A 57671-nucleotide genomic window follows, 5' to 3' on the forward strand; every position below is an offset into this window, starting at 1 on the left:
CCGGTCTGTCTCAAGCCCGAAAGAGGGTCCAGGACGGACGCTGACCCGGCTCTGAGCCACCGGAACGTCCGGGGCGTGGTTCATCACAGACAAATCAGCGATATTGGACACGTCACAAATACGAATCGCTCAGCTTAGGTAGGAATAACAACCTGCAGACGGCGCGGCTGAGAACAGAGCAGGACCGCTTGCAGCGCAATGTGGACTTCAAGTCCCAACTGTACCGAGAACTTCAGTCACAGGTCACTCAGGAAGAAATCAGTTTGCAGAGATCGGTGCCGGTCGTGACGCTGCTCGAGAATCCTGTCGCCCCTCTGGCGCCGAGTGGTCCGAACCGCAGGTTTATTGTCATGCTGAGCCTCGCGCTGGGCGGCATGCTTGGTGTGGTCGTCGCATTTATCCGCTCGGCGATGAACAGGGACATAGAGGACGAAGAGGAGCGCGCGAAAGTGGAAGAAATCAAGTCCAGACTGAATCCGCGACGCTGGGTTGCGGGGATGTTCCGCTCGTAGACGGTTGGGTCAGGCTCGGCGTACCCAGTCGGCAGGAATGTTGATTTTGACCGCCTGGCCTATGGAGTCCACGCGGACGATGATGTACTCCTGGTTGCGATGCACAATGACTTCGCCTTTCATGCCGGCCATGAGGCCATAGGTGACTTCGACGGGCGTGCCGATGGGCGGTAGCGGGAATTGCACGACGTCCAGGCGTTCGGGGTCGGTCTGGGAGTGGCGGAGCGCATCGATTTCCTCGGGGCGGAGCTGGGCGAAGCCCTCGGCGTCCCGGAGGGTGGTGAGGATGGCATCGTCCCTCAGGACATCCATCCTTCCCAGCTCGTTCACCTTCGCAAAGATGTAGCTGCGGAACAGGGGCTCAATGACTTTCTTCTTGCGGTCGGACCACGTGCGCAGGACGGAGCGCTTGGGCAGGAAAACCTCTATGCCGCGCTGCTGAAGGCGTTTCTCGGCGGCCATTTCGGCGCGGGGCTTCGTGTAGAAGACGCGCCATAGATGCTGGTGGACCACGCGGATCCGGGGAGTCGTTCCGGAGGCGACGGTGATCGTACGCCGCCTGTCAATATCAAGGGTGCCCATACCAGTAATCTAACAAGCGGAATCGGTTCATGCACATGGGGGCGGGCCTTGATTTTGTCGTTTTGTCATGGCAGGGTATTTGGCGCGCGTGGCGTGACGAGCGGGATGCACCATTGTCCGGCATGATGATACCGCTTTCTTCTGGCGCTCGTGTAAGCGGAATGACTACGCGGGGCTGGGAGCGTTCGGCGGTGGCACGGCGGGCGGCGGTGGCTCGGCGGGCGGCGATTCGGCGGGCGTTGGGGCGGTTGCGTTTCCGGACATTGCGTGTCTATAGGTCTGTAACACGAACGGCCGAACCCATGGACTACAGCGCTATCCTGGCAATACTCGCTATTCTCAGCATGTTCTGGGCCATGATGAGGGTCTTGCTCACCGCGTTCACTACCCTGAATGAGAGGCGAGACACCATCGCAACCGGGCACTTGGATGGCCACCCGATTACGCTGGAACACCGGAAAACGATCTTTTTTCACGACTGGCTGCCGTTGAGCGGTGCAGCGATATTCTTCATGCTGTTGGTGGGATTCATGATCGCCAAACTCCCGTCACTCATCCTTTCGGACTCCGAATCCATTCTCAACAACAGATTGTCGACACTGACCGGCCTGGCCGCTATTATGCCGTTCATGCTCGCTGTAGGATATTTTTGCATGACCGTCGTCGGCACGATTTTCATAGGCAGGGTGCTCTCGGGCAAATCGCCGGGTTCCTTGCTGGCCACGCGTCCGGGCGAAACCGGACACACGTATCCTTTGTAGAGTAAGAACACCAGTTACCAGATAGACGAGGAGGCACCATGAGCACCGAATCCGCCCCCGACAAACTTCCGTGGCACAAGCGCTACGAAATCCTGGGACTCATTTACTTCTTCACTATGATGGCAGGAATGGCGGCCATCCTCTGGTACATACTCAGGTGATCGCGCCCCGGACAGCCGTTTTGGCCGTTTTGGTGCTCGCGGGGTGCGGGGGGCCGGAGCGGGGTGCCGAGGCGCCGACCGATGAACGAAGCGCGCCCACTTCCGAGGCGCGCCCTCCTGCCCTCCGTCCAGCGCTCAACATTGACGTCGCGTCCTCTGGCGAGCTTTCCATCTATTTCCCGGAGTACGCCGTGGATTTGCTGACGGAATTCCAGCGGCGCTTCGTCGCCGTGCAGACCGACATGGACCTCGCCCGCATGTACGATGCCGCGCTCGGCCTCGACCAGCGCACCCTCGGCGAGATCGACCTCATGCCCTTCGTCGAGTCCGAGTTGCCCCTCGCCGGCCTCGCGCCCGCCTGCGTCGCCGAATGCACCGAGCCCGCCTGGCTCCTGGACACGCCCGATTGGATCGCCGCCGCCCGCCACATCGACTCCCCCAATGCCATCGCTTTTTTCGATGCACTCTCCACCCTCTTCCCCTACCCCACCCTCTACGACGGCCGCATAGCCGCCTACCCCTCCCACTTCGAACGCACCTGGGACTACGGCGGATACTCCCTCCTCGGCTCCGGCCGCCACACGGGTCTCTTAAGCGCCTTCGCCCGCGTCTCCCCCGACTCGGCCGCCACCAACCCTGGTGACACTGAACCCGGCCCCTTCGCCCGATATGCCCGTGAGTTCTCCCGCTCCATCCTCATCGATGCGCTCGTCCAATCCTGCATAGGCCCCTCCGCCGCCGATGCCCGCACCGAACTCCTCTCCCTCGCCGGCACAGCCACCGAAGAAGACCGGACCCGCCTCCTCGAGCGCGTTGAAGCCCTCCGCAACCCCACCGCCCACGACATCCAAACCAGCTGCGCCCCCGGCCGCTCCTCCTCCACCCCCTGCACCTGCATGGGCGGCTGACCCTGCTCCTTTCGCGCCGACGCAGGCTGAGACTGCATGTGCATAGGAGGTTATGAAGCTGTACCCCGCGTGTCTGGTACGGTATACACAGGGCGACGTGCAGCGTCTTGGTCGTCAATAGAACCCATGGTAGGAGATTTGCGTATGCTTGAAGAACAGCTGATAGCCACTTCAATGGAACGTCACGACGTTTATCTGATTGACCCAGCCATTCTCGGTGGCACGCCGGTCTTCGCCGGGACTAGAGTTCCGGTCCAAACGCTACTGGACCACCTGGAAGCGGGTGACAGCCTGGAAGACTTTCTTACAGGGTTTCCATCCGTTCAGCGGGAGCAAGCAATAGCGTTTCTTGAATTGGCCAAAAACGCCCTGCTGGCTGCTTCCTGATGAAGAGCGTACTCTCGGTATTGAGAACCGTCCAGAATGGACGTGTCTATACCGTTTCTCTGTGAACCCGCGAAATCGTGCGCCAGACGAATTCCTACGCACAGCCGGACCTGACGCCGCCGTCACAGTTGCTTGCTCACCCATTCCACCAGGCGATCCAGCCCGATGATCGGATCGCGGTACCAATCCGCCGGCGGCCGGCCGGTATCGTGCCGCCACACCAGCTGCGCGCCCACGCGCATCCAATCCGGCCAGATCCACCGCCGATGCGCCAACTCGGGCGGCATCCCCAACGCCTCCATCCACGGACCCCGATTCGTCGACCAGTACGCCGGCTGCGTATCGCTCCCGCAAACCGCACCCCCGCGCCGCATCCCATCCAGCGCCTCCCGCGTCGACACCTTTGAATACAGCATGTAGTGCGCGATTTCCTCCACCGTCGCATGCGTCGAATCACTCCCCAGCAGATACGCCATGATATCGGCCCGCGCACACACCCCGAACGCGCCCCGCAGGCGGATCATGAGCGCCGGCCACGATGAAAGATCCGGCTCGGTCGGCGCCCAATTATCGGGCTCGCACCACCCGCCGCCCAAATCCACCATCCGGGGATACGCCGGCGTCCGCCTCTTCCCTTTCCGCATTTTGAGCGATGCGAACTGCGCCGCCCGCTCTTCGCCGCGCGGCCCATAAAGCTCCGCCATCCGCTTCATCCGGCCCCAGTTCGTAAACGATGCGCCCGCGCTCGCCCACCACTCGAGTCTGCCGATGAGCTCCGGCGCATGTTGCGCCGCGTCCCCCTTGCCTTCCCCAAACTCATCGTCCGCGAAGGCCAGAGTGGTCAGCACCAGCGCCTCCGGATCGATGATGGAGCGTCTGGCGGTCTCGCGAAACGACTTCAGCTCGCGCGACGGAGCGTAATCCCCCTCCGTCAACACCTTCCACTGCGCACGCACCATATTCAGCGCCGCCCACCGAACTATATCTTCTGGAGCCGCACCGTCTCGCTCCGGGTCCTGCTCCTTCGGCTCTGGCTGCGGCACCGGGCTCCACTCCCAGTCCTGTTCCTGCTCCCAGTCCTGTTCCTGCTCGGTTTCGAACTCGGCCATCGCTCCCCTCCACCCGAAAAATGCGTAAACGGATCTTTCGTGGTTGACCCCGGGGGCCGCTTTCCATAACCAGGGTGCTGGCAGAGCCTCTGCCTTTTAATCGGAGGGTGTCCCCCCGTTCGGCGCCCACTCTCCCCACACACACGGTCGGGTAGGATCAGCCTACTCCGAACAGAATCATCCTGACCCGAGCAGGCTCATCCTATCGAATCGGAATGGGGTGCTTGTGCAATTTTCCGTGCGCTCCAAAAACAGGATCAGCCTACCACTTCAATAGGATCAGCCTACCGCTTCGATAGGATCAGCCTGCTTCCGGACCCCCACTTCGCGACGCCACACAAAGGCCACTTTCTCATTCAATAGGATCAGCCTACCCCGCAAACGTGCTAAAACGCCTCGATTTCGTCCATGAGCGCCTGCACGATATCACCCTCATCGACGGTGCGGAGGATTTTGCCTTTCTTGAAAAGGTGGGCGCGGCCGCGGCCCAAAGATACGCCCAGGTCGGCGCCGGCGGCTTCGCCGGGGCCGTTGACGGCGCATCCCATGATGGCGACGTTCAGGTCCTTTTCGTATTTCGCCTTGGCGACGGCGGCCTCGACGGCCTCCACGATCGGGAACATGTCCCCGGCCAGACGGCCGCAGGTGGGGCACGCAATGATGTTCACGCCGGGCCGACCCAGACGCAGGGACTTCAGGATCTGATGCCCGACTTCGACTTCGTGCACGGAGTCGGTGGCGAGGCTGACGCGAATGGTATCGCCAATGCCATCGGCCAGCAACGCGCCGAGCCCGATGGAGCTCTTTATGGTCCCGGTCTTGAGGCTGCCGGACTCGGTTACGCCCAGATGCAGCGGAAAGTCCGTGCGCTCGGCCAGCAACCGATACGCCTGGATCATGAAGAACACGTCGGAGTGCTTGACGGAGATGACAATGTCCTCAAATCCGGACCGGGCGCAGATTTCCACGTGGCGCATGGCGCTTTCGTAGAGGGCCTCGGGCTGCGGATACCCATACTTGTCCAGGATATCCCGCTCCAGGGACCCTGAGTTCACCCCGATCCGGATGGGCACGCCCTTCTCCTTGGCGGCCAGCAGGACTTCGTGCTCCCACTCTTCCTTGCCGATGTTGCCGGGGTTTATCCGGACTTTCGCTACGCCAGCCTCGAGCGCAATCAGCGCGTAGTCGTGATTGAAATGGATGTCAGCGACGATGGGTACCGGCGATCCCTGGACGATGTCGCGCAAGGCAGCCGCATCCTCGGGACGCGGGACGGCCACGCGCACGATGTCGGCGCCAGCTTCGGCGAGCGTGCGGATTTCGGCCAAGCTTTTCTCGACGTCGTGGGTCTTGGACGTCGTCATGGACTGGACGGAGATGGGGGCACCTCCTCCAATCTGAACGCCACCGACGTTGACGGAGCGGGATTTGCGGCGCGGACGTTCCATGGGCGGGTCTGGGTTTGGTTCGGGCGAGGCCGAACGGGACAGGAATGGGGTTTTGCGCTCGAACACGCTCGGGTCGGACTGTGTTCTCCGGCCCGAGCGAATTCGCATGGAATGAACGCGGGTTATTCTAATGGCACGCCTGGGTCATAAATGGGAGAACCACTCGCCGCGGCCGATGAAGCCCACGACTGACGAATATGACAGCCCATGGAAGGAAGCACTGCACGAATTCTTTCCGGAGTTCCTTGAATTGCTGTTTCCGGACCTACATAAAGGCGTGGACTGGTCCAGGCCCATTAAATTCCTCGACAAGGAACTGGAGAAGCTGTACCCCGGCGGGAATTCGCGTCAGCGCCGTGTCGATAAGCTCGTTGAAGTAGGACTCGCCGATGGCACGACTCGGTTGATTCTCATCCATGTTGAAGTACAATCCCAGATGGAAACGGCATTTGCGCAGCGAATGTATATGTATCACTACCGGCTATTCGACTACTACCGCCAGCCGGTCATCAGCTTGGCGGTTCTGGCGGACGGAAGCAAGCGATGGCGACCCACATCGTTCAGTTACGAGAATTTCGGATGCCAATTGGCATTCGATTTTCCGACAGTGAAGTTGATGGACATCCGGGACGAGCCGGAGCCAGGCGGGAATCCGTTTGCAGTCATTATCCTCGCCCATAACCGGACTCGTGAGACGCGCCGCGCCGCCCCGGAGCGAAAGGCATGGAAACTTGCTATTATCAAAGGACTTTTAGGAGCAGGCGGCTCTCAGGACCTGATTGCCAAACTTTTACGGTTTGTCGATTGGATTATGATCTTGCCGCCTGATCTGGAACACGAACTCACGCGAGAAATCGCAGAATCGTTGGAGGTTGATCACATGCCGTACATCACCAGCTGGGAGCGAATGGGGATTCAGCGGGGCCGAGAGGAAGGTCAACTTATCATGGCCAAATCGAGTGTTGTCGATGCGCTCGAAACACGATTCGGGGACGTTCCAGACACCGTCCGGGCTCGCATTGAGCAGCTCGATGATGTCGCCACATGCAAATCGCTGTTGACAAAAGCCATCCGCGCAAACTCCTTGGCGGAATTCAATGACAAGCTTGAGGAATCACCCTGAATCCGCCACTCAGAAACTGGCTCTTCCTGAGCGGGGTAGACTGTTACTGTCGGGTAAGCTCAGCCTATTGAGCGGGGCAAAGCAAGGCGCCCATGCGCAGGCGCGAATTCGCATGGAATGAACGCGGGAGGCCATACGTCAGACAGGTACGAGCATCGAAAACCTGTCCCGCGAGCCACCGTGACGAGCCGAATCGAGCCAAGTCCAATCGAGCCCAGCAGAAACTCACGCCCCTTGGTCGCTTGGGGAACGGCGTTTTTCGCCACGCTGACCCTGGCGCTGGCCCTCGCGCTCGCACCCCCCGCCGCCGCCCAGTCCGCCGAAACCGTCCTGGTGACCGGATTCGTGGTGGAAGCGGCATCGAACCTGCCCATTGAGGGCGTCAATGTGCAGCTGACCTCGGTGGCCGACACCACCGTGACGCGCGGGACCGCCACGTCTCCGTCGGGCGCGTTTACCGTGCGCGGCGCATCGACGGGCGAGTGGCGACTCCGCGTATCGTTTGTCGGATTTGAGCGCATTGAGCGCATCATCCGGATTGGAAACAGCAACCTCGACCTGGGCACGCTCCGGCTGGAAGATGACGTGGCGTTCCTGGACGAGGTGCGCATTGAGGCGGTGCAGGAGCGCGTCACCGTCCGGGGCGATACCACGTCCTACAACGCCGCGGCCTTCCAGGTCAACCCCGATGCATCGACCGAAGACCTGCTCGCGAAACTCCCGGGCGTCACCGTCGAAAACGGCCAGGTCCAGGCGCAGGGCCGGGCAGTTCAGAAAGTCCTCGTGGACGGGCGTGAGTTTTTCGGGGACGATCCGTCGGCCGCATTGCGCAACCTGCCCTCCGAGATCGTGGACCGGATAGAAATCTTCGAACGGCAATCCGACCAGGCCCGATTCACGGGTTTCAATGACGGCAACGAGCAGATGACCATCAACGTGGTGACGCGTGAGGGCCGCTCGAACGGGCAATTCGGCAAGGTATATGCCGGCGGCGGGACCGTTGAACGGTATCAGTCGGGCGGGAGCGTGAACGTGTTCGACGGCAATGAGCGGATTACGCTGCTCGGCCTGACCAACAACATCAACATCCAGAATTTCTCGCGCGGCGACCTGTCCGAAGTCGGCCGCGGGCGCGATTTTCGCTCCGGGAGCAATGCGGGCATCAACCGCACCCACGCATTCGGCGTGAACTACGCCAACGAGTGGAACGACAAGACGGAGCTCACGGCCAGCTACTTCCTGAATCGCTCACTGAACGAGACCGACACGGCCATCGACCGCGAATACATCCTTGGGGACGATACATGGACCGAGTCATCCATCGATACAGGCTCGGAAACCCGCCACCGGCTGTCGGCCCGCCTGGAGCACGAGCTGAACGACCGGCACTCCCTAATTGTATCGCCCCGATTGAGTTTCAACAGCGATGCGACGACCTCCGACGACGTGGCCTTCGGTACCCTGGCCGGGCCGACCACCAACGCCCGCGAGGACGACAGTCGTTCCTTGGATGCGTCGACCTGGCTGCTCTGGCGGATGCGTTTCGACAAACGCGGACGGACGCTTTCCGCCAACGCCAACGCGAATGTGGATAATCGCCGGAGCAACGGGACCCTCCTGGCATCGACGAGCGACGAGCTCATTGACCAGATCAACGAGCGTGAACAGGATGGGCGCTCGATTTCGGCGCGGATTTCCTTCACCGAGCCGCTGGGCGAGGACGGACAGCTGCAGCTCTCCTGGAATCCGTCCGTGTCGCGGGGGCAGAGCGATCGGGCCACCTACAACATGGATCCGTTGACCGCCGCCTACACGCTGGCCGACGTATCGCTGACCGGGGATTTTGAAACAGAGACGCTCCGGCAGCGCGGAGGCATCGGATACCGGCTGAACAAGGAAAAAGTGCGCATCCGCCTGGAAATGGATCTGGAGAGCGAGCATCTCACGGGAACGCAGGTGTTGCCCGTGGCCGCGCACGTGGATCGCCGGTTCTCGAGCGTGGAGCCCAGCGCCGAGCTCCGCTACCGCTTTTCCTCATCGAATGAGCTGCGGCTGCAGTACCGGGCCAACACGTCCACACCGGGCGTAGGGCAGCTGCAGGATGTGATTGACAACACGAATCCGCTCAGCATGTCGTCGGGCAACCCCGACCTCGAGCAGTCGTTCTCGCACGATTTTTCCGTGCGGCATCGTCGTACGAGCGAGGACCGCGGGAACGTGTTCGTGGCATCGGCCAGCTACGAAATCAATACGAATGCCATCGGCCGGGAGTCATTCACCGCCCAGACCGATACCGAGTTGGCGCCCGGCGTCATCCTGGCGCGCGGCGGGCGCTTCTCCCGTCCTGTGAACGTGGGCGAGAGCTCGGCGGCGAGGGGATATCTGTCGGTGGGGCGTCCGCTGGGGCTTCTGTCCAGCAATATGAACCTGAACGCCCGCTATTCGCGGAGCTCGACGCCGGCATTGCTCGACGGCGTGATTGCACGGACGGTTGCGCAGACCGTGTCCGGCGGTGTTCGGCTGGGCAGCAACGTGAGTGAGAGCGTGGACTTTTCGGTTTCGTACGATCTGTCCGTGAGCCAGGCCGAAAACGACCGCCACAGCGCGCTCGACCGCGACTACGCATCGCACCGTGGCTCGGCCCGCGTGGACCTGCTGCCGAAGGGCCGTTTCGTAGTATCGTCCGACGTGTCCGTCACGCAGTACGTGGGGCTCGGCGGCATTGCTGACAACACGGTCCGCTGGAACGCCGCCGTCGGCTACAAATTCCTGAAGAGCTACGGCGGGGAGCTGCGGCTCATGATGGCCGACAACCTGGACTCCGAGCAATCGATTGGCCGCTCCGTCAACGAGCTCTACATAGAAGACCGCCAGACCAGCGTGCTGGGCCGCTTCATCCTGCTGAACTTCACGTATACCGTGCGGGATTTCCGGCAATAGACTCATCCTATGGTCCCATCGGAATAGGCTCATCCTATAGAATGACGGAGCCCCCGTTTCGTGGTGTTCGATATCGGCCAGCAAGAAACAGACTGATCCTACCGAAGAGGTAGGCTGAACCTTCTTCTGTACCCCACTTCAGGAAAGCGCGCCAACACTCGAATTCCGATTCGATAGGAAGAGCCTAACCTGCACGGATTAACGGCAGCAACGCAACGCTACGCAGCAACGCGCTCATGCGCGGGCGCGGATTGAGGGATTTGCGGGCCTCCATCTCCCAGGGAGGGGCGACACCGTGGGGCAAAATTGGAGATGGCCGACCGGAAATCCCTGCAATCCGTGCCAAGCAGGCTGAGCCTATCCCAGCATGCGCGCCGGGGTTATTCGCCGCTGGCTTCGTACAGGATGCGCTTCTCTTCCGCAGACAGCGAATCGTAGCCGCTCTCGCTGATTTTGTCCAGGATGGCGTCTACATCCTTGGCGCGGGAGGATTTGGGGCTGGAATCGGCCGAGCCAGAGCCGGCCGAACCGGTGCCAGACCCGCCGGAGGTTTTCTTGTTCGCCAGCCGTTCTTCCAGTGCCTGAAGCACACTTTGGCTGGAGCGCGGCCGACGGGCAGAGCCCGAGCCTGAGCCGGTTCCGCCGCGGCGAAACCCGCCGCCCCCAAAAAAGACTCCCGCCCATGCCGTGGCGCCGGGGCCGACCCGGGCCAGAACGTATCCGGTGAGGATGCCGCCGAGATGCGCCGAAACGGACGTGCCGCCGCCAGCCAGGAACAGGATATCCAACGCGATGAATCCCCAGACCACATACAGCAGCCGGACCACGCCGATGAACATGAGCGCAATCGCCTTGTTCGGAAACTCGATCGCGACCGTCATCATGATGGCCAACACGGCCGCCGAGGCCCCGTTCACGATCCCGCCGAACACCGCCACCCCCGGAAACAGCGCATGCAGCACGACCGTCAGCAGCGCGCCGCCCACCGCGCCGAGCACGTAAACGCCCAAAAAGCGCCCCGGACCGCGCATCTGCTCGTAATCGCGTCCTATCCACACCATCCAGAGCATGTTGAACAGGATGTGCAGCAGGCCGCCGAGCCCCGTCCCGAGGTGCAGGAACGCATACGTCAACAGCTGCCACGGCTCGAACAACACGCCCGGCATCCCCGGATTCAGGGCCACGTGCTGATACACGAAGTCCCGCGTCACGGGAATGTGGATGAGCACCACCTGCCAGAGCAGGTACACCACCACGTTCGCGGCCAGCAACGTCCGCATGGCCACGGGCTGCGCGGCGTACCAGAGCCGGAATCTCAAGAGCGGGTTTCCTTCCATCCCCTTACCAGTACATCCTGTGGGACGGCTTCCAGGGGAGCTTGCCCCGCCAGTACTGGATGAGCAGGAAACCGAAGAGCATGCCGCCGAGGTGGGCGAAGTGCGCCACGGTGCTTGAGCCCGATACGCCGCCAATCAGTTCAAGCAGCCCGTATCCGATGACGAACCACTTGGCTTTCACCGGAAACATGAAGTACAGGTAGATGGGCTGGTTCGGAAACATCATCCCGAAGGCAAGCAGCAATCCGAACACGCCGCCCGATGCGCCCACCGTCGGATACCATCCCGGACCGGAGGTGGCCACCACCAACTGGATCAACGCCGCGCCTATGACGCATACGAAGTAGAAGACCGCGAATCGCTGTGATCCCCACGTATTCTCAACCTGGACACCGAACATCCACAACGCGAACATATTGAACAGGATGTGGGTCAGGTTGCCATGCAGGAAACCATAGGTCACGACTTGCCAGGGCCAGAATTCACCCAGTCCGATCATGGGCGGGGTGCCGAGCGGCCACAGCCCGAACCACGTGATGAGCATCTCGTTCGTCTGCGGCACGATCTGGGCCATGAAGACCAGCACATTCAGGATGAGCAGGTTCTTGATGACCGGCGGGAAGACCGAAAATTGCGTTGGCGGCTGATACGTGCCCTGATACATCTGCAGGTGTTCTTTCGAGTGTGGGGACGGGATACCGAATGCCCCGCGTTTGGTTCTCAACTGTTAGATTGCCGGTAGATGCCGAAGCCTCCCTCCCATACTGCTCCAGACAGTGCGTCGCGTGGATATTCGCGGGGCGCGGCGCCTGCATGGGTTCCAGTGGCTGCGTACGTGCCGCCGCGCGCCCACAAAGGCCGAGGGTGGGCGGGAAATGCCCGGCTCCGCTGGAGCGTACGTGCCGCCCTCCTCATCGTTGCGCTGGCGCTCGTCATCCCGCCGTGGCGGTTTGTTTCCCGGATGCAGGCAGCGCTGCCCGCTATTCCGGCGCATCCCGCGGCCGCGGCGCCCATGGGCAGCCGGGTCCTGGCGGCCGACGGGACCGAAATCGGGCGCATCTTCCGGGTGAGACAGACGTGGATTCCGTTGGATGCGATGTCCCCCAATGTGATCGATGCGCTCCTGGCAACCGAGGACCATCGCTTTTTTGAGCACGGCGGCGTGGATATCGTGCGTCTGGCCGGGGCGGCGTGGTATACCATGCTGGGCGATCCGCAGGGTGCATCGACCGTACCCATGCAGCTCGCGCGCGGGGCGTTCCCGTCCATCGCCGAGGGGTCCATCTGGGAGCGCAAGACCCAGGAGATGCTCATGGCGCGCCGCCTGGTGCGGGAGATGCCGCGCGAGGCCATCCTGGAATGGTACCTGAACACAGTGCCCTTCGGATACAACACGTACGGCATTGAGGCCGCGGCCGAACGGTTCTTTTCGATGCACGCCGCGGATTTGTCCGTCGCGCAGTCGGCGCTCCTCGTCGGGATGCTGAAGGGCACGAGCCGATACGATCCGTTCAAACGGCCATCGCGCGCCCTGGACCGCCGCGCCACGGTCATCGGACGCATGTTCGACGATGGGCGGCTGACCCTGGCGGAAGCGCGTCGCGCGACCGCCGAGCCCCTCGCCCTCATCCCCTCCACCGAGGACCCCGCCACCTCCCCCGCCCCGCATTTTCTGGCCTACGTGAAGGCGTTCGTGGAATTCCAGGGGCTGGACGCCGAAACCGACGGGCTCACCATCCACACCACCCTCGATCTTGACATGCAGGCCGTCGCGGTCGGCGCGGCCGAACGCCAGGCGGCCCGGCTCCAGCGCGTGGTCAACCGGGAGTGGAGTCCCGAGGAACGGCTCTCCGTCGGGATGGTGGCGCTGGAGCCGGGCACGGCGTTCGTCCGCGCCTGGGTGGGAGACCTCGACTGGCGCGTGGACCAGTACGACAAAGTGGGGAGCGCGCTGCGGCAGCCCGGCTCCACCTTCAAACCCTTCCTGTACGCCGCCGCGCTCGAGGCCGGCTTTTCGCCCTGGTACATGGTCCAGGACCGCGTCCGAACCTTCAACGTGCCTGGCCGCGGAAACGTCTGGACCCCCACCAATTCCGGCGGCGGCGCAAGTGGCCGCGTATACACCCTCCGTGACGGCCTCGTCTGGTCCAAGAACACCGTGGCCGCGCACGTCATGTCGCGGCTCGGACCCGCCCGCGTGGCCGCCACCGCCGAGCGCATGGGCATCGCCTCCCCGCTCTTGCCCGTCCCCTCCCTGGCGCTCGGCACCTCCGAAGTCACGCTCCTCGAGCTCACCGGCGCCTACGGCACCATCGCATCCGGAGGCGTGCAGCGCGACCCCATCGTCGTCACCCACGTCACGGATAGGAATGGCCGGACCGTGGCCTCTTTTGCGGCTCCCTCTTTTTCGGCTGATGCGCCTGGCACGGCCCAGGCCCAAGCGGCCGCCGGCGCTACTCAGGCCCTCGAACCTGATATTGCGTATACCCTGCTGGACATGATGCGCGGCGTCGTCGATCAGGGCACCGGAAGCCTCATCCGCACCGAATTCGGTGTCCGCGGCGACCTCGCCGGCAAGACCGGCACCACACAGAACAACGCCGACGGCTGGTTCGTCCTCATGCACCCCGACCTCGTCGTCGGTGCCTGGGTCGGCTTCAACGACCCCGCCACCACCTTCCGCTCCAACTACTGGGGCCAGGGCGGCCACAACGCCCTCCTGCTGGTCGGGGACTTCATGCGGATCGCCACCCGCGCTGGCTCCAATTCCGGCACCGGCTCTTCCTCCCCATTGGTAAATCCCCGCGCACGCTTCCTCGCGCCGCCCGGATACCGCGCCCCCGCCCCGCCCGTGTACAACACACCCACCCCTCCCGACTCGCCCGCTTCGCCCGCCGCCACGGAATCGGAGCCCGTCGCCCAAATCCCGGGCGGACCATGAATCCCCAGCCGCCCGACTCCGTCCAGGCCCAATCCCTGATCTTCGCGGACCTGCACCTCGGCCGCGATCCTGCCGGCGACCCCGCCCGCCTCGCCGACCTTCTGGACTGCGTCTCCGCCCATGCTTCCCACGCGGTTCTCGAAACCGTCATTTTTCTCGGGGATACCTTCGATGCTTTCATCGATGCGCCCGGCCGGGTGCCGCCGGCCTTTCCGGCGTGGGCGGATGTGACGCATCGGATACGGGAGATGGGGGCCGCGGTGCGGTTCTTTTCCGGCAATCACGACCGGTGGCACCTGAGCGCTGCCGCTGGAGGCACCATTGCCAGCCTTATCGGCAGCGTGCCGCACCGCGGCCCCCACTTGTCCACGCTACACGGCTTCCGATGCTTCATGAGCCACGGCGACGAGTACGATGCGCTCTCCCCTGCGGCGCATCTCATGAAAAAAATGTCTGATACCCGCCTGGCGTACGCGGCCTACCGCACCGCTCTGCCGTTTGGCGGCGCGCAGTGGTTGGCCCAGAGCGTGAGTTCGCGGCTGGCCTCGTTCGATCCCCAAGCGCGCACCGTCGGGGCGCTTCGCGCGACCGCCGAGCGCATTCTGGCCCGCGATGACGCCGACATCGTCGTGTTCGGCCACGCCCACCACTCCGAATGCACGCGCATGGGCGACGGTTGGTACGTGAACACCGGGGACTGGCACCATGGTCGCTCGTACGTCGTGATCACGCCCGAAGGCCCTGAACTTCGGCAGTTTCGGCGTACGGCAGACATTGAATGAAGAAGTGGCTTTTGCGCGGAGTCGCGGGAGTGGGGTCCAAAACCAAGATCATCCTATCTGTTCAACAGGATCAGCCTACCCGGACAGGCCGGCCCGAACCCCGCCGCCGAAATGGCGTAGCAGGGATTTATGTACTCTGACGACGACCTGAGAGAATATTTTGAGCGTCCGGAGAACCGGAAGGTTCGCCGGAGCGCCGAGCGTGGCGCAGGCCCACCCCGCCCCCGCACGCCCATCGGCCGTTTCTGGCATGCAAAATTCGTCAACGCGGACAAAGCCCGCGCGGCGACCGCCGTGACGTACGTCGCGGGCGCGGCCCTGCTGGGCACGCTCATCCTGGGCCTGTATTTCTGGACGCTGCTGGATGAGCTCCCGCCCATGCGGGAAATCGAGAACCCGGACTTCCAGCTGGCCACGGTGGCCTACACGGCGGACGGCGAGATGCTCATGCGCTATGCGTATCAGAACCGCTCATGGGTGAATTTCGAGGACATCTCCCCCCACGTCATCAATGCGTTGTGGGCGACGGAGGATCATCGATTCTACGCGCACTGGGGCATCGACATGACGGGCATGCTGTCCATTCCGCTCAGCATCCTGAAGGGCGACCCGCGCGGCGCATCGACCATCTCCCAGCAATTGGCCCGGAACCTGTACAACGCACGCATCGGACGGGACGTCACCGTATCGCGCAAATTGAAGGAAATGGTGACGGCCGTGCAGCTGGAACGCCGGTACACGAAGCCGGAAATCATGGAGATGTACCTGAACACCGTTGAATTCGGCAACGGCGCCGGCGGGAACGCGGTGTACGGCATAGAGTCGGCGGCGCGGGTGTATTTCGGGAAGCCGCCGCTGGACCTGAACATCCTGGAGAGCGCGACGCTCGTGGGCATGCTGCAGGCCACGTCCGCCTACAATCCCATCCGGAATCCGGAGCGGTCGCAGCAGCGGCGCAATATCGTTTTGGTCCAGATGACCCGTCGCGGTGTCCTCCCGGACGGTTTCCTGGATGAGAACCGGGACGTCCCGGTGGAAACGGACTACCAGTCCGACGGCCTTTCGCAGTCGATTGCCCCGTATTTCGCCGAGCATGTGCGCAACGAACTGGAGGATTGGGGCGAGCGCATGGGATACGACATCTACGAGGACGGCCTGGTCGTCTACACGACGCTCGACTCCCGCCTGCAGAAGATGGCCATGGCAGCGGTCGATTCGGTGACGACCTGCCTGCAGAAGGTGGCCGACTTCGAATGGAGCTCCGAGGGCAGCCCGACGCGGGTCTGGAGCGCCAGCATGTGCGATTACATGCGCTTCGAGGATGAATCCTGGTCGGCGCTCTATGCGAAGCAGCCGAATCTGCTGAACAATATCATCGTGGATACGGACCGGTACCAGTCCATGCGGCGCAGCGGCATGCCCCGGGATGTCGTGTTCGATTCGCTCCGCGCCAATACTGCCTACATCGATTCGCTGAAGCACTCGAAACAGCGGATTGAAGCCGGTTTTGTGGCCCTCGATCCGCAAACAGGATACGTCAAGGCCTGGGTCGGCGGCCGCGAGATCACGCGGGACTGGTATGACCACGTATCGATTGCTCGACGCCAGGCCGGATCGACCTTCAAACCCTTCGTGTATACAGCCGCCATCGACAACGGGTGGTCGCCGTATTACACGCTGATGGACGATTCCGTCAAGTATGTCGATCCGCAGTCGGGCGTGGAGTGGAATCCCACGAACTTCGAGGAAATCTCGGGCATGCCCATGACCCTGCGTCAGGCGCTTGCCCGGTCGGTGAATACGGTCACGGCCAAACTCATGCTGGAGGTCGGCCCGCCCGAAGTAGCGTTCTACGCCAAGCGGATGGGCATTGAGAGCCCCCTGCAGGAGGTGCCATCCCTGGCCCTCGGCACGAGCGATGTAACGCTCCTTGAGCTGACCAAGGCCTACAGCACATTCGCCAACGGCGGCCTGCTGTACGAGCCGACGTCCATCACGCGGATTGAGGATCGCAGCGGCAACGTGCTCTACGAGGCGGCGTCCGCGCCCAAGGAGGCCCTGTCCGAAACCACGGCCTACACCATGGTCGACATGCTCCGCGCGGTCATCCGCCAGGGATCCGGCATCCGCATGGTGGCCGGCGAATACCAACTCGGGGAGTACGACCTGGGCGGCAAGACGGGCACGACGCAGAATGCGGCCGATACGTGGTTCATGATGATCCACCCGGACCTGGTCATGGGCTCCTGGATCGGGTTCAACGACATGCGCTACCGGTTCCGCGCCGAACATTACGGCCAGGGTGGCCGGACGGCGTTGCACGTGGTGGGACGGTTCTTCCGGAGTGCCGCCAATTCGGATGAGGCGTTCGTGAGTCCGGATTCGCGATTCCCTGCGCCGGGGCTCTTCGGAGGCCTGCCCTATCCGGCTCCCGATTCACTTCGCGTGCCGGAGAAAGAAGATCCGCAGCCGCGCCGCGGCCGCGTGAGCTGGTAGTTATCCCCTCAGCGACCCCATCCAGGTGCGGGATGTGGGATGCTCCTTCCGGATGCGCGCCCATGCGACTTCCGGATGCGCGGCGAACAGTCCGAACACCGCCGACCCCGATCCGCTCATGGCGGCATACAGCGCCCCGCTGTCGTACAGCAGATCCCGCAGTTCGCCAATGACAGGATACTTCGCCGTGACGCTCGCCTCGAAGTCGTTCACGATCGTGTCCTTCCAGGTCTCAATGGGCTCCCGCACGGCCTCACGGAGATCGGGCCGATCGCGGTCGTTCGGCGTCACGTTGGCGTAGGCCTCGGCGGTCGACACGTGCACATCGGGCACCACCACGAGTACCTTCAGATCCTTAATGGGTGCGGATTGGGTGTCAGAATGGGTGTTTTTTGGTTGTTCACGCGGAGTGGGGTCGGCGATTGAATCCAAACGCTCCAGCTGCTCCCCGATCCCGGACGCGAACGAAGGTCGGCCGTTCAGGAAAAACGCCACATCCGCGCCCAAGCCTGCGGCAATGCGCTCCAGATTGGTGGTATTCAAACCCCAAATGGCCGCGCAGCCCTGCAGTGTGGCGGCGGCATCGCTCGACCCACCGCCGAGCCCCGCCCCGTACGGAATGTGCTTTTCCAGGTGTATATGTACGCCGCGCCCCTCTGTGGCCAAAGCCCGCGCCGCCTTCATGCACAAATTCGACTCATCCGTCGGCAGGCTCGCGTCCGTGCACGTCATCCGGATGTCGTCGGCGGGCCGGAACGTCAACCGGTCGCTCCAGCCAATCGGCAGGAAGATGGTCTCGATGTCGTGGTATCCGTCCGCGCGGCGCCGCAGCACGTGGAGACCCAGGTTGATTTTTGCGACGGCGTCTTTGGTGAGGAATTCCAAAAGCGTTGGGGTTCGGTTCGGGGCGGGAAGGGGCAATTCAGGACGGCGGACTGAAATTGCACCCGGGCGGGGCATGCCTTATTTTCCCGCGTGCCAGTCGCCGGCCCAGCGCCGCGTCCAGGGTCAAAGTAGTGCAATTCCCCAACAATCCGCCACCGTTTGCCTGAACCGGTTACTGTTTCGACCTTCCAATCAGTTTCTGTCCAGTTTCCAAGGCCCATTTCCGGCGGTACACGATGATGAATGACAGACGTCTCCCGCGTTGGGGAGTGTTTTCTCTGGCGATGTTCGCCATACTCGCGCTCGGCGGTGGCGGCATCCAGACGGCCCAGGCACAGGTCCTCGGCGGCGGCAGCCTGCTCGATACGCCGGGTGCCAACCCGCTGACCCTGCTCCGGCAGCGCCTGGCCCAGTCCGGCATTTCTTCGGCATCCGTGCCCCTTGAAGGCGCGGTAGACGGCGCTACCTACATCGTGGGTCCGGGCGATGCGTTCAGCCTGACCGTCAACGGCGCATCCATGACCACCGTCCCGGCCGAAGTCAGTGCCGATGGCATGCTCATGCTGCCCGATGCGGGCGCGGTCCGGGTGGGCGGCATGACGCTGGACGATGCGAAACGCGCATCGATGACCCTGCTGGAGCGCGCCTACCGGAACGCCGAGATCTCCCTGGCCCTCGTGCAATCACGCCAGTTCTACGTGCACGTATCGGGCGCCGTCCCCGCGCCGGGCCGATACCTCGCGCTCCCGGTGGCCCGCGTATCGAGCATCCTGGAACTGGCGTTCGCGGACACCCTCGCACAGCCGGTCACGAACCGCACGTTCCGTCCCTCGCTGCGCAACATCCGCCTGCTGCACACGGACGGTACCGAGTCGGGCGTGGACCTCATCCAGTATTTCTCGTCGGGCGATCGCGCAGCCAACCCCTACCTGCGGGACGGCGACGTGATTTTCATTCCGGCCTACCAGCCGGCGAACAGCAGCATTTTCGTGGACGGGGCCGTTCCGTTTCCGGGTGACTACGACTACCGCCCCGGCGATACGGTCCGCGACCTCATCCGCCTGGCCGGCGGGGTGGATGCCGGCGCGGCGCGCGCGGTGCGCCTCATCAGGCAGGACGGCACGACCGTGGACATGACCATCGACGAGGCGCTCGGCGCGCGCGGCGCCGGCACCCCGGTCGCGGCCCGCGACCACGTCCAGGTGGTCATACCCGCCGAGCTGAGGGGTCAGGCAAATGTAACCGGCCAGGTTACATTTCCAGGTACGTACCCCATAGTCGAAGGCGAGACCACACTCAGGGATCTGGTGGCCACGGCCGGTGGCATCCGGGACGAAGCCCTGCTCCGGGGTGCGTACCTGGAGCGCAGGGCGCTGCCTGACCCCCTCGAGACCCTGCGCGGCAACCGCTTTGGTCCCGAACCCCCGCTGGCCGAGATGATTTCCCTGGCGGATACCACCGCCATCATGCAGCGCCTGCGCCTGAGTGACATGGACTTCATGAGCCGGGCCTACTTCGCCCAGGAAATGCGCCTGCAGAACCGCGTGAGCGTCAACCTCGAGGAGGCCCTGGAGGACGGTGCCCGTGAAGTGTACATCCGGAACGGCGACCGCCTGGTCATCCCCCGGAATCCCAACGCCGTGTTCGTGTTCGGCCAGGTCAACCGGCCCGGCTTTGTGGACTTCCAGCCCGGCCTCACCGCCGAGCAATACGTTAACGTCGCCGGCGGCCGGAGCGCCGTGGCCGAGGACGTCTACATCATCCACCCGGCCAGCGGGCAGATCCTGCCGGCTGGCAGCCGCGCCCTGGAATCGGGCGATTTCGTGTTCGTGGACCGCAAGGTGGACATCGCGGACAGCCCCGAACTGCAACGGCTCCTGATCGAGGAGAACCGGACGCGGGCCGATGCACGCATCCGAACGCTGCAGACCGTCGTGCAGAGCGTCGGCACCCTGGCGTCGGTCGTTGCACTCATCATCAGCATCCGCCGGAACTGAGTCATGGAAGCCAACAACAACATGTCCGAATCGTGGTGGAACATGCTGGGCGTGCTTTACCGCTGGCGCCGCTTCATCGTCATCGTGACGGGCGTCATGGCGGTGCTGTCCGTCATCATCAGCCTCATGCTGCCCCTCTGGTACAAGGCGTCCTCCCGCCTCCTCCTGCCTGAATCCAGCGGTGGCGGCCTGGCCAGTGCCCTCCTGGGCGACCTGGGCTCGGCGGCCAAGTCGCTGCTCGGCGGCAGCAGCGGGGATTATGTCCGTTTCATGGCCATCCTGGACAGCCGCGCCGTCAAGATTTCCGTGATTGAAGAGTTCGACTTGATCAACGTCTACGACGTCGCAGGAAAGAAGGCCCCGCTTGAGGAAGCCATCGAAGCACTGGAAGACAACGTGGAATTCGTGGTGGACGACGAATACGATTTCATGTCCATCGAGGTGTACGACCGGGATCCCGTACGGGCGGCCGCCATGTCCAATTTCTATCTGTCGCAGCTCGACAGCATCAACAACCGTTTGAACCGGCAGACGGCGGGCAATTTCCGGGCGTATGTTGAGGAGCGATACGAACGCGCAGCGGACGAGCGCCAGACCCTGCTCGATTCGCTCCAACAGTTCCAGGAGCGCTACGGCGTGTTCAACCTGGAAGCGCAGACGGAGGCGTTCTTTACCCAGATAGCCGAGGTCCGGGCCAACGCCGTCCAGGTGGAACTGCAGTATGAGGCCCTGCGTCGGCAATTCGGAGACGACAACCAGCAGGTCCAGCAGCTCGCATCGCTGGTCTCGGCGGCCGATGCCCTGTACCGGGACATGTTGCAGGGACGCGAGGCGGTCCTGCCCGTCGACCTGGATGCTGCACCGGCCATGGTGCGCGCCTACGCGGACATCGCCATGGAGCGCCTCATCCAGGAAACCATCCTGGAAATGGTCGCCCCCATCCTGGAACAGGCACGCTTTGAAGAGGAGCGCCAACAACAGGCCCTGCAGATCGTGGACGAAGCGGTGCCTCCGCATCGCAAGGCAAAACCGAAACGCGCCATTGTCGTGATTTCCGCGACCCTTTCGGCCTTCATCCTGGCCGTCCTCTATGCGCTGATGACCGATTGGTGGCGGCGGCGTCACGCGGTGTTCACCGAGCGGCTGCGCACGGCGGCGGCCAGCCGGGGCCATGGCCAATAGTGCCACAAACCACACCGTGCCCAACACGCCCCTCTTGCCCGGTGATACCTGGCTGCTGAATTGGGGCCGCTTCCTGCTCGGAGGCGCCCTCGCCCTGGGCCTGCTTGTGACCGTCTACCTGACGGCGCTCGCCCCGGACCTCCTCCCCGCCCTGCCCATCCTGCTCCTGGCCGGCCTGGCGGGCTGGTGGCTGTTCACGCATCCGCTGGCGAACCTGTTCGTCGTGTTGTGTGCTTTTGTACTCGTCGCCAGCCACGAAGAGGGTATCCAGGCCACGGAAGCCCTCTATGCGCTTTATTTCCTGGCATTCCTTGGGCACTGGGTGGTCGTGCACCTGTTCATGCGGAAGGACCACGTCATCCGGACGCGGGAGGACCAGGCGTTGATCCTGTTCCTCGCGTTCATGACGCTTTCCATTCCCCTGACCCTGGTTTTCGGAGGCAGCCTGAAAGGCGCACTCACGGAATGGCTGGCCTACATGCTGCTCGGACTCTACTTCCCGGTTCGCGCGGCTGTCCAGTCCTCACGCCGAGGGGTGATGGTCGTGTTGGTCGGCGTTGCGTTTGTCGGCTTTTTCGTGTTGATACGGAACGCACTGAATTTCCAGGAAATCATTGTCGATGCGACCGCACCCTGGCAGGTTGCACGCGGTCGCGTTATCACGAACTCGGCATTGATTCTTGTCCCATCATTCATTGCCTTGGGATTATTCCTGGCAGCGAGGACCGTACGCGAGTTGGCGCTGTGGTTCGGATTCTTCATGATGTTTGTAGCCGGGCTTCTTCTGACTCAGAGTAGAGGTTACTGGTTGGCATTTGCTGTCGGCGCCTTTGTCATCTTCCTGCTGGTGGGCGCTCCGTCGCGTCGCAGACTGCTCTGGTCCGGTATCGTGTCGCTTCTGGGTGTTGTGTCCGTCGCGTATATCCTTTTTCCAGACGCCTTCCTTCTGATGGCCACGGGAATGATCAACCGGCTGTTTTCGATCGGATCGGCTATTTCAACGGATCCGTCCATGGTGAACCGATACCTGGAAAGCCAGGCGGCCATGGAGCATGTGAAATCGAATCCGATACTGGGTCACGGGATGGGCACGCCATTCCGATTCTATGACATCACCTGGGAGTATTCCATGAATCGTGCGTTCATCCACAATGGCTATGTCTCGTTGTTGTTCAAATTCGGCTTGTGGGGAACGGGCCTCGTCCTCTTCTTCCTGGGAGCCATTTTCGTACGGTCCACACAGAGTTTTCGCCGCAAGCTGGGCTCCCGTACACACCAGGCCATGGCATTGGGAGTGGCCGGCTGTCTCGCCGCTTTCTCCATTCTTACCATCACATCCAATCCATTCTATTTGAAGGATACACTCTTCATCCTGGGTGTGCTCTCAGGAATCGGTGGTGGTGCATGGGCGCTTCGAATGGATTCGTGAAGAGCCATTCCCACATCGCGCTGGTCGAATTGTATGCTGGGGGCCATCACAGGATGTACCTCGAATTGCTGGTGCAGCAGTGGTTATCCGGCGCATACCCCGGAAAACTCTCACTCTGGGTGTCATCAGTCTTCGCCGAGTCGCATGCTGATTTCATTTCGGCTCTGGTGGATTCTCCCGTCGAGATCCACGTGCTGGATGAAATCCCGCGTGACCTGGAGTCCGGAAGCGGGGCGAAGCATCTCCTGAAGTGTGATCGGTGGCATGGCCATGCACTGAAACACGCGTGCGATGGCGGCGCCAAGCATGTTGTATTCATGTACCTGGATCATGCCCAACTGGCGGTAGCGCGGCGTTCGACCATGAACGTCCGTGTGTCCGGAATCTTGTTCAAGCCACCGGAGCGTGTTCACTCCTGGGCGCTACCTGGTGTCGTGCGACAGGTTCGGAAACGATTCATCCTGAACCGGTTGACCCGATCGCCGAGCTTGCACACCATTTTCGTCCTGGACCCCGCAATTCCAGTCGAGCGTCCTTTCGTATACATGCCGGACGGCATCACGCAACCGGATCCCGATCTGTCACCGGACGAAATCCGTGCACAAACCGGAAGCGGACGTGCGCGCCTTTTCCTGATGTTCGGCGACCTGAGCCTGCGGAAAGGCATTCATCGTCTGGCGGATGCCTGGAGTGGACAGGGACACCTGCTCCTGGCGGGTCGCGTACCCGAAAACGAGCCGGAAGCGCAAGCGGCTGTCGACCGGTTGGCGAATCGTCAAGATGTGTCGTATTACTCGGGATACGCATCGAATGAACGAATGGCGGCCTTTTTTCGCGCATCTGACGTTGTGTTGCTCCCTTACGATGGCCACGTGGGATCGAGTAATGTTCTGATTCGGGCAGCACACGCCGGAAAGCCTGTCATTGCGTGCAGCGATGGACTGGTCGGTCGTCTGGTCGAGCAAAATGAACTGGGACGCACCGTGAATCCGACAGATGCGACAGCATTCGGATCCGCACTCGACCGCCAGGAAATCGCCTTCAATCCGTCCAAAATGGCACAGTTCAGTGCCCTTCATTCGCCAGAGGCCATGGGGCAGATATTCTTTTCGACCATCCTGACCAACTGAAAATGAGTCCGAAGCTTCGCGTTTGTATCCAGTGGCCGCGGTTCGGACCCTATCACATGGGCCGGCTCCAGGCGGTTCATGAAAGGCTGGCCGCGGATGGAATGGAACTCGTGGCCCTCGAAACGGCCTCGAAGGATGCTCTCTATGCATGGAGCGAGATGGAGGCGACGACGGATTTCCAGCGGGTCCAGGTTTTTCCGGGTCAGGTATTCGAGTCCATTCCTCCCGCCGTCATGCACGCCGAAGTGGTAAGCGCACTGGACAGGATGGACCCGGATATCGTCTTCATCCATACCTACAGTTTCCCGGACAGCCGGGCATGTCTTGAATGGTGCAAGAAGAGAAACCGGTCGGCGGTCGTCATGACCGATTCTAAGGAAGACGATGCTCCGCGCAATGGCTTTCGGGAATGGTTGAAGTCAGGACTCATTCAGTCCTACGATGCGGCACTGCTGGGTGGAACGCCGCAGCGACGGTATTTCGAAAAACTGGGATTTCCGCCGGATGGCATTTTCCTGGGCTACGATGTTGTCGACAATGCCTACTTCAGGCAGGCCGCTGAAAAATCCAAGGCATCGGATTTGTCCGGACTCCCGGGCCTTGGTCCGGGCGACGGACCAGACCACGCCCCGTTCTTCCTCGCATCGAACCGATTCATTCCGGCCAAGAATCTGGATAGGCTGTTGATGGCCTATTCCGCCTACAGGAGATTGTCGGATAATCCCTGGCGACTGATCATGCTCGGGGACGGAGAATTGCGTCCCCAACTGGAGGCCGCCGCGCCAGACGGTGTCGTTTTTGCCGGATTCAGGCAAATCGAAGACATCCCCGCCTACTATGGCGCCGCTGCATGTTTCATCCATCCGTGCCTGAAGGATACGTGGGCACTGGTGGTAAATGAGGCCATGGCGTGCGGACTACCCGTCCTTGTTTCCACCCGTGCGGGTTGTCATGTCGACCTGGTGGAACACGGTGAAAACGGATACCGATTCGATCCTGAAGACGTGGGTACCATGACATCACTCATGATGCGGGTGGCCGAGCACACCGATTGGCGCAAACGTGCTGGCCGCCGGTCTCTCGAAATTATCGCCGAATGGGACCTGGATCGCTTCGTGAGTGGAGTATATGATGCCATGGTTTATTGCAAAGAGACACCCAGGGTGCCGTACCATGCCCGGGGACGGGCCATCGTCGCCCTCATGAAGCGCACCCGCTCGACGACGGCGTTCCACACGGCCGAAATATAGCTTCGCCGAGTGGCTGTAACTCTCCCGGCGGCTGAGGCGTAACTCGGTTGAACGTCCAAAAAAATGCCATCATGTCCCGATCCCTGACCTTTCTTCTGGCCGCCTTCCTGTTCCTTCTGCCCGCCATCCAGCCCGTCGGCGCGCAGAACCAACCGCCGAACCGCGCCGACGCGGGAGAGCACGCCGGCGCTGGCGAATACGATGCACTTGTCAGCGCCATGCGCGTCGTGGTATCCATCCTGCACGATGCGACCACGCGGCACGCCGCCGAGCCGATTTCCGACCAATTGCGCAGCGTATCGCTGAAACTGAACGATGCGGCGCCGTCCACCGGCGGATTCCGGGGGCCCTCCCGCAACCCGGACGAGTTGGTGCGCATCCTGAAGGATGTCCGCTATCAATTGTTCGACATGGCCCACGAAACGAGCGATCGCGACCTCGCCATCAAATTGTATGACATGGTCGATGCGCTCGACGAGGCGGTCGCCCTGGCTGAGAACCGCGAGGTCAACTACGTGGAGCGCCCCAGCGGCGATTACTACACGGAAGGAACGTGGCAGGATGGCCGGCGCACCGGCGGCTCCACCGGGGACCGCTACCGCGATCGGGACAAGGATCGGGACGATGACAAACACTGGCGGCGCGGCGACCATAATTGGAATCCGGATTGGGACTGGGACTGGAATTGGGATCGGGGATGGTCCCACGGCAGGATCTCCTCTTCGGGATTCATCGGGGAAAGCGCCAGCAACTGGCCATATGCCGACCGGAGCCTGTACCGGTTCACGCCGGCCGTCCGCTACAACCGCGTGGAAGGACTCGTCCTGGGCATTGCCCAGGATCCCCTGTCATGGACGTCGCGGGACCGGGGTCGGATCTTCGGCCAGGTCAGTTACGCGTTCGGTCTGGATGACCTGCGCTACGAAGTGGGCGCCGAGACCCGGATTGGCCGCCCCGACGACGTGGTGGACATCAAGTTCGGGGGCGCCTACCACCAGAACACCGGCACGGAAGACCTCTGGAAATCCAACTGGGTGGAGAACAGCCTGGCATCGGCCCTTTTCAAGACCGATTTCTTCGACTACCACGAGACGGAGGGCTGGACCCTGTACACCGTCATGCGTGTCACGCCGTACGTCCAGATGTCGGCCGGTTACCGGAGCGATGCCTGGCGCTCGCTGTCCCGCAACGTCAGTTGGTCCCTGTTCGGGGGCGACGGCTTCCGCGTGAACCCCGGCATCGTCGAAGGCGACATGCGTTCGCTGGTGCTGTCGCTCGAGGGCGGCAAGGTCGTCTCGCTGAACCGGCATCCGCGCGGCGTGGCCTTCCGTGCCGAGGCGGAAATCGGGCAGGGACTCGGCGGTGACTTCGACTACTCGCGCTATGTGGGTGATGTGCGCGGCTATGCCCGCCTGTCCCGCGTGTCGGGCTTCAGCCTACGCATGCGAGGCGGCTTCACCGAGGGCAGCGTCCCCGTCCAGAAAGCCTTCACGCTGGGCGGCGCCGGCACCATGCGCGCGTATCCCCAGAACATCTACCAGGGCACGCGGATGCTCCTGGCCAACGCCGAACTCGCCCTCCACGAGCCCGATGTACTCGATTGGCTGCTGGACGACATGATCCTGCTGGGTCTGTTCGATGCGGGCTGGACCAACTCCGGCAGCATTGTCTCCGGCGGCGCGGGCAGCGGCGCTTCAGATGCGTTCGCCTGGAAGGATGTCGTCCCCTCGGCCGGCGTCGGACTGGCCCTCGACGACCGCAACCTCCGATTCGAGCTCGCCTGGCCCCTCCGCGACCTCGGCACCGGCCGCAGTCCCACCTTCTGGCTGCGCCTGAACCCGACGTTCTGAATTGTTATCCTTGCATATTTAAAGCCTTGCTTTTAATTTGCACGGATGATACCTCGCCGTGCCTATACTCTCGTCCGCGAAGGCTTGCGCCGTCAAGCCGCTGTGGCGCTGATTGGTCCGCGTCAGGTTGGGAAGACAACCCTCGCCCATGAGATTGGGGATGAAACTGGCGCACTCTACCTCGACCTGGAAGCCAGGGCGGACCGGGACAAGCTGGCCGATCCTGCACTGTTTCTCCGTGCGTATGCGGATCGCTTGGTCATTCTGGACGAGATTCACCGGGTCCCGGAACTGTTCCAGGAACTGCGTGGCCTGATTGACGAGGGACGAAGGACCGGCAAACGGAACGGGCGTTTTCTCATTCTGGGTTCGGCCTCAATGGATCTGCTTCGGCAATCGGGAGAAAGCCTTGCCGGTCGGATTGAATATGTGCACCTCTCCTCACTGGATGCGCTTGAAGCCACGGACGACGCGGATTCATTGCGGCGTCTGTGGGTGCGTGGTGGCTTTCCGGACAGTTTTCTGTCTGAACGGGAATCGGACAGCTTTGCCTTCCGTCAGAACTTCATTCGAACGTATCTCGAGCGCGACGTGCCCCAATTCGGTCGCCGTATTCCGGCAGAAACACTGGAGCGACTGTGGACCATGCTGGCACACAGCCAGGGTGCGCTGCTGAATGCGTCCAAACTGGCCGCTGGGCTTTCCGTTACGGCGCCCACCGTGACCGGATATGTTGACCTGCTGGTTGATTTACTGCTCGTACGGCGTCTTAGACCGTTTCACGGCAATACGAAAAAACGCCTGGTAAAATCCCCCAAGGTATATGTCCGGGACAGCGGACTGGTACATGCCCTGCTCGGCATTCAAGATTACAATGACCTTGCCGGCCACCCGGTTGTCGGCATGAGTTGGGAAGGCTTTGTGATAGAAAACCTGATCAGTATCGCGTCGCCGCAAACAAAAGCCAGTTTCTACCGCACATCTGCCGGCGCTGAAATCGACCTGCTTCTTGAGTTGCCCGGAAAAAACGGGCTCTGGGCGATTGAGATCAAACGCGGCCTCTCAGCGAACCTCAGTAAAGGATTCCATAGTGCCCGCGCCGACCTCAATCCGGACCGCTCCTTCGTGGTGACATCTGCCAATGACCGATTCCCCGTCGCCGAAGGCGTAGAGGCCATCGGTCTCAGGGAACTGGCGAAACTCCTGATGGAGTTTGGCGCCGCTCAACCCTGATCGGCATGGATTGTAGATTGAATTGACAATCCATGCCATACGATGAGTGTTGCCATCCCTAAATTGGCGGCATGAATTCCCTCTCCCTCCGCCTCAAACACGCGCTCAAGCACTTCGTGGGCCGCTTCGGCGTCGAACTGCGGCGTACGCGGTCCGGCTTCGGCCCGGCGACGGCGGCCCGGCCCCTGGCGGTCACGAATTTGTTCTATGAGGACCTCCGCGCCCGCGGTTTCATGCCTGCGTTCATCGTGGACGTGGGCGCCAACCGGGGCGACTGGACTGAAATGACGTTGGGCGTCTGGCCGGACGCCCGGTTCCTCCTCCTGGAGCCCCAACCGGAGTTCGCGCCCGGATTGGACCGACTGTCGGCCGCGCATCCCAACGTGGAGTGGCTACCCCTGGCCGCTGGCCCCGAGGACAATGAACTCATGCTGACGTTGTGGCCGGACCTGAACGGATCGTCCCTGACCCCCACCGAGCGCGAGCGCACCGCCGAAATGAAGAACCAACGGCAGGTTTCGGTCCGGCGTTTGGAGGATCTGGTCCAGAACGGTGGCACCGTCCCGAATCTGGTCAAACTGGATATCCAGGGATTTGAACTGGAAGCCCTGAAAGGCGCCGAGTCCTTCTTCGGCGTCACCGAGCTCTTCGTGCTCGAGGTTTCGTTGTACCCGTTCTACGAGCGGACGCCCATTGTGAGCGAGGTCGTGGCGTTCATGCACGATCGAGGCTACGAACTCTATGACGTAGCCGATTACATTCGCCGCGCATCGGATGGCGCGCTCGCCCAGATGGACATGGCGTTTGCGCGCCAGGGCGGCATGTTGCGCGCATCGAACACGTGGTAGGCTGAGCCTTTTTCCCTACTCCAGGTTTTCCAGATCAGCCCAGTCCTGGTGCCTGCCGAGGGCTCGCTTGTTTTGCTTGAGGCGATCAAGGTTGATGAATGGAACCGAAACATCGTCCACGACCACCTCAACCTTTTCCTGATAACAGGAATCGAATTCAACTCCCTTCAGGCTCGTGAGGAGGTCAATCCGGTTTGGAGGGTATCCCAATTGAACTACACGGTCGGGAGCCACGAAATCTGCTTCGGTCAGATCTGTTGACCCGAATCCGAACTCGCGCAGTGCATCCATCAGCCTGCGGGCATTTTCCGGGTTGAAGTCCACCCACAAATCGATGTCCTTTGTATACCTGGGGTGTCCATGAAACGCGACCGCGTAACCGCCCACGACCAGGAATCGGACCTCATGAGAGGTCAATAACGCGATAAACTCTTTGAAGTCGGGGCTGAGATTCATCTTGCCAACCGTGGTATTCGCGTCGAATGGATTCGAGTGCTTCCAGGCGCCGCTCATATGATTGCGACTGCCAATAGGCAAAATCGCTGGGGGCCTCGTCTATCTTGAAGATCTTGACGGCTTTGCGATCAATCATGATAAGGATGGCTTTGGCGGAAGTGTACTTCTGTTATACTCTTGAACCTGCTCGAGGTTGGGCCTATTCAATGCCTGCAGCCACCAGCTTCTTCATGGGCTTGGCCAGAATAAGCGCGACGGCGCCAGCGGCCGCTGAAATCAACGCCACCTGGTAGAAGAGCCCTTCGAAGCCGAGGGCTTCCACGTCGCCGGCCACGAGACCGGCGAACAAGTTGCCGAGCGCCGTGGCCACGAACCAGATGCCCATCATCTGGCTCACGCGCCCCGTCGGCGCAAGCTTCGTGATCGACGACAGGCCGACCGGAGACAACGACAGTTCGCCCACGGTGTGGAAGAAGTAGGTCACGATCAGGAAGATCATGGCCGCATTGGCACCTTCAGCCGCCGCCTGGGCCGCGCCCCAGGCCAGCACGAAGAAGCCGGCGCCCAGGCCAATCAGGCCGAACGCGAACTTGAACAGGAACGAGGGGTGCTTGTTGATGCGCGCCAGCGCCAGCCACAGCCAGCCAAAAATGGGCGCAAAAATGATGATGAACATCGAGTTCACCGACTGCAGCCAGCTGGCGGGCACTTCCCAGCCGAACGCACTGCGATCGGTGGCCCGCTCAGCGAACAGGTTCAAGCTGGATCCGGCCTGTTCAAAACCGCTCCAGAAGATGGCAGCCAGCACGAAGAGCCACAGGATGATCACCAGATGCTTCTTTTCCTGGGTGTTGTGGCCGCCGAACAGGAACAGATACGCGAAATACAGCCCCACGATGATCAGGATACTCGACCCCAAGCCGCCGGCAATCTGCTGGATGGTGAGCGGAATAATGCCCCACGAGACCAGGAATCCGAACAGCACGGTGAGACCAAGTATGCCCGCGCAAATGGAATAGAAACGCTTCGAGCGCGTTGAGATTTCCTGAGCCGACGAGGCGGACACAAACGTCCCGGCCTCCCCCAGGTACTTGTAGCCCAAGCGGTACTGTATGAGTCCGAGGACCATGCCGAAGCCGGCCGCCGAGAATCCCCAGTGCCAATTGACTTCCTGCCCGAAGTACCCGCAGACGAGCGGCCCGAGGAATCCGCCGAGGTTGATGCCCATGTAGAAGATTGAGAATCCCGCATCGCGCCGGGCGCCGCCCTCCGGATACAGATCCGCCACGATCGAACTCACGTTCGGCTTCAGGAGACCCGTCCCGATGACAATCAGGATCAATCCGGCAAAAAACGTGAACTGGGACGGTATGGCCATGCTGAAGTGACCCGCCGCAATAATGCATCCCCCCACGAAAATGGACTTCCGCTGCCCCCAGATCTTGTCCGCCACCCAGCCTCCGGGCAACGACAACAGGTACACGAAACTGGTGTACAGGCCGTAGATGGCGGCCGCCGTACCGTCCGAGAGCTCCATGCCGGGATTCATTCCGGTCGCCGCGGCTGTCATGAAAAGGATGAGCAGCGCACGCATCCCGTAGTAACTGAACCGCTCCCACATTTCCGTGAAGAACAGGGTGGCCAGACCACGGGGGTGACCGAAGAACGAAACGTCTGTGGACATGAGCTATGCTGTCAGATAGATGGGTTTGTCGGGACGGGCTTTTCTGTCAGGTTTGCGTGAAGATAGAAAAACCCGCCGGGCTATTCCGCATCCATTTCGGCTTTCTTTGTGGAATGGGTGATGATCGGAATCCAGGCGGGCTCGCCGTCATAGCCCGGATTCATGGTCAGACGCTTTACTTCCGTACCGTCCGGATTCATGATGTAGATATCGTCACTTCCGTCCCGGCGAGATTGGAACGCGATTTTCTGCCCGTCAGGAGACCAGACCGGATGGCCGTCGAACGCATGGTTGTCAGTAATTTTCCTTGCATCGGAGCCATCGGCGTTCATGACGTACAGCTCCGAAGCTTCTCCTTCACCGCGGGTCATCACCATGCGGGTCCCGTCGGGCGACATGTTCGCGGACCGTTCTGATGGCGGCGGCTCGGGAACGCCCTGGATTCCCAGCCGCTGCGCCTCGCCGCCCCACGCATTCACACGCACCAAATGCCGCCCCCCATGTTCGTATACGAGGGCGTTCCAGGCATCAACCCAACGTGGCGCGCGATCCTCGCCTTCGTGGGTCGTCAGACGGCGCTTGCCTCCACCCGTGGCTTCCATAACGTATACATCCAGATTTTCATCACCCCACTGGCTGACGAATGCCAGCCGTTGCCCGATGAGATCGCCTGTCTCCCGCGCCCTCTCCGATTCGGCCGAAAGCACAATGCGCCGGAGCCGGTTTTCCGGATACACCCCCGCTACCGGATCCACCAGTTCGGCGACATACAACGTGTCCGCGTCCGGGGTGACCGCGATCCCATTGGGAGCGCGGAACCGTGCATTGTGCGCCGCCCCGTCCCGATGCCCGGGCAATCCATCCCCAGCAACCACACGAAGGGTGCCGGTAACCGTATCGTATGCGTATACCTGCTCCGCCGAGAACTGGGTGGTATACAGAACCCCGTCCGCCATGGCCATCCACGCCACGCCGCTCCCGGATACCGCAGGAATGTCGACCACCTCCCTGACCTCGCCCTCGGCTGAGACGGAGATGATATTCCCGTCCCAGGATGCGAGGTACAGCCGGCCCGTGTCATTGTCGAACGCCGATCCCAATCGGTTCCGCAGCCGTTCGTCACGTGCCAGGACTGACATCTCCCCTTCCGGAGTCGTCTTCAACAGGACCGGTTCATTGAAGTCGGTCGTATAGGCGTTGCCGGTACGATCCACGGCCAGTCCGTCGCCAGGCGCATCGGACAAATGCCGGACTGTTCCATCCGGCGATATCCGTACCAGGCGACCTCCGGGCACATCGTGCGCCTTGGCGTATACGTGACCCTGACTCCACGCCAATCCGGCCGGTTTCAGGCCTTCAGCCAGCACCGTTTGCCGGCCGTCCGGGGAAACCCGAACAATTGCACCGCCATCGGTCCCCAGGATGACGCTCCCGGCATCGTCCAATGCAATTCCACGGGACCCGGTAAAACCGGTAAGGATCGTCTCGACATGCGCCCGTTCCGAGAGCGGACCCGGCAGCAGGACGCGCCCCTCTGCTGTTGTCGGAAGCCGCTCGGCTTCCATGAGGACCCATGAAAACCAGTTCATGCCCCCATTGTACGACCGCTCCGCGTTCAGGGACCACCCGTCTGCATTGACCAGGTCGATGGTCAACCGCTGGAGATGCGGTCCCGTGATATCGGTCATGGGCGTCTCGGGCATGACCACCTGCGTGCCACGGCGTTCATAATGCGCGAATTCCGGCCAGAATGCAGGCGTAGTTGACCCGTTGTAGCGCATGTGCCAGGCTGCACGCTCGGGATGGTACACCCGTTCAATCCACCCGAGCGACGGCGGGCCGAACAGGGGAGCATGGACCGGCCACCACGCTTCGCGGATGCTGGGCCACGGACCCTGCCATGCGGGTTGGATATGAACGACCGCATCGAATGGCACCCACTTCCCACCCGGCCACGATTGCATGCCCTGCACGCGCCACACCCCCATCTGGAAGTCGAACGGATCCACGGAGGACTGCCGGGCCAACGCCGGGGTGGGCGACGCCAGCACCGTGAGTACCAACAGTACACAGGAAACGGAGGGAAGCCACAGGGATGCGAAACGGAGGGACATACGGTTGTACAAAGAATGTTTGATAAGGTGCAATGCGAGCGGCACATCGATGCCGGAGAATGCATCACGGAAAATGTGCCGTTCCGCACCGATCCTCGACTCACCCTATGCAGTGAGCCGTCTCCCGGAGCAACCAGACCCGACCTTTGACCGTTTGCAGATGCACAATTGACTCCACATTCCCATGATGCTTGTCTGGACGGTGCTGCTCTCCTTCGGCGCCTTGCACGGGATTTTTCTTGCGGCGGCACTCCAATTCCGGCCTGCCTCCGAGCCTACGTCACGCAGTCGGTCGGCAAGGCCGTTCTTGACCGTCCTTCTGCTGGCTTTGTCGCTCATGATTGCGGAGGCCGTCTACGCCATGCACGGCGGTTGGCTGCGGACACCGGGCCTGGCCTTTGCATCCGCACCATTGTGGTTCGCGGTAGCCCCGCTGCTGTACCTGTTCGTGGACCGGAGGACGAGCGATCCAACGGATGAACGCCGAGTGCACCCGCCCCGGGAATGGATGTGGCATTTTTCGGCCGCCGTTGCTGTACCTGCCTTCCTGGTCGTTCCGTTCTGGATTTTGCCTGCAGGCGATCAGTTGGACTTCATTGCCGCCACGCCGAGAGGGTGGCGATTCGTACTCTTCCATTCTGCCGTCATCGTGCAGTGGCTGGTGTATCTGTTCCTGGCATGGAGAAAGACCAGACGATGTACACATCCTGGTGTGATCCGGGGCCTGCTGCTGGGCATGATGATCTATGTAGTGGCCGCCGGCCCCGCCTACCTGCTGCCGGAAACCTGGCTTGGAAGATGGCTCGGACAGGTTGACTACATATTCATCCTGGCCTTCTTGATCCACGGCGTGGCCTGGACCGCCGTACGTACGCCACAGGCCCTGTTTGAATCTCCGAACCGAAAGCGCAAATACCAGCACTCGGGGCTCAGCGACGCCGATGCACAAGCGTTGGTCGAACGACTGGATGGCATCATGCATGATGAGGAACTGTTCAAGGACCCGGCCTTGACGCTCGACCGACTGGCCGCGACCGTACATGCATCCAGCCATCACGTATCACAATGCCTGAATCAGATCCGTGGGGACAACTTCTACGCCTACGTTAACCGATTCCGGGCCGAGGAAGCCGCGCGTCGCCTGCAGGACCCTGCTCATGACCACCTCACTGTACTGGCCATAGCCGAAGAATCGGGGTTCAACAGCAAGGCCTCCTTCAATCGGGCCTTCCGCGCGGCCACGGGCATGTCCCCGAGCGAATACAAGGCCCGACGCGGCGCCTGAACAGAAATTTCAGCAGGAGGCCCGGTTCGGCGCAGTATCTTCGAGGATCGTTCGGGATTATCGAGACCTCCGGGATCGTTCTCGAACGTGTCCCCAGACGCAGCCCCAGACGCAGCCCAAGCCCCAGCCCACAATGTCAGACTCGCTCCAATTCCAGAAAGATGCCCACGGCCACCGCACCCACACGTGTGGCGAGCTCCGCGCCGAGCATGCCGGCAAGACCGTCGTCCTGAAGGGCTGGGTCGATACGCGCCGAGACCTGGGTGGCCTGATTTTCCTGGATCTGCGCGACCGATACGGCATCACCCAGATTGTCCTCCATCCGGAGGAAAGCCCGGAGCCGTACCGTGGGGGCGAGTCGCTCCGCGGCGAATACGTCATTTCGGTGCGGGGAACGGTGCGCGAACGCGAGGTCCCGGCCAAGAACGCGGACCTGCCGACGGCATCCATTGAAGTGGCCGCCGAGGACCTCCTGGTCCTGAACACCGCCGCCCCGCTGCCCTTTCCGGTGTCGGTGCACGAGGGGCGCCAGCAGAACGCCAGCGAAGAACTCCGCCTGAAGTACCGGTACCTGGATTTGCGCCGTCCGGAACTGCAGAAGAACGTCATCCTCCGCTCGAAGCTCTACCAGACCGTCCGCCGGTACTACGACAGCCACCAGTTCGTGGAAGTCGAGACCCCGGTCCTCATGAAATCCACGCCCGAGGGCGCGCGCGACTACCTGGTCCCTTCCCGCGTGCACCCCGGCAAATTCTACGCCCTCCCCCAGTCGCCGCAGACCTACAAGCAGATCTGCATGATTGCCGGCCTGGACCGGTACTTTCAGATCGTGAAGTGCTTCCGCGACGAGGACCTGCGCGCCGATCGGCAACCCGAGTTCACGCAGATCGACGTCGAAATGACCTTCGCCACCGAGGACCTCATTTACGAGGTGACCGAAGGGCTCATGGCGGCCATCTGGAAGGATTTGAAGGGCACCGAACTGCCGCTCCCCTTCCCGAGGATGACGTATGATGATGCGATTCGCCGCTACGGCGCCGACAAGCCCGACCTGCGGTTCGGCATGGAGCTCGTGGACGTATCGGATGCGTTCCGTGGTTGTGGATTCCGCGTGTTCGATTCCATCCTGGACGACGGCGGCGCCGTCGTGGCCATCCGCGTGGAAGGCCAGGGCGACACGGGCCGCGGCAAACTCGATAAACTGGACAAGGACGTTGTCCGCGGCAAGCTGAAAGCCGGCGGACTCATCCACTTCCGGTTGCCGTCCGACGGCTCGGAGCTGCAGTCCAGCGTGAAGTCCGAGGTGCTGAAGCCCGAGTTCGTTGAGGCCGCCGTGGCCGCCACGGGCGCCACCCAAGGCGACATGGTGCTCGTCCTGGCCGGCCCGCAGCCCAAGGTGTTCGAACAGATGGGCGCCCTGCGCCTGCACATGGCCCGCGACCTGGAATTGATTGCCGACAGCGCCGACGGCCCCTGGAAGTTCCTGTGGGTCACCGACTTCCCGCTGCTGGAATACAACGAGGATGATGACCGGTATTACGCCATGCATCACCCGTTCACGTCGCCCCATGAGGACGACCTGGAGAAGCTCGCCTCGGACCCCGGGGCCGTCCGCGCCCGCGCCTACGATCTGGTGCTGAACGGGACGGAGCTCGGCGGTGGCAGCATCCGGATTCATCGATCCGACGTCCAGGCCCGCATGTTCCACGCACTGGGTATTGACGAGGAGGAGCAGGAAGCCCGTTTCGGGTTCCTGCTGGAAGCCTTCCGCTACGGGGCGCCGCCTCACGGCGGCATTGCATTCGGTCTGGACCGAATTGCAATGCTGCTCGCCGGCGCCCCCAGCCTCCGCGACGTCATCGTCTTCCCGAAAACCCAGTCGGCGCAGGAGCCCATGGTGTCCAGCCCGGACACCGTGGACGCCAAGCAGTTGGCCGAACTCCACATCCAGCTGGCGCCGCCAAAAGAAGAATCCAAATCCAACGCGGAATGAACGCGCCGGGTTGGGTCGATTGGGAGATGTGGGACGGGATTTTCCGGCTTCGCGGCGTGACCGTGGAACGGGCTTCGGGCTCAGCGCATCTCCGGTATCCGGGCATCATCTACCCCATTGACTACGGGTTCGTCAACGACACGCTGGCCAATGACGGCGAACCGGTGGATGTTTTCCTGGGGAGCGCATCATCCGGACTGGTGGCGGCGGTGTTCACGGAGGACCCAAGGAAAGGCGACCGGGAAGTCAAATTCCTGTACAACTGTTCCCCGCGAGAAATCTACCTTGTCCACGGGTTCGTGAACTTCCCCCCGATGTCCGCCCGGCTGCTCATGCGCCGCCCCATGCACGAATTGTGGTAATTCCATGCCTGTGATCGATAATCTGAAAGCGTTTGCCGCGCGTAACCCGGTCGTGAAAACGGTGTTGTACCCGGCTTTCGAACTCCGCAGGCGGATACTCACCGCGAACCGGGCCCGCTACGAGCGACTGCTGGCCAATCTGTCCGGTCGATTGGCGGAAAGTCCCGTGCTGCACGTGCCCGAATTCGACGGTTTCTTTGAAATGGATGCGCGCAGCGACCTCCTGGAGCGCTTCCTGATTGACAATGAGTACGAGCCTGAACTCGTGGCCATCTGCCGCGAGCATGTGGATGCGTCGCGTGATGTCGTGGATGTGGGCGCGAACATCGGCCTGTACGCGGTATTTTTCGCGTCGCTTGTGGAGTCCGGCCGCGTATTGGCTGTGGAACCGACGCCGAACGCGCTGGCGCGCCTGCGTGCCAACCTGGATCGGAACGGGGTGACGGAACGGGTCCAGGTGTTTCCAGGCGTGTGTTCGGACCGCGAAGGCACGTTCCAGATCAAATCGGTCGCCGGAAAGGAAGAGTATTCCAGCCTGGGCGAAATGGAGCATCCCCGGATTGGGGATGACGCGTGGACGACGACAGAGGTCCCCGGTAAGACACTGGACGGCCTGATCGCCGACCACGGCCTCTCTCCCGGCTTTGTCAAAGTGGACGTGGAAGGCATGGAGCACGTCGTGTTTGCCGGCGCCGACGAGGTGCTTTCAACCCATCGGCCGGTCATTCTTTCGGAGCTCTCCGACTATCTGCTCCGGCGGAACGGCTCGTCGGCCGCGGCCGTCATGGCGCGTATTGCCTCCTTCGACTACGAAATCGTGGATCCGGTGCACGCGGGCGCCAAACCCGGGCGGGGAGACTTCGGCGACATCCTTTGTCTCCCACGGTAGGCCTTTTCGCAAATTGCGAATCGCATATTGCGAATTACATTTCGGGATCACATCGCGCGATCAACCCTGCAGAAGGCCCACGCACGAAACCTGCCTATCATAAGCGGGTTTTGCTCAACATGAACGAACAGGTCCGAAATTATCTGGCCGAGATCGGCCGCCGGGGAGGGAAACGAAGCAAACGGGTGCTCAGCCCGGAAGCGGCCCGCGACATGGTGCGGGTCCGCGAGGCCAGAAAAGCCTTCAAACGGTTCCACACGCTCTGTTTTTGGTACACGCCGCCTGACCTTGCCATCGGCAAAGAGGACGTGGCGTGGGTCGCAGAAACACTGAAGAAGAACGGAAACCAGGATGCCTGGGAAGTGGCCGAACGACTATGCCGCTGACACCGCTGAAGAACGTGAAACCGTCCCGATTCAGCGTCTGGGGCGGGCGAATCCGGTGGTTCTCCGCTGAATTCTTTGTGGTGGTAGCCGGCATCCTCTTCGCATTTGCCATCAACACCTGGTGGCAGGATGCCCAGACCCGGCAGCGTGAGCAGGATTTCCTGGCTGATCTGATGGTGGACTTCGAGGAGAACGCCGCCCGTCTGCAGGAGGCCATTGACCTGGCGGGCGAGATCATGTCCGAAGCGCAGATCCTGCTGCACCTGGAAACGGCCGCCGGGGGCCGCGAACTCGGGCTCGATTCGCTGAACTACCACCTTCAGACGCTGTCGCTGCTGCCCACATTTCAGCCGGTCACGCGCACGTACGACAACATCATGGGCGCCGGAGAACTCCAGACCCTGTCCAACCCCGAGCTGCGCATGATGCTGGCGGACTTCGAAAGCCAGCTCCGTCTGGTGACCACCGTGGAGCAGACCCAGGAGCGCCAGTTCGTATCGCTGTTCCTGCCCTACATCATGGAACACCTGGATTATACGGCCGTGGCCATGTTTTCGAGCGAAACCGTGGAGATCCCCGACCCCACCCATGCCGAAACCATATTCGAGGAGTTGGGCACGCGGGAATTCCAGAACTGGGTCGTCCTGCGCCTGACCTGGGCGGACGACCTCCAGGGCGTCCACATGGGCGTCCTGAACCTGGTCAAGGAAATCAACGCCGAGCTGAAGAAAGAAGGCCCTTGAATATTTACAGCCCCAGGATGGCGACGCACATCGCCAGCATCAACAAGGCCGGAACGGATTTCTTGGCCGGATCCTTGACCTTGACGTGCATGGCCAGCGCACCGACCATCAGGACCGCGACCACGCCAGCAGCGGGCGCGACCAGTTCCGGCATCCACAAGCCCGCAATGAGCGCGACCGCCGAGCCCACCTTGAGCAGGCCCACAATGTAGAACGCAATGTCGGGCAGGCCGTAGGCGGCAAACTCCGCCTTCAGCGACCGGGCATCGCCCCCCCGGTATTCCGTGGCCGTGCCGGAGCGGACCAGCCACACGTTCAGCAGCCCCAGGGCCACGACAATCTGGAGAATGGAGGAGACATTGAATTCGGGCATGGCGCGTACTGGTGTCAATTTACGGTGGGGGTGGAAACGACACGACGTGCGTGCCGTTGAGCCATTATAACAACAATACGCAAGGTCGCGCTCATATGCTTCTCTTCCTGACCTTGTGTTCGGCGGCTCTCTTCTCCTATTACGGGATTGCCAGCCTGGTATCGAACGACCTCGTCCAGGAATTCGACCGGTGGGGCATGGCCCGCTTGCGACGCCTTACGGCCGCCCTGGAACTCACAGGAGCGCTGGGCTTGCTCGTCGGGTTGTTCATCCCGGTCGTCGGCCTGGTGGCCAGCGCCGGATTGTGCCTCATGATGATCCTTGCCACGGTGGTCCGCATCCGGATCCGCGACCCCTTCCACGCCATGATCCCGGCCATCATGCTGGCGGTCATCAACGCCTACCTGGTGTTCGCTACCATCTCCTGAAGGCGCGCCAGGTTCTCTTCTGTCTCGCCCATGGCAAGCAGCGGCTCCAGTTCCTCGTAAACAAGCGGCCAATCCATGGTCTCCCCGCTTCTTTGGATGATGCGTTGCAAATCCACCCAATCCTGTCCCCGCCCGGCCACCGTCTTGGTGACGACAAGGTCCTCAGCACAACAGATGCGCAGCGGCACGCCAACTCCGTAGTCAACGTCCACCGCCCGTTCCATCATCCGCCGTTCATAGGGGGTGAATCCGAGCGATACGTCGACCTCCACCCCTTCCGGTGATCGACCCAGATACATACGTGCTACGTGTACCATGTCGGATGCGTCCTCAATTCGTGCCGACAGATACTCCTCCAGGACTTGCAGCATTCCGGCCTCCTTCCCCAGATCACAAAACACGGTCAGGTCCACATCATTTGTATGCCGCGTTTCTCCCCAACGCTGCAAGGGTATGCCTCCAATAAAGCAAAACGTCACATTCTTGGCGTTGAGCATGGACTGAACGCCGGCGGCGACCCGGAAGATGTTTTGATCGGGCTCATGGACTTTTGAGTGGACCACATCGAGTCCCCAAACCCACTCTTCGTGGGTCTGGCTGCGAAGGCGTTCCACCCGCAGCTCTTCCGCCCGGCGGTAACCCCATTCGCGGTCAATGTTCCTCTTCAGGGTCTCGATATCCATTTCGCGGGAGTCCAAGTATTGAATATAGACACGACTCGGTACCGATTGTAACCGGCTGGGTTGGCCTTCAGGTTGGCCTACACCTGGTCGCGAAACAGCAACTCCAGATACTGGATGAACAGGTCCAGCTGCCGCGCCATCAAGCGGGCATCCTGGTACGTCCGGGACAGGATGAGCCCCCCTTCGAAGATGACCATGGACATCTCGGCGAGGTCGTGTGCGGACACGGGCACGCTGGGCGGCCGGGCAGCGATGGCAGCCACCAATTTGCCTTCGACCACGTCGGTCCAATCGTGCAGGGCCCGCGTCACACGCTCGTTCGTATCCTCGTCCAGCAGCCCCGCCTGGTAGCCGAAACTGGCAAAAAGACACCCCTTTGAGGGCTCCTCCGCCGTCGCCATCAGGTCGCGGTACAGCCGGAAGATCGCCAGCACCTGTTCCACCGGATGGTCCGTTTCCCGCTCCGCCCGGTCCAGAATGGTATCCAACAGCGCGCGGTCCCGCTCGGCATACCGGTCAATGATGGCCGTAGCCAGGTCCTGTTTTGACGGGAAATGATGGAAAAACGCGCCTTTCGTGAGCCCGACCACGTTCAGGATGTCCTGTACGGATGTGCCGCTGTAGCCGTTCAGCATGAACAGATGCTCTGCGGCATCCATGATATCGTCTTTCGTCTTCATTTCTTCATGTAACATACCGACCGGTCGGTCGGTATGCAAGCCCGTTCAATTTCAGCACCCAATACCATGCATCGAATCTACAACACGCTCGCCATCCTGATCCTCACGGGTACGGCGTTCACACCCACCGCCCACGCCCAATCTCCAACCGACACCCGAACCGAACGTCTGGCCCCGCCCGTCTACGCGGACCTCGGGACCTTCACCATGGAGATCTCGACGTCCAGCCCCGAAGCCGCCACGTACTTCAACCAGGGTATGCGCCTCTATTTTGCATTCAACCACGCCGAGGCCATGCGCGCCTTCCGGGCAGCCCTCGACCGGGACGAGAACTGCGCCATGTGCTGGTGGGGTCTCGCCATGGCCCACGGGCCGAACATCAACATGCCCATGGACCCGGTTTCGGCGGCCTACGCCAATGAGTACGCACAGGAAGCCGCGGCGTCCACCGGACAGGCCACAACCCTCGAGAAAGCCCTCATAGAAGGCGTCACCAAACGATTCGCCGATCCCGAAAACACCGACCGATCCGCATACGATCGCGCCTGGGCCGACGCGCTCGCATCCATCCGGCAACAGTGGCCGACGGATGCGACCATCGCAACCCTCTACGCCGAATCCCTCATGGATCTCTCCCCCTGGGATTACTGGCAGCCCGACGGCGAACCGAAGCCGACCACGCGCATCATCCTGGAAAACCTGGAATTCGCCATGGCCAAGGAGCCCGATCATCCGGGCGCCAACCATTTTTACATCCATGCCGTGGAAGCCGTCCACCCGGATCGTGCCGTCGCCGCCGCCGAGCGTCTGGCGGGTCTCATGCCCGGTGCAGGCCACATGGTGCACATGCCGGGGCATATTTACATTCGCGTGGGCCGTTACGAGGATGCCATTGAGGCCAACATGCATGCCATCCACGCCGACGAAACCTACATCCAGGACCAGGGCCCCGAGCCCGGCGTGTACGTCCTCGGCTACTATCCCCACAACTACGATTTCCTGGCGTTCGCCGCGAGCATGATCGGTCAGAAAGAGCAGGCCATGGGCGCGGCTGAATCCCTGCGCGCCCTCGTGCCGACCGAGCTCATGAACGAGCCCGGAATGACCTTCCTGCAGCACCACTACACGCGGCATCTGCAGTACAAGGTGCGATTCGGGGAATGGCAGGCCATTCTGGATGATGCGATGCCCACCGACGGCGCCCTGCACGAACGGGCCATGTGGCATTACGCCCGCGGCCGGGCACTCGCCGCAACCGGCAAGCCGGAGGAAGCACGGGCCGAGTGGCGCCAGTTGTCAGCCATCCAGGCAGACGATGCGCTCGCAGGCGTCAAGCTCGAATTCAACATGGCCCCGGCAGTCCTGGCCATTGGTGTGCACGTACTCGACGCGGCCATTCACCATGCCGAAGGAAACGCCGTTGAAGCCGTGCGCGCCATGGAGTTGGCCGTGGCGGCGGAGGACGCGCTGACCTACGGCGAGCCGCCGGACTGGACGGTCCCCGTTCGACAGTAATTCGGCCGGATGCTCACGGACATGGGCCGCACGGAGCACGCTGCGCGCATCTTCCAGGAAGACCTGGCTCGATTCCCCGCGAATGTGTGGTCAAAGAGCAATCTGTAACCTCATCGACCACGCACTCGTAACGCGTCCGGTACCTTCATCCCATCGTTTCCCATGGATTATCAGCTGACGCTCGAAAAGGCCGTTTTGGAACACGCCGCGACGGTCCGCCGCAACCCGCAGCACACCTACGACAAGCCCACCAAGATTCCGGGCTTTCCCGATACGCTGGTCTGGCAGACCGCCCGGCATCTGTCCGAAAAAGGATACATTTCCACGTCCTCCGTCGCCGAAGACGGAACCGTGATCGTCGCTGAATTGAAGGCCGAAGGCTCGGCCCGGCTCGAGGAACTCAAGAGCCAGGCCGAGCAGGAAGAGGCCCAACGGCAGCAGGAATACGCTGCCGCGGTCGCCGCCAACAAGAAAAAGAAGTCCTGGTGGCAGGTCTGGAAATAGGGACGGCGCGAAAGCGCGTTGGCGACGAGGCGCGACCGGAACCCCATTGGCGAGTGCACGGTACCATTCCGGTACCACACACTGTTGCACGCCCATGCCTGTCAATCTGTCCCTGAAGAACGTCCCTGAATCCATTCACAAGCGATTGCAAGACCAGGCTGAACGTCACGGTCGAAGCATGAACAGTGAAATCCTGCAGATCCTGACGGCCGCGACACGCCGGGACGCGGCTGTCAGCGATCTCCTGAACGATCTCAATTCGTTCAATCTCCGCCTGGCGGGGCGCGAACTGGAATCCGTTGACGTTCGGGGAGCCATCCAAGAAGGACGTGAATGATAGTCACCGATACGTCCGTTCTCGCTCACCTCATTATTCCGTCAGACAAAACCCCGACAGCCCGGAGTATTCTCAGTCTGGACCGTGATTGGTGCGCTCCCGTGTTGTGGGCCAGCGAACTCAGGAGTGTCCTTCGCAAGCATCTGTTGGTGGGCAACATCGACCAACAGGAGGCGATCGATGCCATGCGCCTCGCCTACCACGTAATGGAAGGCGGCTCCGGCCGAGTAGATGACGACCTCGTGTTGAAGCTGTGTTCATCTACCCGCTGTTCCTCCTACGACGCCGAATATGTGGCCATGGCGATGACACTTGCGGTCCCACTTCTCACGTGGGACCGCAAGCTCATCAAACTCTTTCCGGAAGTCGCTCAGACGCCTGATCAGTTCGCCAGCGCGCGCAGCTGAGCCGCCAGACGGACCCGCGTCGAGTTGTGGTGTCCCGTATCGCCCATGGCGAGCGAAGACAGCGCCGCATGCTCAAGGGTCGTGGAAGCCGCCAGCATGACGCCGAAATTCCCGGCATCGATGGCTGCGAACAACGCATCGGCATCGCTGCGGGACATGACATTGGCACGGACGAGCTGATCGCCGTACGCTTTGGCCACCAACGGGTGGTTCGGCCACGTGATCATGTCCTGGTTCTGCGGGTTGGACTCGGCGAACGAAACCAGCTTGGCTGCATCGATTTCATTCTGCGTCAGATGCTCGCTGGGCGTCAGTTCAAAGACGTCCATACCTCGCACCATCGCCGAGCCGTAGATGTAGCCGTTGTACCAGTACGTGGACCAGTACCCACCGCCCATCCGTTCGGTGGTCGACAAAGGACCGCGATCGAAGAAGGCGATTTCATGGGCGTTCGCCGCATCCGTGAAGTCGAAAATCGACAGGCCGCCCTGGTACCAGGCCTGGGCCTTGATGTCGCGGCCGGGCACCGGAATCAGGCTGCCGTTGTGCGCCACACAGTTCTCGTCGGCCGTCTGGGGGACCGGGAGCTTGTAGTAGCCGCCCAGCGTCAGCTTGCCGTTGCGGTAGTTGAAAATGGCGTTGGCACCCCACGTGGGCAGGTCGGTGCCCTGGCAGCGCGGTGCGTTGCCTCCTCCCCACTCGTCCGTGAACAGCACCTTCGTGCCGTCATTGTTGAACGTGGCCGAGTGCCAGTAGGCGAAGTTCGGGTCCGTGACCGCCTCAATACGAACCGGATTCGCGGGATCGGAAATGTCCAACAGGATGCCGTTACCGGCGCATGCGCCACCGGCAAGTCCCAACTCCGGATACGCCGTAATGTCGTGGCACTGCGTGGTCATGCGGGAGCTCTGCGTGCCCGGGCCGTGGTCGCCGCCCTGCCACAGACCGGCAATGTTGCCATCCTGTTCGAAAATCCGGGGCATGTTGACAATGCGGGCGTCCTCCGGGCGATCCAGGGGCACTTCTATCACTTCAATCCGGAAGTAGGACGTATTGGGATCCTCGTTCGGATCGCGCGTCGGGACACAACCGGGAAGCTCTTCGCCCGGACGAACCGAGCTCGTACCCGACACATACACGTACACGCGGTTGTCATTCGTCAAATCCGATACGAGCGAATGCGTGTGCGATCCGCGGCACGTCTGCACGGCAGCCACCTGCCGGGGATTGCGCATGTCGGAAATGTCAAAGATGCGCACGCCGCGCATGCGTTCATCGCTGACTTCTTCCTCCACACCTTCGGCGCCGCAGTCCAGCCGGCCCCGCGTTTCCTGTGCCGACATGAAAAGCAGGTTTCCGTAAACCGATACGTCGCCCTGCCCACCCGGGCACACGATGGACACCGCCAACTGCGGGTCCGCGGGGTTGCTGACATCGTAGGCCAAAATGCCGCCGTAGTTGCCCACGAACACGTAGTTGTCGCGAAAGGCCAGGTCGGTGTTCGTGAACCGTCCACCCTGGGCCTCGTCGGCCAGCGTGAAGCCGGGGGCGCGCGGGACGCTGGCCAGCAGGTTCAGGTTGCGAATGGCCGAACCGGCATCTTCAATACCGGGCGCCAGGCCAATGCGGGGATCGTTCTCATCCCAGTCCCAGGTCGGCTTGGGAGCCTCCTCGGCCTCGTCATTGGCGGTCTGCTGCGCCAGGGCGGGGACCGCCATGAGCAGGAAAAGAAGCGTGGTCAGAAGGAATCGTGGCATGGTGTTCAGTTGGCTGAGAGCATTTGCTGCATTCGAAGGATTTCAATTTGTTGGTCGGAATTGACTTCCGACGCGAACCGGAAAATATCCTGGTCCTGTCCGGCGCCCGGCTGGGCAAACAGTTCGTCGACCATGATGAGCGCACCCCGGTGGTGCTGGATCATGTAGGTCAGGAAAAGGCGATCAAACTCGGCGCCTTCGGCATTGCGGAGCGCATCCATTTGCTCGGCCGTGAGCATGCCCGGCATCATCATGTCGTGCATGTGTTCCATTTCGCCGCGGGTTTGGAGCCAGTCGCGCATCAACCGGATTTCCGATTCCTGCGAAACGTCAATGCGGTGGGCGAGCATGAGGACGTCCTGCCGGTTCGTGCGCTCGGGCGCGAGCGCCGACATTTCGATGGCCTGCATGTGATGATGGATCATGCCCTGCATGAAATGTGTGTCGGCGGGCGTGTGCTCGGGGCGCTGCAAGTCCAGATCATCGGCCGATGCGAAGGATTTGGTGGGCTGACCGGGCGCGCCGGGTTGCACAACCGCGGCCTGCGTGGCCGCCTGGGTGGCCGGCGTCCGGGAATCCTGCGTGACCGATGCGCTCGGGGCACATCCGGCGAGCAAGAAGGCGCCGAGAACCAGGGAGAGGGCGACCGGACCAAGTGCCGGGAGGGTTTTCACAGAGGCGGGTCTCATCATGGATTTTCGGGTCAGTCCATCAAGTTAGTCCTTTCAACGGAATTCTGCTTCTCACCGAAGCTTAACGCGACGAGGCGGCGTGCGGGTTGCCCCCACCAGCCGTACGTCGTAGTTTTCCCGACTTCGATCCCGTAGCTCAGTTGGCAGAGCATCTGACTTTTAATCAGAGGGTCCCTGGTTCGAGCCCAGGCGGGATCACATTTGAATGCCTACCGGAACCGCTCCGTCGTCTCGCGGGCCGGCAGCTGGCAGGATGGCCACTCGCGGGGCTCGCCCGAGCGTGGATCCATGCCGAGGTCTCGGCGGTCGCGTGAAATCCGGTCGCCTTCCGACGCCAAATACGTCAAGTACGCGGTGAGCGTCGCGTTGCCCTTCAGATCTTCCCAGGCAATCTTGTCGAACGTATCGCGGTTGGTGTGCCACGTGGCGTTGCCGTAATCGTACGACGTGGCCGACAATGAAAACGCCGGCGCGCCCGCGCAGATGAACGAGGCGTAATCCGACCCGCCCCCGCCCGGGAATCCCGGCACGTTCAGGTCGATGTTGCCGACCAGGATGTTCGGAAGCTGGGCGAACCAGCGCGCGAAATGCTCACCGGCCCCCACCAGGCCCTGCGTGGAAATACTCGCAATCCGGCCCGTTCCGTTGTCCTGGTTGAGCAGCACCTGCAGCCCCTCCACGATTTCGGGATGATCCGCGGCGAACGCCCGCGATCCGTTCAGACCCTGCTCCTCGCCGCCCCACAGGCCGACTACAATGGTTCGCTTCGGGTTCGGATACACTTCCTTCAGGATGCGCATGGTTTCCAGCATGACCACCGATCCCGTACCGTTGTCCGTCACACCGCTCGCGCCGTCCCATGAATCGAAATGGGCCGAAAGCAGCACGTATTCATTGGGCAGCTCGGTCCCGGGAATGGTCCCCACGACGTTGAAAACAGGCTGTTCGCCCAGGTCTTCGGACTCGGCGTTGGCGCGCAGTACCGGTCCCTGGCCATTTTCGGCCAAACGATACACCAGCCCGTAATCCTCGCAGCTCAGGTTGAAGGCCGCCGCCTCCCGGTTCATGGCGCGGAACGAATAGGTCATCGGGAAAATCCGCTCAATGCCCCATTGCCCCGTCCAGTAGTTGGTCAGGAATCCGAGCGCGCCGGCATCCTCAATCGCATTGATGATGTCCTGCCGTTCCATGCCGATGGCGTCAATACGCGCGTTCCAGGCTTCGCGGGCCGCGGCCCGGGCCTCATTGAACGACTCGACGGCGCCCCGCGGCCCGTGCTCTTCCCATGACGAAGCCGGACGGCAGCTGGGCTCGGCGTACGACATGAGCACGAACTTGCCCCGCACACTTGGCAGCCACGCCTGGAAATCGCCCTCGGGCAGCATGGTCACACCGCCTTCGACCGGCCCGTTCGTTCCCACGCTCCAGCCCAGGAGTTGTCCTTCAAGCGAACGTACGCGTGGCTCCAGCAAGTCGACATGCGATACGCCGCGCTGCCAGCCCCGCCACGTACCGTATTGTTCGAGCCCGGCATCAATCCCCCAGGAACGCATTTGCTCCGCGGCCCACTCGGCCGATGCGTCGTAACCCGGCGAACCCGTCAGCCGGGGCCCGAGCACGTCGGCCATGTACTGCGAAAGCGCGTAGACCTGCGACTGCTCCATGCCTTCTTCCCAGATGGCTTTCAGCACCGGATCGTCCACCGGAAAATCAGGACCCGTCGGGCCGCCACCGAATGGCTGCGCCAGCGCTGGCAGGGACGGAATGGTGAGGGCGACCAGCAGGGCCATCGCGCCCAGGCCGGCCCTCATCAATACAGAATGGAAGCAGTTTTTCATGGATTTGGCAAATTTACTGAAAGACATTCGAGTGTCGGGGGTGGCGTAGTTTAGGCCGCCGCCGAGACAAAATCCCGAATACTGCCATTTTCAGCATGACACGAATGAGAAACGGACGCCTCGTCAGATCATTTGCAGCCGCCGTCATCTTGTTTGGATCGACAGGTTGCGGTCCAAATTCGTCATGGGATGGCTCTGTAGAGCAGAGAGACGGAGTTTCAATCGTTACCAACTTCGGCAAGCCCCTTCTGACGGAGCCTCCGTTCATCCTGGAAGAACGGCTACGCATTGGAGGCGACGACATGTTCGATGAGTTGCCCCTCAACCGGGTTTTCAGTGCGGTTCAGAATGACGCCGGGGAGATCTTTGCCTCAGACGTCGGAAATTACAGAATCCTCCAGTTTGACTCAGAAGGGGCATTCGTCAGATCGTTTGGAAGCCGTGGACAGGGTCCCAATGAATTCGGTTCTGTAGGCATTATCGCACTCAACAACGATAAACTCTTCGCCCAGGACACCCGAAAGCTCACGATTTCCAGCATTGATATGGACAAGGGATTGATCCTCGATCCCATCCACGTCGAATGGTTTGGCTCTTGGGGCATCGATGACTCGGGTACCATACACATGTCCAACTTTCACGCTCTGTCGGCAGATGATTCCCCGAATGCAATCTCGTACTCCCGAACCGGCGAGGTAACAGGAGATTTCTTGTCATCGTACGATCCGATTCCGGACCTGAACAGTGTGGGGGCGCTTCCCAGTCTTCACTTTTCACCCTCCAGAGCCTATTTCGCGTGGCCGTATCCATACCGGATAGAAATACTCTCAAGCGACCTTCAGCCCATAAGCAACTTCGAGCTGAACGATGCTGAATTCATGCCACCCTCCCAACCCAGAGTCGTGGACGGAATGAACCTGGGTGGCAGTCTGCCAACACAGATCAGCAACATCCTCGAGGTCGACGAGAAGTGGATCCTCGTCGAAGTGCGGTATTCAGACATGAAAAAGCCGCGCCGCGTCGACGTATTTGACATGGACGGCAGATACCTGTCCTATTTCCATCTTGAAGTGGGCGAAGGCATTTCTTCCTACTCGGACGGAATGCTCTGGTCGACTATCAATGGCGGATTGCTGAGAGACGTGCTACCCTACATCATTGGCAAGCAGCTCCGCCCGACGGAATGACGATAACCGCGACGCCGCACAAACTGGCTGAGAAACAGGCTCATCCTCCGAAACTCACGGACCATTCGTGACTCCTCGCGCCCCGTTTTGGCGCGAAACGAGTACGGGAACGGAATCATACGCCCGAAGGATTTGAATATCGCCCCGTATGACCCCTGAAGGCACGTTCCTCCTCATTGGCCGCTGAGTTGACGCTGAATAGCCACACTTAACGTGGCGCGAAACCGTCACTTTCTGGCGCGAATATCCCAGTATGTGGCGCAAAAGTGCAAAATAGTGGCGCGATTCGCCATGATTCTGGCGCGCATTTCGCCGCCCGATTTGCGCGCCACAAACCGTGGGTTACGCGCCATGTTGATGTGAAAGCGCGCCACAAACCATCGTATTCGCGCCAGTCTTGCATCATTTCGCGCCGCGTTTTGAACGCACACGCATGAATATTTCGATTATCTTGGTCGAAAAAGTGCCCTGACGCATCAGAATACGCCTTTGGACGCCTGCCAGTATTCCCGCGGGCGGTCTTTCGCGCCACTTTGGACGGAATGGGACGTGCGTAGCACATCTCCATTTACAGGCTGAGCCTTCCGCCGCGCGAACCCCGACGGCCGCGAGCCGAGGCCGTCCGCGACAGGCCGCGCCGCGCCCGACCCAAGCCCCGCGCTACCTTACGAAACTTCGTACGCCCCGGCGTACCAGCGCTGGAGGCGGCCGCGGCCGTCGAAGATGAAGTCCAGGCGCCCGAGCCGGATGCCGGCGAAACCGACCTGGTTGACGAGCGCAGGCGGACGGCCGACCCGCTCAAAGGTGACGGGTTCGTCAAGGAATGTGTGGGTATGCCCACCCAGGATGACGTCGATTTCCGGGACCTCGGCGGCCAGGCTGACATCGTCCGGGCGGTCCTCGCCACGGTATTGATGTCCGAGGTGGGAGAGGCAGACCACGAGATCGCATCCGGCCTGGCGGAGCGCATCGGCCTGCTGCCGGGCCGTCAGGACGGGGTCCCTGTAGGAGACGCCCTCGTGGAGCGCATCCAATACAAGCCCATCAAAGTCGATCCCCAAACCGAAAATCCCGATCCGGATGCCGCCGCGCTCCAGGATGATGGAGGACCGCACGTGCGGCTCGAGGAGCGATCCCGCGACATCGTAGTTGGCGCTGACCCAGGCGAACCGGGCATGCGGGAGCATGTCCACGAGGCCCTGGACGCCGTTGTCGAAGTCGTGGTTGCCGAGCGTGGCCACGTCGTACTCCATGTCGGACATGGCTTTGAACTCGACTTCGCCCTTGAAGAAGTTGAAGTACGGTGTGCCCTGGAAGATGTCGCCACTGTCCAGGAGCAACACATTCCTGTGTTCGGCGCGGATGCGGTCAATCAGCGTCTTGCGCCGCGCGACACCGCCGAGCCCCTCGTTCCGCCCCCCGTCCATCGGGAAGGGGTCAATGCGGGAATGCGTATCGTTCGTGTGGAGTATCACCAGGCGCCGCTCTCCGGCGGCCAGAACGGACTGCGGGAGCAGGAATGCGCCGGCCGTGCCGAGTGCCATCTGCCGGATGAACGTGCGGCGGGAAAACTCAGTCATTTGATACGCCCCTCCAGAACGGGTTCAATGGTGCCGCGGGACTGGACGTAGGCGATGAAGGCGTCCCGAAGCGTCACGAAGGGCTCTTCCCGATGCACATCCAGCCACAGCGCGGGCATGTTGCCGCCGCCGTTGGCCAGGTAATCGGACGTGGCTACCCGATACGTTCGGCCAGGCTCGACCGGCTGCCCGGCCACCCGAACGTTGCGGGCCGTGCCGCCTTCCGCGATTTCCAGGGAGATGCCCGCGACCGGCTCTCCGTTCGTCGCGGCCAGATCGTTGGCCAGCGCGAGGACCTGTTCGCCCGTCAGGTGCAGCACGACCAGCATGTTTTCGAACGGCATGAGCTCGAACATGTGGCCGACGGTGATGGGCCCTTCAGCCAGCGGAACGCGGAGGCCGCCGTTGTTCGTGATGGCGATGTCAGCTGATATAGCGTGGAGCATGGCATCGGCCGCCATATTGCCGAGCGTACCTTCCGGGCTGTCCTTGGTCAGCGTGGCGGTGGCGTGGCCGATGACGCGGGAGACTTCCTCGGCCATGTCTTCGCGATAGGGCTCGACCAGCGCTTCGAGTTCGGGGTCCATGCGGAGCGTATCGACCACCGTGAGGTACCCGGCCCCGTCTTCGGGCACATACTTTCCGGCGGGCTCCAGGCTCGCGCATCCTCCGAGAAAGAACACGAGGAACGCGGTTAATACGGCTCGACTCAGTAACCGTGCGCGCGGTGGGAGTGGGTTCAGTGGACTTGGAGGCATGGACAAGGGATCAGGCGCCAAAATGCCAGCGATGGCAGTGGAACTATGGGCGGAACGGTTGCGAAGGAAGAGTGCCCCTGAATATACATCCTCGCCGAATGCGTGCCCGGTTTGAAGTGTACTTGAAATGACGGGCCGGGTTTGGGTAAATGCGCCGCGTGTCCTTAACTTGCCGTTCTGCCAGTCATGTATTGGCCACCGGCCCAGGTGGTGGAATTGGTAGACACGCCATCTTGAGGGGGTGGTGCCCGTAAGGGCGTGCTGGTTCGACTCCAGTCCTGGGCACGAAAAACCGCTTCAGCGCTTGCTGGGGCGGTTTTTTTGTTTCCCGCCTCCGGCTCGCAGCGAACAAAACCCGCTATTGATCGGTGCTCTGTCTGGCGACCAGTTCGGAGATCCGGTCGCGGACCTCGCTGACCTGTGGCTGCAAATGTGCGTCCGCGTTCGCCCATCGGTCAACGAAGGACTGATAGGCGGCTATGGCTTCATCCAGGTTGCCGGCATTCTCATAGGCCTCGCCCAACGAGCGGTAGGCCAGCGTGCTGTTGCCGTTGTCGTAGATGAGCGCCTGGAATCCCGGAGACTTCGTGGCTGACTCCAGGCGAGCAATCGCCTCATCGGTACGTCCAGCCCGCAGGAGAGCCAGGCCCAGCTCGTTCTCGTACATACGCGGAACCTTGAACAGCTCAATGACGCGCTCGAAGGACGCGACGGCATCATCGTAGCGCTCTTCATTGAGCGCAATCATGCCTTCGAGGGCTGGCGCATAGTAGTCGAACGCCAGCGAGTGGGGGGCTGCGGCGTCGGTATATTCCTTCATGACGCTCCGCGCCCGTTCCGCCTGCCCCGCTGCCGCGAGCATGTAGGCGCGTTCACCTTGGACCTGCGAGGTCTTCTCGGTATCGGAGAAATCGATGCCGGCCATCATTTCATCGTAGTCGGCCAGTGCCTTTGCCCGATCCCCATCGGCCATTACGCGGTATGTGAGATACCAGACGTAGTCGAGCACTTCACTGTCCGGGCTTTCAATCTCCCGGGCAAAGCGGATGAGGCCTTGCAGGGAGCGCTCGGCAGCCCGGTGTTGTCCCAGCATCATGTGGATGCTCGTTTCAATCAGGTCCGTGTAGTACTCGGCACCTTGCGTCAAACCGCGTCCGCGAATGACCGTCACGCTGTCCAGGGCAGCCCGGTAGTCCCGGGTGCGTTCCGCATTGAGGACCAACTGGCGCCAGGGAAGGCCCCCGTAATCCGGTTCGCGAATGCGGATGGAATCGAGCATGGCCTGCGCCTGGTCGAAATTCCCCGTGCGCACCAACTGTAGTGATTGATGTAGCCCTGCACGGCATCGGGGTAATATTCAATGTATTGGGCCGTGTATTCCAGGGACTTCTGATAATCCCCGGTGAAGTACCGATGATGCAGGCTCAGGCTGTTGATGGCCCGCTGATCGCGGGGATCGAGCGCCATGAGTTCCTCATAGATCTGCTTCTGCCGATCCCGGTTTGGCTCAACCCAGCTGTAGAAGGCTTCCGTGGCGTATAGCTGCTCCCTGCGGGGCAATCGCTCTCTGAACTGGTATGCCTTGCGGGCATATTCAATCATGCGATCGTAGGAGCCCTGGCGGTTGTTTTCTGCCGTAGCGAGCAGCCGGAATGCCGATGCGAATTCCGGGTCTATCTCTACGGCGGATCGGGCAAATCCGATGGTGGATACAGCGTCGTCGCGCTCATTGGATTCCATGGCCAAGGTATACAATCGAAGCGCCTCGAAGGAGGATGTTGTAACCTGGGCCAGCGGTTTACTCTGACGGATGGCCACCAGGGATTCCCCGATCTTTTCTCGCAGGCTTGCTGAAATCCGGTCAACGGCTCCCACGACCTCGTTGTCCGAGTTGGCGGTTTCCCGGAGCGAGACCAGTTCACTTCCCGACGCCGCGTCCACCAGCCGAAGATTGATCACATAGCTCGAACCCAGGGCGGACACGCCGCCGATCAGCGCCGCCTTCAGGCCTTCGCGTTGCGCCACTTCGCGCGCAACTTCGGGTGTAATGGTCGTGCCTTCCGGAAGCTCCATCCGCTCGAGTGCAGCCGATACTGTGGACGCATCCATGAGTTTGACCACTCTGGACTGGCTCAGGTCCACACGCAGTGCTTCTGCGATCGGGCGGCCCATGTTGCCGGCTGGCGTATTGTCCACAAAGTCTGCCACGACGATTGAATCGTCACCGGACAAGACCCCCGAAGTGATAAGCGTTGCTGCAGGGCCGATCCCCATGGCTCGCATGCCCATGTAAACGGCAGCAACCAGGCCCAGGGCAGCCAGTGCGAGGACCCCGCCCACGACTGCGCGACGCACCGTCAACCAGCCCGCCAAGCCCTTCAGGTTGACCCGCTGCGCGGTGTCCAGCAGCGCTTTTTTGCGCTCCATACGCGAGGCATAGAGCGTGATCGGTGCCCCGGCCAGTAGCAACAGCACCCCGACCGGAAAAATCCAGTCGGGCAGACCGAACGCCATCATGGCCGCATAAATGGCACCGAGTCCGACCGCTCCGCCAACCGCGAAGCCGCTCACCACCCTCATCATGGACGTCGCGTCTACCCTTGGAGCAGCGGCCTCCCCAGTAAATATCGTCCCCGTACTCCCGCCCAACATTTTTACGACCTCGCCGGCCGTCTGAATGCGTTCCGCGGGATCCTTGGCCAGAAGGCCGTTCACCAATTTGGCGGTTTCGTCGCTGATGATGACACCCGTCGACGTGATGTCCGTAGGCGACTCGTTCAGAATGGCATAGAGCAATGCCTGGTCGTACGTGGCATCGAAAGGCCGCTTTCCAGTCAGCATCTCATAGAGAAGCACGCCCAGTGACCACAGGTCCGATGTCGGCCCCACATTCTCACCCCGGGCCTGTTCCGGGCTCATGTAGGCAACCGTGCCCAGGGTTGACCCCTCGCGGGTCAATTCGGAAGATTCACCCAGTTTGGCTATCCCGAAGTCAAGGATTTTGACCTCCCCGTGATGCGTAATCATCACGTTGGCAGGTTTTATGTCGCGATGCACGATACCAGCTGCGTGTGCACGGGCCAGACCGGACGCTATCTGACGTGCCGTCCCGAGGGCCTCCGCTTCGGTGAACGCGCGCTCGGAGAGCAGGTACTTCAGGGTCTGTCCCTCGTAGTAGGACATGACGATATAGCTGGACCCGTCGACGTGTTCTCCGATATGATGGATGGTGCAGATGTTGACATGGTCCAATGCGGACGCCGCCTTGGCCTCCTGGACAAAACGTTTTCTTGCGTTCTCGTCCTGACTCTGATGCCCTGGCAGGAATTTCAGCGCGACAATCCGATCCAGCTGCGTGTCGAGGGCCTTGTAGACAATTCCCATGCCACCCTGGCCCAACTGCTCCAGGATTTCATAGGGACCAATTTGACTGCCAATCATGTGGGGGTCCGGGCAGGTGAATCACGGATATTAGATCAAAGTGCCGTAATAAGGAAACGGACCCGGAATTCATGCCGATCGGCAAGCCGCTCACCCCAGTGCCGGCTTGACTTTTTCGCCGAGCAGGCGGGTGGCGGTCGAGAGGTGATCGTGGGTCAGTTCGGCGACGTTCATGTGGAGGGTGGCGCGGGCGAGGCCGCCCAGCGATTCCGCGTGGCGGGTCAGTTTTTCGGCCACGTGGTCGGGGTCGCCGACCATGAGGGCGCCGGTGGATCCAGTCTGGTCATCGTATTGTGCACGCGTCGTCGGGCCCCATCCGCGCTCCTCGCCGATCTGACTGAATGTTTTCTGGTAGCCGGGGAAGAACTCGGCGTGGGCGCGTTCGGTGGTTTCGGCGACGTATCCAATGAAGTGGACGCCGACTTTCAGCGCCGAGCGGTCGTGGCCGGCCTGCTGGGCCGCCCGCCTGTACAGGACTACGTGCGGCCGGACGCGGTGCGTTTCGCCGCCGCTGATGGCCACCATGAGGGGAAGGCCGAGCTGGCCGGCCCGCGCAAACGATTCAGGCGTGCCGCCGACGCCCACCCAGACCTCGAGTTTGTCCTTGTAGGGCCGCGGGTAGACGCCCTGCCCCGTCAGTTCCGGCCGGAATTTCCCCTTCCAGTGCACGCGCTCGTTCTCCCGGATGGCCAGGAGCAGCTCCAGCTTCTCCCGGAACAGCTCGTTGTAGTCCTTGAAATCGAGGCCGTACAACGGAAACGCCTCGCCGAACGACCCCCGCCCCACCACAATACCGGCCCGGCCCCGCGAAATCAGATCAACGGTGGCGATCTGCTGGAATACGCGGACGGGATCGGCGGCGCTTAGCACGGTGACCGCGCTCATCAGCTGGATGCGCTCCGTTCGCGCGGCGGCGGCCGCCAGCAACAGGTGCGAGGCGGAGTCCAGGTATTCGGGCCGGTGGTGCTCGCCGATGCCGAACGAATCCAGGCCCACCCGGTCGGCCAGCTCAATGCGCTCCAGGAGCTGTTCGATGGCATCCGAACGCATGTCCGGCGTGGTTTTCCGGCCTTCGGCGGTCCGGACGGCCGCAAAACTGTCAATTCCGAGTTCCATGGGCTGAGCGGATGGGATTGGGGCGGATGAGTTGGGAGGCGGGATACCTGTTCGGGCGGGGCGTGGTTTCGCTGGATTCGTTCGTGTAAGTTGAATCGGCATCACCCACCCACCGAATACCTACATGAAACACCTGCTTCCACTCGCCGCCCTCCTTCTTGTGCTCGCACCGAGCCTCGCCCCGCACGCCGCGCAGGCGCAAGACCAAGCCCAGACCGTCACCGCCATCCAGACCCGCGCGGTGGTGGACGTCGAAAACGGAACCCTCATAGACAACGCCATCGTGCTGGTGCAGGGCAACCGGATAACGGCGGTCGGCGCCGACATCCGGATTCCGGCTGGCGCGCGCACCGTCGACCTGTCGGACCGTTACGTCCTGCCCGGCCTTATCGACACCCACACGCACGTGACACTCACGCCCGGGTATGGCGACAACAACCCCATCCTGAACAAGTCCATCCCCTACCGGACCGTGGAAGCCGTGGCGGCCGTCCGAGCGACGCTGATGGCCGGCTTCACCACCATCCGTGACCTGGATTCGGAAGGCGCCGACTGGGTGGATGTGGCGGTGCGCGATGCGGTGAACGACGACCTGGTGCCCGGTCCGCGCATGCAGGTGGCCACGCTGGCCATCTCCATCACCGGCGGATACATGAACACCGACGGATACGCTCCGCAACTCGACTTGCCGCAGTTCGGCGCCCTGGCCGATTCCCCTGCGGAAATCGTCAAAACCCTCCGGACCCAGGTCAAATACGGCGCCGACTGGATAAAACTCTATGCCACGGGCACCACGCGCCACATCGACCTGGACAACATGGAGCCCCTGCCCCAATTCACCGACGAAGACATCCAACTGGTGGTGCAGGAAGCCGCGCGCTTCAACAAGCCCGTGGCCGCCCATGCCTACGGCGGACATGCGGCTCGCGCCGCGGTCGAGGCCGGCGTGCGCTCCATTGAGCACGGCATGATGCTGGACGACGCGACCCTGCGTCTCATGGCCGAAAAGGGCACGTTCTGGGTGCCGACCATCAACGTCTACTTCCCGTCCGAGCCCGGAGCGGCCCTCACCGAACGGGAGCAGGCCATCACGGATTCGCACCGCCGTGTTTTCCGGAACGCCCTCGACCGGAACGTCAGGATTGCCTACGGCACGGATGCGGGCGCGCTAC

The 57671-nt window shown here is 61.8% G+C and carries 51 protein-coding genes and 2 tRNA genes (1 of these 53 running past the window's edge); 33 read left to right on the forward strand and 20 right to left on the reverse strand.

Annotated elements, in window-relative coordinates:
- The first annotated feature begins 188 nt into the window (after window positions 1-188).
- Window positions 189-512 carry a GNVR domain-containing protein gene (locus RIE53_09770; GenBank protein MEQ9104976.1) on the forward strand — a complete coding sequence of 108 codons (324 nt, stop codon included), beginning with the start codon at window positions 189-191 and terminating at the stop codon, window positions 510-512.
- Window positions 513-521: 9 nt separating this feature from the next.
- On the opposite strand, the gene RIE53_09775 is transcribed toward RIE53_09770, so the two are convergent.
- A complete protein-coding gene (locus RIE53_09775) occupies window positions 522-1094 on the reverse strand; it encodes a UpxY family transcription antiterminator (protein MEQ9104977.1) in 573 nt (190 codons plus the stop codon).
- A gap of 302 nt (window positions 1095-1396) precedes the next feature.
- Here RIE53_09775 and RIE53_09780 point away from each other — a divergent pair, with 302 nt between their 5' ends.
- From RIE53_09780 to RIE53_09795, 4 genes are all read left to right on the forward strand, one after another.
- A complete protein-coding gene (locus RIE53_09780) occupies window positions 1397-1855 on the forward strand; it encodes a hypothetical protein (protein MEQ9104978.1) in 459 nt (152 codons plus the stop codon).
- Window positions 1856-1893: 38 nt separating this feature from the next.
- Window positions 1894-2016: a hypothetical protein gene (locus RIE53_09785; protein ID MEQ9104979.1), complete on the forward strand. Its 123-nt coding sequence runs from the start codon at window positions 1894-1896 to the stop codon at window positions 2014-2016.
- A gap of 191 nt (window positions 2017-2207) precedes the next feature.
- Window positions 2208-2924, forward strand: a complete 717-nt coding sequence (locus RIE53_09790) for a hypothetical protein (protein MEQ9104980.1) — start codon at window positions 2208-2210, stop codon at window positions 2922-2924.
- Between the two features lie 126 nt (window positions 2925-3050).
- A complete protein-coding gene (locus RIE53_09795; protein MEQ9104981.1) occupies window positions 3051-3311 on the forward strand; it encodes a DUF433 domain-containing protein in 261 nt (86 codons plus the stop codon).
- Window positions 3312-3433: 122 nt separating this feature from the next.
- Here the strand turns inward: RIE53_09795 and RIE53_09800 are convergent, their stop codons facing one another.
- Window positions 3434-4420, reverse strand: coding sequence for a hypothetical protein (locus RIE53_09800; protein MEQ9104982.1), 987 nt, complete (start codon window positions 4418-4420; stop codon window positions 3434-3436).
- Window positions 4421-4806: 386 nt separating this feature from the next.
- On the reverse strand, window positions 4807-5976 hold the full coding sequence (gene ispG / locus RIE53_09805; GenBank protein MEQ9104983.1) for a flavodoxin-dependent (E)-4-hydroxy-3-methylbut-2-enyl-diphosphate synthase: 1170 nt from the start codon (window positions 5974-5976) through the stop codon (window positions 4807-4809).
- Between the two features lie 67 nt (window positions 5977-6043).
- Here ispG and RIE53_09810 point away from each other — a divergent pair, with 67 nt between their 5' ends.
- Complete coding sequence (locus RIE53_09810) at window positions 6044-6991, forward strand: hypothetical protein (GenBank protein ID MEQ9104984.1); 948 nt, start codon at window positions 6044-6046, stop codon at window positions 6989-6991.
- A gap of 234 nt (window positions 6992-7225) precedes the next feature.
- Window positions 7226-9931, forward strand: coding sequence for an outer membrane beta-barrel protein (locus RIE53_09815; GenBank protein ID MEQ9104985.1), 2706 nt, complete (start codon window positions 7226-7228; stop codon window positions 9929-9931).
- Window positions 9932-10311: 380 nt separating this feature from the next.
- Here the strand turns inward: RIE53_09815 and RIE53_09820 are convergent, their stop codons facing one another.
- Both RIE53_09820 and RIE53_09825 read right to left on the reverse strand, forming a co-directional pair.
- Window positions 10312-11250, reverse strand: coding sequence for a rhomboid family intramembrane serine protease (locus RIE53_09820; protein MEQ9104986.1), 939 nt, complete (start codon window positions 11248-11250; stop codon window positions 10312-10314).
- Between the two features lie 22 nt (window positions 11251-11272).
- Window positions 11273-11992, reverse strand: a complete 720-nt coding sequence (locus RIE53_09825) for a rhomboid family intramembrane serine protease (GenBank protein MEQ9104987.1) — start codon at window positions 11990-11992, stop codon at window positions 11273-11275.
- Window positions 11993-12103: 111 nt separating this feature from the next.
- On the opposite strand from RIE53_09825, the gene RIE53_09830 reads away from it, so the two are divergent.
- From RIE53_09830 to RIE53_09840, 3 genes are all read left to right on the forward strand, one after another.
- On the forward strand, window positions 12104-14209 hold the full coding sequence (locus RIE53_09830; GenBank protein MEQ9104988.1) for a transglycosylase domain-containing protein: 2106 nt from the start codon (window positions 12104-12106) through the stop codon (window positions 14207-14209).
- Complete coding sequence (locus RIE53_09835) at window positions 14206-14991, forward strand: metallophosphoesterase family protein (GenBank protein ID MEQ9104989.1); 786 nt, start codon at window positions 14206-14208, stop codon at window positions 14989-14991. The genes RIE53_09830 and RIE53_09835 overlap by 4 nt, the downstream gene beginning before the upstream one ends.
- Window positions 14992-15285: 294 nt before the next feature.
- Window positions 15286-17487 carry a transglycosylase domain-containing protein gene (locus RIE53_09840; GenBank protein MEQ9104990.1) on the forward strand — a complete coding sequence of 734 codons (2202 nt, stop codon included), beginning with the start codon at window positions 15286-15288 and terminating at the stop codon, window positions 17485-17487.
- Here the strand turns inward: RIE53_09840 and RIE53_09845 are convergent, their stop codons facing one another.
- Window positions 17488-18372: a 4-(cytidine 5'-diphospho)-2-C-methyl-D-erythritol kinase gene (locus RIE53_09845; protein ID MEQ9104991.1), complete on the reverse strand. Its 885-nt coding sequence runs from the start codon at window positions 18370-18372 to the stop codon at window positions 17488-17490.
- A gap of 284 nt (window positions 18373-18656) precedes the next feature.
- Here RIE53_09845 and RIE53_09850 point away from each other — a divergent pair, with 284 nt between their 5' ends.
- The 8 genes from RIE53_09850 to RIE53_09885 all read left to right on the forward strand — a co-directional run bounded on the left by RIE53_09850 (window position 18657) and on the right by RIE53_09885 (window position 29291).
- Entirely contained in the window at window positions 18657-20369 is a 1713-nt protein-coding gene (locus RIE53_09850) for an SLBB domain-containing protein (protein MEQ9104992.1), read from the forward strand.
- A 3-nt stretch (window positions 20370-20372) separates the two neighbouring features.
- Entirely contained in the window at window positions 20373-21551 is a 1179-nt protein-coding gene (locus RIE53_09855; protein MEQ9104993.1) for a Wzz/FepE/Etk N-terminal domain-containing protein, read from the forward strand.
- 16 nt (window positions 21552-21567) lie between these two features.
- On the forward strand, window positions 21568-22980 hold the full coding sequence (locus tag RIE53_09860; GenBank protein ID MEQ9104994.1) for an O-antigen ligase family protein: 1413 nt from the start codon (window positions 21568-21570) through the stop codon (window positions 22978-22980).
- Entirely contained in the window at window positions 22977-24110 is a 1134-nt protein-coding gene (locus RIE53_09865; protein MEQ9104995.1) for a glycosyltransferase, read from the forward strand. The genes RIE53_09860 and RIE53_09865 overlap by 4 nt, the downstream gene beginning before the upstream one ends.
- Before the next feature lie 2 nt (window positions 24111-24112).
- Window positions 24113-25360, forward strand: a complete 1248-nt coding sequence (locus tag RIE53_09870) for a glycosyltransferase family 4 protein (GenBank protein MEQ9104996.1) — start codon at window positions 24113-24115, stop codon at window positions 25358-25360.
- 71 nt (window positions 25361-25431) lie between these two features.
- Window positions 25432-27210, forward strand: a complete 1779-nt coding sequence (locus tag RIE53_09875) for a hypothetical protein (protein MEQ9104997.1) — start codon at window positions 25432-25434, stop codon at window positions 27208-27210.
- Between the two features lie 84 nt (window positions 27211-27294).
- A complete protein-coding gene (locus RIE53_09880) occupies window positions 27295-28443 on the forward strand; it encodes an ATP-binding protein (protein MEQ9104998.1) in 1149 nt (382 codons plus the stop codon).
- A 71-nt stretch (window positions 28444-28514) separates the two neighbouring features.
- Window positions 28515-29291: an FkbM family methyltransferase gene (locus tag RIE53_09885; GenBank protein MEQ9104999.1), complete on the forward strand. Its 777-nt coding sequence runs from the start codon at window positions 28515-28517 to the stop codon at window positions 29289-29291.
- Between the two features lie 15 nt (window positions 29292-29306).
- Here RIE53_09885 and RIE53_09890 read toward each other — a convergent pair whose 3' ends face one another.
- The 3 genes from RIE53_09890 to RIE53_09900 form a co-directional block, all read right to left on the reverse strand.
- The gene (locus RIE53_09890) at window positions 29307-29804 is read right to left on the reverse strand and encodes a hypothetical protein (GenBank protein ID MEQ9105000.1); all 498 of its coding nucleotides are present in this window, start codon (window positions 29802-29804) and stop codon (window positions 29307-29309) included.
- Between the two features lie 142 nt (window positions 29805-29946).
- On the reverse strand, window positions 29947-31431 hold the full coding sequence (locus tag RIE53_09895) for an oligopeptide:H+ symporter (protein MEQ9105001.1): 1485 nt from the start codon (window positions 31429-31431) through the stop codon (window positions 29947-29949).
- Window positions 31432-31511: 80 nt separating this feature from the next.
- Entirely contained in the window at window positions 31512-33545 is a 2034-nt protein-coding gene (locus tag RIE53_09900; GenBank protein MEQ9105002.1) for a hypothetical protein, read from the reverse strand.
- Between the two features lie 184 nt (window positions 33546-33729).
- Here RIE53_09900 and RIE53_09905 point away from each other — a divergent pair, with 184 nt between their 5' ends.
- The 6 genes from RIE53_09905 to RIE53_09930 all read left to right on the forward strand — a co-directional run bounded on the left by RIE53_09905 (window position 33730) and on the right by RIE53_09930 (window position 39203).
- Complete coding sequence (locus RIE53_09905) at window positions 33730-34830, forward strand: AraC family transcriptional regulator (protein ID MEQ9105003.1); 1101 nt, start codon at window positions 33730-33732, stop codon at window positions 34828-34830.
- 133 nt (window positions 34831-34963) lie between these two features.
- A complete protein-coding gene (gene aspS / locus RIE53_09910) occupies window positions 34964-36823 on the forward strand; it encodes an aspartate--tRNA ligase (protein MEQ9105004.1) in 1860 nt (619 codons plus the stop codon).
- Window positions 36820-37185 (forward strand): inorganic diphosphatase, encoded by a 366-nt coding sequence (locus tag RIE53_09915; protein MEQ9105005.1) that lies wholly within the window; start codon window positions 36820-36822, stop codon window positions 37183-37185. The genes aspS and RIE53_09915 overlap by 4 nt, the downstream gene beginning before the upstream one ends.
- Before the next feature lie 4 nt (window positions 37186-37189).
- Window positions 37190-38074 carry an FkbM family methyltransferase gene (locus tag RIE53_09920; protein MEQ9105006.1) on the forward strand — a complete coding sequence of 295 codons (885 nt, stop codon included), beginning with the start codon at window positions 37190-37192 and terminating at the stop codon, window positions 38072-38074.
- A gap of 119 nt (window positions 38075-38193) precedes the next feature.
- Complete coding sequence (locus tag RIE53_09925; GenBank protein ID MEQ9105007.1) at window positions 38194-38460, forward strand: hypothetical protein; 267 nt, start codon at window positions 38194-38196, stop codon at window positions 38458-38460.
- A 14-nt stretch (window positions 38461-38474) separates the two neighbouring features.
- Window positions 38475-39203: a hypothetical protein gene (locus RIE53_09930; protein MEQ9105008.1), complete on the forward strand. Its 729-nt coding sequence runs from the start codon at window positions 38475-38477 to the stop codon at window positions 39201-39203.
- 4 nt (window positions 39204-39207) lie between these two features.
- Here RIE53_09930 and RIE53_09935 read toward each other — a convergent pair whose 3' ends face one another.
- Window positions 39208-39576 (reverse strand): DoxX family protein, encoded by a 369-nt coding sequence (locus RIE53_09935; protein MEQ9105009.1) that lies wholly within the window; start codon window positions 39574-39576, stop codon window positions 39208-39210.
- A gap of 95 nt (window positions 39577-39671) precedes the next feature.
- Here RIE53_09935 and RIE53_09940 point away from each other — a divergent pair, with 95 nt between their 5' ends.
- Window positions 39672-40004, forward strand: a complete 333-nt coding sequence (locus RIE53_09940) for a DoxX family protein (protein MEQ9105010.1) — start codon at window positions 39672-39674, stop codon at window positions 40002-40004.
- Here RIE53_09940 and RIE53_09945 read toward each other — a convergent pair.
- Both RIE53_09945 and RIE53_09950 read right to left on the reverse strand, forming a co-directional pair.
- A complete protein-coding gene (locus tag RIE53_09945; GenBank protein ID MEQ9105011.1) occupies window positions 39977-40702 on the reverse strand; it encodes a nucleotidyl transferase AbiEii/AbiGii toxin family protein in 726 nt (241 codons plus the stop codon). The two genes, RIE53_09940 and RIE53_09945, sit on opposite strands and share 28 nt — an antisense overlap.
- Window positions 40703-40764: 62 nt before the next feature.
- On the reverse strand, window positions 40765-41367 hold the full coding sequence (locus tag RIE53_09950; protein MEQ9105012.1) for a TetR/AcrR family transcriptional regulator: 603 nt from the start codon (window positions 41365-41367) through the stop codon (window positions 40765-40767).
- Between the two features lie 66 nt (window positions 41368-41433).
- Here RIE53_09950 and RIE53_09955 point away from each other — a divergent pair, with 66 nt between their 5' ends.
- The 4 genes from RIE53_09955 to RIE53_09970 all read left to right on the forward strand — a co-directional run bounded on the left by RIE53_09955 (window position 41434) and on the right by RIE53_09970 (window position 44130).
- On the forward strand, window positions 41434-42882 hold the full coding sequence (locus RIE53_09955) for a hypothetical protein (GenBank protein ID MEQ9105013.1): 1449 nt from the start codon (window positions 41434-41436) through the stop codon (window positions 42880-42882).
- Between the two features lie 162 nt (window positions 42883-43044).
- The gene (locus RIE53_09960) at window positions 43045-43386 is read left to right on the forward strand and encodes a hypothetical protein (protein ID MEQ9105014.1); all 342 of its coding nucleotides are present in this window, start codon (window positions 43045-43047) and stop codon (window positions 43384-43386) included.
- A 94-nt stretch (window positions 43387-43480) separates the two neighbouring features.
- Window positions 43481-43723 (forward strand): Arc family DNA-binding protein, encoded by a 243-nt coding sequence (locus RIE53_09965; GenBank protein ID MEQ9105015.1) that lies wholly within the window; start codon window positions 43481-43483, stop codon window positions 43721-43723.
- Window positions 43720-44130, forward strand: coding sequence for a type II toxin-antitoxin system VapC family toxin (locus RIE53_09970; GenBank protein MEQ9105016.1), 411 nt, complete (start codon window positions 43720-43722; stop codon window positions 44128-44130). Before RIE53_09965 ends, RIE53_09970 begins: the two co-directional genes overlap by 4 nt.
- On the opposite strand, the gene RIE53_09975 is transcribed toward RIE53_09970, so the two are convergent.
- Window positions 44106-45887: a hypothetical protein gene (locus tag RIE53_09975; protein ID MEQ9105017.1), complete on the reverse strand. Its 1782-nt coding sequence runs from the start codon at window positions 45885-45887 to the stop codon at window positions 44106-44108. The two genes, RIE53_09970 and RIE53_09975, sit on opposite strands and share 25 nt — an antisense overlap.
- Before the next feature lie 5 nt (window positions 45888-45892).
- A complete protein-coding gene (locus tag RIE53_09980; protein ID MEQ9105018.1) occupies window positions 45893-46579 on the reverse strand; it encodes a DUF305 domain-containing protein in 687 nt (228 codons plus the stop codon).
- Between the two features lie 125 nt (window positions 46580-46704).
- On the opposite strand from RIE53_09980, the gene RIE53_09985 reads away from it, so the two are divergent.
- A tRNA-Lys gene (locus RIE53_09985) sits at window positions 46705-46777 on the forward strand.
- 11 nt (window positions 46778-46788) lie between these two features.
- On the opposite strand, the gene RIE53_09990 is transcribed toward RIE53_09985, so the two are convergent.
- Window positions 46789-48417 (reverse strand): M20/M25/M40 family metallo-hydrolase, encoded by a 1629-nt coding sequence (locus tag RIE53_09990; protein MEQ9105019.1) that lies wholly within the window; start codon window positions 48415-48417, stop codon window positions 46789-46791.
- 95 nt (window positions 48418-48512) lie between these two features.
- Here RIE53_09990 and RIE53_09995 point away from each other — a divergent pair, with 95 nt between their 5' ends.
- Window positions 48513-49604 carry a hypothetical protein gene (locus RIE53_09995; GenBank protein ID MEQ9105020.1) on the forward strand — a complete coding sequence of 364 codons (1092 nt, stop codon included), beginning with the start codon at window positions 48513-48515 and terminating at the stop codon, window positions 49602-49604.
- A gap of 665 nt (window positions 49605-50269) precedes the next feature.
- Here the strand turns inward: RIE53_09995 and RIE53_10000 are convergent.
- Both RIE53_10000 and RIE53_10005 read right to left on the reverse strand, forming a co-directional pair.
- Entirely contained in the window at window positions 50270-51184 is a 915-nt protein-coding gene (locus tag RIE53_10000) for a metallophosphoesterase (GenBank protein ID MEQ9105021.1), read from the reverse strand.
- Entirely contained in the window at window positions 51181-51867 is a 687-nt protein-coding gene (locus tag RIE53_10005) for a 5'-nucleotidase (GenBank protein ID MEQ9105022.1), read from the reverse strand. The genes RIE53_10000 and RIE53_10005 overlap by 4 nt, the downstream gene beginning before the upstream one ends.
- A gap of 276 nt (window positions 51868-52143) precedes the next feature.
- Between RIE53_10005 and RIE53_10010 the strand changes: the two genes are divergently transcribed.
- Window positions 52144-52227 (forward strand) — tRNA-Leu (locus RIE53_10010).
- A gap of 73 nt (window positions 52228-52300) precedes the next feature.
- Here RIE53_10010 and RIE53_10015 read toward each other — a convergent pair.
- The 3 genes from RIE53_10015 to RIE53_10025 form a co-directional block, all read right to left on the reverse strand.
- Window positions 52301-53221 (reverse strand): tetratricopeptide repeat protein, encoded by a 921-nt coding sequence (locus RIE53_10015; protein ID MEQ9105023.1) that lies wholly within the window; start codon window positions 53219-53221, stop codon window positions 52301-52303.
- A complete protein-coding gene (locus RIE53_10020) occupies window positions 53110-55383 on the reverse strand; it encodes a serine/threonine-protein kinase (GenBank protein MEQ9105024.1) in 2274 nt (757 codons plus the stop codon). The genes RIE53_10015 and RIE53_10020 overlap by 112 nt, the downstream gene beginning before the upstream one ends.
- A 90-nt stretch (window positions 55384-55473) precedes the next feature.
- The gene (locus RIE53_10025) at window positions 55474-56499 is read right to left on the reverse strand and encodes an LLM class flavin-dependent oxidoreductase (GenBank protein ID MEQ9105025.1); all 1026 of its coding nucleotides are present in this window, start codon (window positions 56497-56499) and stop codon (window positions 55474-55476) included.
- Window positions 56500-56623: 124 nt separating this feature from the next.
- Between RIE53_10025 and RIE53_10030 the strand changes: the two genes are divergently transcribed.
- A protein-coding gene (locus tag RIE53_10030; GenBank protein MEQ9105026.1) for an amidohydrolase family protein crosses the window boundary here: on the forward strand, window positions 56624-57671 show its 5' portion. The gene runs 248 nt beyond the window's last position; the window shows 1048 of its 1296 coding nt (coding positions 1-1048); the start codon lies at window positions 56624-56626; its stop codon lies off the right edge, out of view.

It is taken from the genome of Rhodothermales bacterium, from assembly GCA_040221055.1.
GTDB lineage: Bacteria > Bacteroidota > Rhodothermia > Rhodothermales > UBA10348 > 1-14-0-65-60-17.

Excerpts from the sequence above, each read along its gene's own strand:
- RIE53_09960 (MEQ9105014.1), top strand. The coding sequence starts at position 43,045 with ATGGATTATCAGCTGACGCTCGAAAAGGCCGTTTTGGAACACGCCGCG.
- RIE53_09895 (MEQ9105001.1), bottom strand. The coding sequence starts at position 31,431 with ATGTCCACAGACGTTTCGTTCTTCGGTCACCCCCGTGGTCTGGCCACC.
- RIE53_09905 (MEQ9105003.1), top strand. The coding sequence starts at position 33,730 with ATGATGCTTGTCTGGACGGTGCTGCTCTCCTTCGGCGCCTTGCACGGG.
- RIE53_10025 (MEQ9105025.1), bottom strand. The coding sequence starts at position 56,499 with ATGGAACTCGGAATTGACAGTTTTGCGGCCGTCCGGACCGCCGAAGGC.
- RIE53_09955 (MEQ9105013.1), top strand. The coding sequence starts at position 41,434 with ATGCATCGAATCTACAACACGCTCGCCATCCTGATCCTCACGGGTACG.
- RIE53_09965 (MEQ9105015.1), top strand. The coding sequence starts at position 43,481 with ATGCCTGTCAATCTGTCCCTGAAGAACGTCCCTGAATCCATTCACAAG.
- RIE53_09925 (MEQ9105007.1), top strand. The coding sequence starts at position 38,194 with ATGAACGAACAGGTCCGAAATTATCTGGCCGAGATCGGCCGCCGGGGA.
- RIE53_09935 (MEQ9105009.1), bottom strand. The coding sequence starts at position 39,576 with ATGCCCGAATTCAATGTCTCCTCCATTCTCCAGATTGTCGTGGCCCTG.
- RIE53_09950 (MEQ9105012.1), bottom strand. The coding sequence starts at position 41,367 with ATGAAGACGAAAGACGATATCATGGATGCCGCAGAGCATCTGTTCATG.
- RIE53_09915 (MEQ9105005.1), top strand. The coding sequence starts at position 36,820 with ATGAACGCGCCGGGTTGGGTCGATTGGGAGATGTGGGACGGGATTTTC.
- RIE53_10020 (MEQ9105024.1), bottom strand. The coding sequence starts at position 55,383 with ATGATTGGCAGTCAAATTGGTCCCTATGAAATCCTGGAGCAGTTGGGC.
- RIE53_09990 (MEQ9105019.1), bottom strand. The coding sequence starts at position 48,417 with ATGAAAAACTGCTTCCATTCTGTATTGATGAGGGCCGGCCTGGGCGCG.
- RIE53_09800 (MEQ9104982.1), bottom strand. The coding sequence starts at position 4,420 with ATGGCCGAGTTCGAAACCGAGCAGGAACAGGACTGGGAGCAGGAACAG.
- RIE53_09810 (MEQ9104984.1), top strand. The coding sequence starts at position 6,044 with ATGAAGCCCACGACTGACGAATATGACAGCCCATGGAAGGAAGCACTG.
- RIE53_09900 (MEQ9105002.1), bottom strand. The coding sequence starts at position 33,545 with ATGTCCCTCCGTTTCGCATCCCTGTGGCTTCCCTCCGTTTCCTGTGTA.
- RIE53_09795 (MEQ9104981.1), top strand. The coding sequence starts at position 3,051 with ATGGTAGGAGATTTGCGTATGCTTGAAGAACAGCTGATAGCCACTTCA.
- RIE53_10015 (MEQ9105023.1), bottom strand. The coding sequence starts at position 53,221 with ATGCTCGATTCCATCCGCATTCGCGAACCGGATTACGGGGGCCTTCCC.
- RIE53_09975 (MEQ9105017.1), bottom strand. The coding sequence starts at position 45,887 with ATGCCACGATTCCTTCTGACCACGCTTCTTTTCCTGCTCATGGCGGTC.
- RIE53_09885 (MEQ9104999.1), top strand. The coding sequence starts at position 28,515 with ATGAATTCCCTCTCCCTCCGCCTCAAACACGCGCTCAAGCACTTCGTG.
- RIE53_09995 (MEQ9105020.1), top strand. The coding sequence starts at position 48,513 with ATGACACGAATGAGAAACGGACGCCTCGTCAGATCATTTGCAGCCGCC.
- RIE53_09870 (MEQ9104996.1), top strand. The coding sequence starts at position 24,113 with ATGAGTCCGAAGCTTCGCGTTTGTATCCAGTGGCCGCGGTTCGGACCC.
- RIE53_09855 (MEQ9104993.1), top strand. The coding sequence starts at position 20,373 with ATGGAAGCCAACAACAACATGTCCGAATCGTGGTGGAACATGCTGGGC.
- RIE53_09940 (MEQ9105010.1), top strand. The coding sequence starts at position 39,672 with ATGCTTCTCTTCCTGACCTTGTGTTCGGCGGCTCTCTTCTCCTATTAC.
- RIE53_09920 (MEQ9105006.1), top strand. The coding sequence starts at position 37,190 with ATGCCTGTGATCGATAATCTGAAAGCGTTTGCCGCGCGTAACCCGGTC.
- RIE53_09970 (MEQ9105016.1), top strand. The coding sequence starts at position 43,720 with ATGATAGTCACCGATACGTCCGTTCTCGCTCACCTCATTATTCCGTCA.
- aspS (MEQ9105004.1), top strand. The coding sequence starts at position 34,964 with ATGTCAGACTCGCTCCAATTCCAGAAAGATGCCCACGGCCACCGCACC.
- RIE53_09785 (MEQ9104979.1), top strand. The coding sequence starts at position 1,894 with ATGAGCACCGAATCCGCCCCCGACAAACTTCCGTGGCACAAGCGCTAC.
- RIE53_09775 (MEQ9104977.1), bottom strand. The coding sequence starts at position 1,094 with ATGGGCACCCTTGATATTGACAGGCGGCGTACGATCACCGTCGCCTCC.
- RIE53_09980 (MEQ9105018.1), bottom strand. The coding sequence starts at position 46,579 with ATGATGAGACCCGCCTCTGTGAAAACCCTCCCGGCACTTGGTCCGGTC.
- RIE53_10000 (MEQ9105021.1), bottom strand. The coding sequence starts at position 51,184 with ATGACTGAGTTTTCCCGCCGCACGTTCATCCGGCAGATGGCACTCGGC.
- RIE53_09875 (MEQ9104997.1), top strand. The coding sequence starts at position 25,432 with ATGTCCCGATCCCTGACCTTTCTTCTGGCCGCCTTCCTGTTCCTTCTG.
- RIE53_09835 (MEQ9104989.1), top strand. The coding sequence starts at position 14,206 with ATGAATCCCCAGCCGCCCGACTCCGTCCAGGCCCAATCCCTGATCTTC.
- RIE53_09890 (MEQ9105000.1), bottom strand. The coding sequence starts at position 29,804 with ATGAGCGGCGCCTGGAAGCACTCGAATCCATTCGACGCGAATACCACG.
- RIE53_09850 (MEQ9104992.1), top strand. The coding sequence starts at position 18,657 with ATGTTCGCCATACTCGCGCTCGGCGGTGGCGGCATCCAGACGGCCCAG.
- ispG (MEQ9104983.1), bottom strand. The coding sequence starts at position 5,976 with ATGCGAATTCGCTCGGGCCGGAGAACACAGTCCGACCCGAGCGTGTTC.
- RIE53_09780 (MEQ9104978.1), top strand. The coding sequence starts at position 1,397 with ATGGACTACAGCGCTATCCTGGCAATACTCGCTATTCTCAGCATGTTC.